44 protein-coding genes and 3 tRNA genes (2 of these 47 cut by a window edge) are annotated in these 57,671 nt (G+C 54.3%); 22 read left to right on the top strand and 25 right to left on the bottom strand.

The window, feature by feature from the left end; all coding sequences use genetic code 11:
- The 5 genes from map to BMI79_RS19130 all read left to right on the top strand — a co-directional run.
- Positions 1-436: the 3' portion of a type I methionyl aminopeptidase gene (gene map, locus BMI79_RS19155; protein WP_076943694.1), read on the top strand. It extends 362 nt beyond the left edge of the window; the window shows 436 of its 798 coding nt (coding positions 363-798); its start codon lies beyond the left edge, outside the window; the stop codon is at positions 434-436.
- Positions 437-734: 298 nt separating this feature from the next.
- Entirely contained in the window at positions 735-3,362 is a 2,628-nt protein-coding gene (gene glnD / locus BMI79_RS19150) for a bifunctional uridylyltransferase/uridylyl-removing protein GlnD (RefSeq protein WP_425272362.1), read from the top strand.
- A gap of 239 nt (positions 3,363-3,601) precedes the next feature.
- Positions 3,602-4,426: a 2,3,4,5-tetrahydropyridine-2,6-dicarboxylate N-succinyltransferase gene (gene dapD, locus BMI79_RS19140; protein ID WP_076943691.1), complete on the top strand. Its 825-nt coding sequence runs from the start codon at positions 3,602-3,604 to the stop codon at positions 4,424-4,426.
- A gap of 186 nt (positions 4,427-4,612) precedes the next feature.
- Complete coding sequence (locus BMI79_RS19135; RefSeq protein WP_037403741.1) at positions 4,613-5,002, top strand: DUF3461 family protein; 390 nt, start codon at positions 4,613-4,615, stop codon at positions 5,000-5,002.
- Positions 5,003-5,228: 226 nt separating this feature from the next.
- On the top strand, positions 5,229-5,957 hold the full coding sequence (locus tag BMI79_RS19130) for a 6-phosphogluconolactonase (protein WP_076943690.1): 729 nt from the start codon (positions 5,229-5,231) through the stop codon (positions 5,955-5,957).
- 41 nt (positions 5,958-5,998) lie between these two features.
- On the opposite strand, the gene BMI79_RS19125 is transcribed toward BMI79_RS19130, so the two are convergent.
- From BMI79_RS19125 to BMI79_RS19115, 3 genes are read right to left on the bottom strand one after another with little or no spacing between them, the layout of a single operon-like run.
- On the bottom strand, positions 5,999-6,448 hold the full coding sequence (locus tag BMI79_RS19125) for a flavodoxin (protein WP_076943689.1): 450 nt from the start codon (positions 6,446-6,448) through the stop codon (positions 5,999-6,001).
- 48 nt (positions 6,449-6,496) lie between these two features.
- On the bottom strand, positions 6,497-7,264 hold the full coding sequence (truC, locus tag BMI79_RS19120; RefSeq protein ID WP_076943688.1) for a tRNA pseudouridine(65) synthase TruC: 768 nt from the start codon (positions 7,262-7,264) through the stop codon (positions 6,497-6,499).
- An 18-nt stretch (positions 7,265-7,282) separates the two neighbouring features.
- Positions 7,283-7,696 (bottom strand): Exc2 family lipoprotein, encoded by a 414-nt coding sequence (locus BMI79_RS19115; RefSeq protein WP_076943687.1) that lies wholly within the window; start codon positions 7,694-7,696, stop codon positions 7,283-7,285.
- A gap of 286 nt (positions 7,697-7,982) precedes the next feature.
- Here BMI79_RS19115 and BMI79_RS19110 point away from each other — a divergent pair, with 286 nt between their 5' ends.
- Both BMI79_RS19110 and BMI79_RS19105 read left to right on the top strand, forming a co-directional pair.
- The gene (locus tag BMI79_RS19110; RefSeq protein WP_076943686.1) at positions 7,983-8,729 is read left to right on the top strand and encodes a lipoprotein YafT; all 747 of its coding nucleotides are present in this window, start codon (positions 7,983-7,985) and stop codon (positions 8,727-8,729) included.
- A 659-nt stretch (positions 8,730-9,388) separates the two neighbouring features.
- A complete protein-coding gene (locus BMI79_RS19105; RefSeq protein WP_076943685.1) occupies positions 9,389-10,675 on the top strand; it encodes an alpha/beta fold hydrolase in 1,287 nt (428 codons plus the stop codon).
- Positions 10,676-10,738: 63 nt separating this feature from the next.
- On the opposite strand, the gene pbpC is transcribed toward BMI79_RS19105, so the two are convergent.
- The 3 genes from pbpC to BMI79_RS19090 all read right to left on the bottom strand — a co-directional run bounded on the left by pbpC (position 10,739) and on the right by BMI79_RS19090 (position 19,697).
- A complete protein-coding gene (gene pbpC / locus BMI79_RS19100) occupies positions 10,739-13,105 on the bottom strand; it encodes a penicillin-binding protein 1C (RefSeq protein ID WP_076943684.1) in 2,367 nt (788 codons plus the stop codon).
- Positions 13,106-13,160: 55 nt separating this feature from the next.
- Positions 13,161-19,154 (bottom strand): alpha-2-macroglobulin family protein, encoded by a 5,994-nt coding sequence (locus BMI79_RS19095; RefSeq protein WP_076943683.1) that lies wholly within the window; start codon positions 19,152-19,154, stop codon positions 13,161-13,163.
- A 213-nt stretch (positions 19,155-19,367) separates the two neighbouring features.
- Positions 19,368-19,697, bottom strand: a complete 330-nt coding sequence (locus BMI79_RS19090) for a YqcC family protein (RefSeq protein ID WP_076943682.1) — start codon at positions 19,695-19,697, stop codon at positions 19,368-19,370.
- A 164-nt stretch (positions 19,698-19,861) separates the two neighbouring features.
- On the opposite strand from BMI79_RS19090, the gene BMI79_RS19085 reads away from it, so the two are divergent.
- On the top strand, positions 19,862-21,100 hold the full coding sequence (locus tag BMI79_RS19085) for an MFS transporter (protein WP_076943733.1): 1,239 nt from the start codon (positions 19,862-19,864) through the stop codon (positions 21,098-21,100).
- 620 nt (positions 21,101-21,720) lie between these two features.
- Here BMI79_RS19085 and syd read toward each other — a convergent pair.
- The gene (gene syd, locus BMI79_RS19075) at positions 21,721-22,269 is read right to left on the bottom strand and encodes a SecY-interacting protein (protein WP_076943680.1); all 549 of its coding nucleotides are present in this window, start codon (positions 22,267-22,269) and stop codon (positions 21,721-21,723) included.
- A 63-nt stretch (positions 22,270-22,332) separates the two neighbouring features.
- Here syd and queF point away from each other — a divergent pair, with 63 nt between their 5' ends.
- The 3 genes from queF to xni all read left to right on the top strand — a co-directional run bounded on the left by queF (position 22,333) and on the right by xni (position 25,563).
- Positions 22,333-23,178 carry an NADPH-dependent 7-cyano-7-deazaguanine reductase QueF gene (gene queF / locus BMI79_RS19070; RefSeq protein ID WP_076943679.1) on the top strand — a complete coding sequence of 282 codons (846 nt, stop codon included), beginning with the start codon at positions 22,333-22,335 and terminating at the stop codon, positions 23,176-23,178.
- A 215-nt stretch (positions 23,179-23,393) separates the two neighbouring features.
- On the top strand, positions 23,394-24,746 hold the full coding sequence (gene ppnN, locus BMI79_RS19065) for a nucleotide 5'-monophosphate nucleosidase PpnN (RefSeq protein WP_076943678.1): 1,353 nt from the start codon (positions 23,394-23,396) through the stop codon (positions 24,744-24,746).
- A 58-nt stretch (positions 24,747-24,804) separates the two neighbouring features.
- The gene (gene xni, locus BMI79_RS19060; RefSeq protein WP_076943677.1) at positions 24,805-25,563 is read left to right on the top strand and encodes a flap endonuclease Xni; all 759 of its coding nucleotides are present in this window, start codon (positions 24,805-24,807) and stop codon (positions 25,561-25,563) included.
- A 39-nt stretch (positions 25,564-25,602) separates the two neighbouring features.
- Here xni and rlmM read toward each other — a convergent pair whose 3' ends face one another.
- The 3 genes from rlmM to BMI79_RS19045 are packed head-to-tail and all read right to left on the bottom strand — an operon-like array spanning position 25,603 to position 28,040.
- Positions 25,603-26,703, bottom strand: a complete 1,101-nt coding sequence (rlmM, locus tag BMI79_RS19055; RefSeq protein WP_076943676.1) for a 23S rRNA (cytidine(2498)-2'-O)-methyltransferase RlmM — start codon at positions 26,701-26,703, stop codon at positions 25,603-25,605.
- Positions 26,696-27,091, bottom strand: coding sequence for a DUF423 domain-containing protein (locus BMI79_RS19050; RefSeq protein ID WP_095996159.1), 396 nt, complete (start codon positions 27,089-27,091; stop codon positions 26,696-26,698). The genes rlmM and BMI79_RS19050 overlap by 8 nt, the downstream gene beginning before the upstream one ends.
- 31 nt (positions 27,092-27,122) lie before the next feature.
- Positions 27,123-28,040, bottom strand: coding sequence for a transcriptional regulator GcvA (locus BMI79_RS19045; RefSeq protein ID WP_076943674.1), 918 nt, complete (start codon positions 28,038-28,040; stop codon positions 27,123-27,125).
- 482 nt (positions 28,041-28,522) lie between these two features.
- Here BMI79_RS19045 and csdA point away from each other — a divergent pair, with 482 nt between their 5' ends.
- Both csdA and csdE read left to right on the top strand, forming a co-directional pair.
- A complete protein-coding gene (gene csdA, locus BMI79_RS19035) occupies positions 28,523-29,728 on the top strand; it encodes a cysteine desulfurase CsdA (RefSeq protein ID WP_076943672.1) in 1,206 nt (401 codons plus the stop codon).
- 7 nt (positions 29,729-29,735) lie between these two features.
- Positions 29,736-30,170, top strand: coding sequence for a cysteine desulfurase sulfur acceptor subunit CsdE (gene csdE, locus BMI79_RS19030; protein WP_076943732.1), 435 nt, complete (start codon positions 29,736-29,738; stop codon positions 30,168-30,170).
- On the opposite strand, the gene tcdA is transcribed toward csdE, so the two are convergent.
- Together tcdA and mltA are read right to left on the bottom strand one after the other, a co-directional pair.
- Positions 30,161-30,967 carry a tRNA cyclic N6-threonylcarbamoyladenosine(37) synthase TcdA gene (gene tcdA / locus BMI79_RS19025; protein ID WP_076943671.1) on the bottom strand — a complete coding sequence of 269 codons (807 nt, stop codon included), beginning with the start codon at positions 30,965-30,967 and terminating at the stop codon, positions 30,161-30,163. The two genes, csdE and tcdA, sit on opposite strands and share 10 nt — an antisense overlap.
- 78 nt (positions 30,968-31,045) lie before the next feature.
- Positions 31,046-32,191: a murein transglycosylase A gene (gene mltA, locus BMI79_RS19020; RefSeq protein WP_076943670.1), complete on the bottom strand. Its 1,146-nt coding sequence runs from the start codon at positions 32,189-32,191 to the stop codon at positions 31,046-31,048.
- 215 nt (positions 32,192-32,406) lie between these two features.
- Here mltA and BMI79_RS19015 point away from each other — a divergent pair.
- The 3 genes from BMI79_RS19015 (at position 32,407) to BMI79_RS19005 (ending at position 32,766) form a co-directional block, all read left to right on the top strand.
- Positions 32,407-32,483: transfer RNA gene (locus tag BMI79_RS19015), tRNA-Met, on the top strand.
- Between the two features lie 66 nt (positions 32,484-32,549).
- Positions 32,550-32,626: transfer RNA gene (locus tag BMI79_RS19010), tRNA-Met, on the top strand.
- Between the two features lie 63 nt (positions 32,627-32,689).
- Positions 32,690-32,766: transfer RNA gene (locus BMI79_RS19005), tRNA-Met, on the top strand.
- A gap of 92 nt (positions 32,767-32,858) precedes the next feature.
- Here the strand turns inward: BMI79_RS19005 and amiC are convergent.
- Entirely contained in the window at positions 32,859-34,109 is a 1,251-nt protein-coding gene (gene amiC / locus BMI79_RS19000; protein ID WP_076943669.1) for an N-acetylmuramoyl-L-alanine amidase AmiC, read from the bottom strand.
- Between the two features lie 304 nt (positions 34,110-34,413).
- On the opposite strand from amiC, the gene argA reads away from it, so the two are divergent.
- The gene (gene argA / locus BMI79_RS18995; RefSeq protein WP_076943668.1) at positions 34,414-35,739 is read left to right on the top strand and encodes an amino-acid N-acetyltransferase; all 1,326 of its coding nucleotides are present in this window, start codon (positions 34,414-34,416) and stop codon (positions 35,737-35,739) included.
- Between the two features lie 29 nt (positions 35,740-35,768).
- On the opposite strand, the gene recD is transcribed toward argA, so the two are convergent.
- From recD to BMI79_RS18955, 8 genes are all read right to left on the bottom strand, one after another.
- Positions 35,769-37,613 carry an exodeoxyribonuclease V subunit alpha gene (recD, locus tag BMI79_RS18990; protein ID WP_076943667.1) on the bottom strand — a complete coding sequence of 615 codons (1,845 nt, stop codon included), beginning with the start codon at positions 37,611-37,613 and terminating at the stop codon, positions 35,769-35,771.
- Positions 37,610-41,158 (bottom strand): exodeoxyribonuclease V subunit beta, encoded by a 3,549-nt coding sequence (recB, locus tag BMI79_RS18985; RefSeq protein WP_076943666.1) that lies wholly within the window; start codon positions 41,156-41,158, stop codon positions 37,610-37,612. Before recB ends, recD begins: the two co-directional genes overlap by 4 nt.
- Complete coding sequence (gene ptrA, locus BMI79_RS18980) at positions 41,155-44,046, bottom strand: pitrilysin (protein WP_076943665.1); 2,892 nt, start codon at positions 44,044-44,046, stop codon at positions 41,155-41,157. The genes recB and ptrA overlap by 4 nt, the downstream gene beginning before the upstream one ends.
- Before the next feature lie 231 nt (positions 44,047-44,277).
- Positions 44,278-47,649, bottom strand: coding sequence for an exodeoxyribonuclease V subunit gamma (gene recC, locus BMI79_RS18975; protein ID WP_076943664.1), 3,372 nt, complete (start codon positions 47,647-47,649; stop codon positions 44,278-44,280).
- Positions 47,650-47,685: 36 nt separating this feature from the next.
- Complete coding sequence (locus tag BMI79_RS18970) at positions 47,686-48,045, bottom strand: prepilin-type N-terminal cleavage/methylation domain-containing protein (protein ID WP_076943663.1); 360 nt, start codon at positions 48,043-48,045, stop codon at positions 47,686-47,688.
- Positions 48,035-48,487 carry a YgdB family protein gene (locus BMI79_RS18965; RefSeq protein ID WP_076943731.1) on the bottom strand — a complete coding sequence of 151 codons (453 nt, stop codon included), beginning with the start codon at positions 48,485-48,487 and terminating at the stop codon, positions 48,035-48,037. The genes BMI79_RS18970 and BMI79_RS18965 overlap by 11 nt, the downstream gene beginning before the upstream one ends.
- Positions 48,484-49,056 carry a prepilin peptidase-dependent protein gene (locus BMI79_RS18960; protein WP_076943662.1) on the bottom strand — a complete coding sequence of 191 codons (573 nt, stop codon included), beginning with the start codon at positions 49,054-49,056 and terminating at the stop codon, positions 48,484-48,486. Before BMI79_RS18960 ends, BMI79_RS18965 begins: the two co-directional genes overlap by 4 nt.
- Entirely contained in the window at positions 49,044-49,550 is a 507-nt protein-coding gene (locus BMI79_RS18955) for a prepilin peptidase-dependent protein (protein ID WP_076943661.1), read from the bottom strand. Before BMI79_RS18955 ends, BMI79_RS18960 begins: the two co-directional genes overlap by 13 nt.
- On the opposite strand from BMI79_RS18955, the gene BMI79_RS23830 reads away from it, so the two are divergent.
- Positions 49,535-49,699: a hypothetical protein gene (locus BMI79_RS23830; RefSeq protein ID WP_158069131.1), complete on the top strand. Its 165-nt coding sequence runs from the start codon at positions 49,535-49,537 to the stop codon at positions 49,697-49,699. The two genes, BMI79_RS18955 and BMI79_RS23830, sit on opposite strands and share 16 nt — an antisense overlap.
- Positions 49,700-49,761: 62 nt before the next feature.
- Here the strand turns inward: BMI79_RS23830 and thyA are convergent, their stop codons facing one another.
- From thyA to rppH, 4 genes are all read right to left on the bottom strand, one after another.
- A complete protein-coding gene (gene thyA / locus BMI79_RS18950) occupies positions 49,762-50,556 on the bottom strand; it encodes a thymidylate synthase (RefSeq protein ID WP_076943660.1) in 795 nt (264 codons plus the stop codon).
- A gap of 6 nt (positions 50,557-50,562) precedes the next feature.
- Entirely contained in the window at positions 50,563-51,435 is an 873-nt protein-coding gene (gene lgt, locus BMI79_RS18945) for a prolipoprotein diacylglyceryl transferase (protein WP_076943659.1), read from the bottom strand.
- A 169-nt stretch (positions 51,436-51,604) separates the two neighbouring features.
- The gene (ptsP, locus tag BMI79_RS18940; RefSeq protein ID WP_076943658.1) at positions 51,605-53,851 is read right to left on the bottom strand and encodes a phosphoenolpyruvate--protein phosphotransferase; all 2,247 of its coding nucleotides are present in this window, start codon (positions 53,849-53,851) and stop codon (positions 51,605-51,607) included.
- 12 nt (positions 53,852-53,863) lie between these two features.
- Positions 53,864-54,391 carry an RNA pyrophosphohydrolase gene (gene rppH, locus BMI79_RS18935; RefSeq protein WP_076943657.1) on the bottom strand — a complete coding sequence of 176 codons (528 nt, stop codon included), beginning with the start codon at positions 54,389-54,391 and terminating at the stop codon, positions 53,864-53,866.
- 696 nt (positions 54,392-55,087) lie between these two features.
- On the opposite strand from rppH, the gene mutH reads away from it, so the two are divergent.
- The 4 genes from mutH to BMI79_RS18915 all read left to right on the top strand — a co-directional run.
- The gene (gene mutH / locus BMI79_RS18930) at positions 55,088-55,774 is read left to right on the top strand and encodes a DNA mismatch repair endonuclease MutH (protein WP_076943656.1); all 687 of its coding nucleotides are present in this window, start codon (positions 55,088-55,090) and stop codon (positions 55,772-55,774) included.
- Positions 55,775-55,953: 179 nt separating this feature from the next.
- Positions 55,954-56,670: a TerC family protein gene (locus BMI79_RS18925; RefSeq protein ID WP_076943655.1), complete on the top strand. Its 717-nt coding sequence runs from the start codon at positions 55,954-55,956 to the stop codon at positions 56,668-56,670.
- A gap of 119 nt (positions 56,671-56,789) precedes the next feature.
- On the top strand, positions 56,790-57,008 hold the full coding sequence (locus BMI79_RS18920) for a YgdI/YgdR family lipoprotein (RefSeq protein ID WP_076943654.1): 219 nt from the start codon (positions 56,790-56,792) through the stop codon (positions 57,006-57,008).
- Positions 57,009-57,171: 163 nt separating this feature from the next.
- A protein-coding gene (locus BMI79_RS18915; protein WP_076943653.1) for an NADP(H)-dependent aldo-keto reductase crosses the window boundary here: on the top strand, positions 57,172-57,671 show its start. Its footprint extends 541 nt past the window's final position; only the first 500 of its 1,041 coding nucleotides appear in the window; it begins with the start codon at positions 57,172-57,174; its stop codon lies beyond the right edge, outside the window.

The following is a 57,671-nucleotide window of genomic DNA, read 5'->3' as shown; positions in this document are numbered from 1 at the left end:
GGGTGAGCGCCTGTGCCGCGTTACGCAGGAAAGCCTTTATCTGGCGTTGAAAATGGTCAAACCGGGTATCCGCCTGCGCACCCTGGGTAAAGCCATCCAGCAATATGTCGAGGCCGAGAGATTTTCCGTAGTGCGCGAATATTGCGGCCATGGTATTGGTGAAGTCTTCCATGAAGAACCCCAGGTACTGCATTACGATGCTGACGACGGCGGCGTAGTGCTGCAAGCCGGTATGGCCTTCACCATCGAACCTATGGTGAATGCCGGTGATTTCCGTATCCGCACCATGAAGGACGGTTGGACGGTAAAAACCAAAGATCGCAGCTTGTCGGCACAGTATGAGCATACTATTGTGGTCACTGATAACGGCTGCGAGATAATGACGTTGCGCAAGGATGACACCATCCCCAGCATCATTACGCACGAACAGCAGTAAGCACTGCTGTTTCTGGTCACAAGCCGGCTGATGCCGTAATGCTTGTCAGTTAAGCGCAAAGCAGCATAATCATGCATCAATGGCTCAAGGCATCGCCCCCTCTCCCTGTGGGAGAGGGGCGGGGTGAGGGGCAAGTCGTGCGGTGATCGTCCCCTCCCCCTAACCCTCTCCCCAAGGGAGAGGGAACTGGTTAGCCTTAACTGACAAACATTAGGCTGATGCCGGCTTTTTTTATGGGCTGCACATCATGTCTGAAAACCATCGTGAATTCGACACATCGGTCATTCCGCCACAGGCTATGCCAAAGCAGCCTGAGTCTCCTAACGCCTATGGCGATGAAGAGCTCAACTGCGTGGCACTCAAGCAACGCCTGGAACAGTTCCAGCAGTGGCTGGCCGCGGCCTTCAATGCCGGTTCCAGCGCCGAAAACCTGGTGGCTGCCCGCAGTGAGTTCATCGATCGGCTGCTGCGCCGCTTGTGGGAATTCTACGGTTTTACCGCGATCCCGGAAACCGCGCTGGTTGCCGTCGGCGGTTATGGCCGCGGCGAGCTGCACCCGCTTTCCGATATCGACGTGCTGGTGCTCAGCCAGCAACGCCTGAGCGATGAACAGGCCGCCCGCATCGGCGAGTTCATTACCCTATTGTGGGATCTGAAACTGGAAGTCGGCCACAGCGTGCGTACGCTGGAAGAGTGCCTGCTGGAAGGGCTGGCCGATCTGACCGTCGCTACCAACCTGATCGAATCACGCATGATTTGCGGTGACGTCGCCCTGTTCCTGCAAATGCAGAAACACATTTTCAGCGACGGTTTCTGGCCATCGCCAGAATTTTTCCACGCCAAAGTGCTGGAACAACAGGAGCGCCATCAGCATTATCATGGTACCAGCTACAACCTGGAACCCGATATCAAGAGCAGCCCCGGCGGCCTGCGCGATATTCACACGTTGCTGTGGGTGGCCCGGCGTCACTTCGGTGCCACCTCCTTGGATGAAATGGTCGGTTTCGGCTTCCTGACGCAGGCCGAGCGCAATGAACTGAAAGAGTGCCAGAGCTTTCTGTGGCGCATCCGTTTTGCGCTACACCTGGTACTGCCGCGCTACGACAACCGCCTGCTGTTTGATCGCCAGCTCAACGTCGCCCAATTGCTGCGCTACCAAGGCGAAGGTAATGAGCCGGTTGAGCACATGATGAAAGATTTCTACCGCATGACGCGCCGCGTCAGCGAACTCAACCACATGTTATTGCAGTTGTTTGATGAAGCGATTCTGGCGCTGGATGCCACAGAAAAACCACGCCCGCTGAATGACGATTTCCAACTGCGCGGCGATCTGATCGATCTACGCGATGAAACGCTGTTTATGCGCCAGCCGGAAGCCATCATGCGCATGTTCTACCTGATGGTGCGTAACCGCGAAATCAGGGGCATTTACTCCACCACGGTGCGCCAGTTACGCCACGCACGCCGCCACCTGGAACAGCCGCTGTGCAATATTCCTGAAGCCCGCGATCTGTTCATGGCCATTCTGCGCCATCCTGGCGCAGTTTCGCGCGCTCTGGTGCCAATGCATCGCCACAGCGTGCTCTGGGCTTATATGCCGCAGTGGGGCAACATCGTCGGGCAGATGCAGTTTGACCTGTTCCATGCTTACACCGTTGACGAACACACCGTGCGCGTCCTGCAAAAGCTGGAAAGCTTCGCCGATGAGGAAACGCGCCCGCGCCATCCGCTGTGCGTGGAGTTATATCCACGCTTGCCACACCCTGAGTTGCTGTTGTTGGCAGCGCTCTTTCACGATATCGCCAAAGGGCGTGGGGGCGATCACTCCATTCTTGGTGCGCAGGACGCGCTGGAATTTGCGGAGCTGCACGGCCTGAACTCGCGCGAAACGCAGTTGGTTGCCTGGCTGGTGCGCTGCCACCTGCTGATGTCCGTTACCGCTCAACGGCGCGATATCCAAGATCCTAACGTTATCCAGCAGTTCAGCAGCGAAGTGCAGAGCGAAACTCGTCTGCGTTATCTGGTGTGCCTGACGGTCGCGGATATCTGCGCCACCAACGAAACCCTGTGGAACAGTTGGAAGCAGAGCCTATTGCGCGAACTGTACTTCGCGACTGAAAAACAGTTGCGTCGCGGCATGCAGAACAGCCCGGATCTGCGCGAACGTGTGCGCCATCACCGCCTGCAAGCGCTGGCGTTGCTGCGTATGGACAATATCAATGAAGAGGCACTGCACCATATCTGGAGCCGTTGCCGCGCCGATTACTTCCTGCGTCATTCACCGAATCAGTTGGCGTGGCATGCCCGTCACCTGCTGGTGCATGATTCAACCAAGCCGCTGGTGCTGGTCAGCCGCCAGGCAACGCGTGGCGGTACCGAGATCTTTATCTGGAGCCCGGATCGCCCTTACCTGTTTGCCGCCGTGGTCGGTGAACTGGATCGGCGTAACCTCAGCGTGCACGACGCCCAGATCTTCACCAACCGCGATGGGATCGCCATGGATACCTTTATCGTGCTGGAGCCAGACGGCAGCCCGCTGGCACAGGATCGTCATGCCACGATCCGCCATGCGCTGGAGCAGGCGATCACCCAGCGGGAATATCAGCCACCGCGCGCGCGCCGCCCCTCCTCCAAACTGCGTCATTTCAGCGTACCGACCGAGGTCAATTTCCTACCAACCCACACCGATCGCCGCAGCTATCTGGAATTGATCGCTCTCGATCAGCCCGGCCTGCTGGCGCGGGTCGGTGAAGTGTTTGCCGCGCTTGGGCTTTCGCTGCACGGCGCGCGCATTTCCACCATCGGCGAACGGGTGGAGGACTTGTTTATTTTAGCCGACAGCGATCGGCGTGCTCTGAATCCAGAAACACGCAGAAAGTTGGAACAACGGTTGACAGAGGCACTCAATCCAAACGATAAAATGTGATATACCCGGCATACTTCAAGTTGCAGGTGTGTTGGCTACGCGAGCTCACCCTAGTCACCTACCTAAGTAGGCTCCTAGGGATTCGCTCGCTTGCCGCATTACTCGGCCCAAGTCTGAGCCTCGCCCCTTTGGGGCCAGCACCAGTGCTGTTCAAAAACGCATTGCGTTTTTGTCCTGCAACTCGAATTATTTAGGGTATACAAGTAACCTTCGTAACTAAAACCAGGACAGAGAACAGCATGCAGCAATTACAGAACGTTATTGAAAGCGCCTTCGAACGCCGCGCAGATATCACCCCGGCCAACGTAGACACCGTAACGCGTGAAGCGGTAAACCAAGTGATCGCCTTGCTGGACAGCGGCGCTCTGCGCGTTGCCGAGAAGATCGACGGTCAATGGGTCACCCACCAGTGGCTGAAAAAAGCCGTGCTGCTTTCTTTCCGCATCAACGACAACCAGGTGATGGACGGTGCTGAAACCCGTTACTACGACAAAGTGCCAATGAAATTCGCCAATTACGACGAAGCACGCTTCCAGAAAGAAGGCTTCCGCGTGGTGCCACCGGCCACCGTCCGTCAGGGCGCGTTTATCGCTCGTAATACCGTGCTGATGCCGTCTTACGTCAACATCGGTGCCTACGTAGATGAAGGCACCATGGTTGATACCTGGGCCACCGTGGGGTCTTGCGCGCAGATCGGTAAAAACGTTCACCTGTCTGGCGGCGTCGGCATCGGTGGCGTGCTGGAACCATTGCAGGCTAACCCAACCATCATCGAAGACAACTGCTTCATCGGCGCGCGCTCCGAAGTGGTGGAAGGGGTGATCGTGGAAGAAGGTTCGGTGATCTCCATGGGCGTTTATCTCGGCCAAAGCACCCGCATCTATGACCGTGAAACCGGTGAAGTGCATTATGGCCGCGTCCCGGCGGGTTCAGTGGTGGTTTCCGGCAACTTGCCTTCCAAAGACGGCTCATATAGCCTGTACTGCGCGGTGATTGTGAAAAAAGTCGACGCCAAAACGCGCGGTAAAGTCGGGATTAATGAGTTATTGCGCACCATCGACTAATATTGAATAGCGGGTGTGTCACCCGCTATTTTTTTGCCTTCAATACGCGAACCGTCACAGTCTATGGCGGCGGTTTTCGCCATAATCTCTGACAGTGGAATACCCCTTGCAGTATTGAATTTGCAGCTAACAACGCTGCAGATTGAAATAAAACCGGTGTAAAACCCATTAAAAGGCGGCGCGATTATGTATGACAACCTGAAAAGCTTAGGCATCAATCAACCGGAAGATGTCGATCGTTATAGCCTGCGTCAGGAGGCCAACAACGACATTCTGAAGATCTACTTCCGTAAGGACAAAGGCGAGTTCTTTGCCAAAAGCGTTAAGTTCAAATATCCGCGTCAGCGCAAGACCGTGGTAGCAGACAATGCTGGTCAGGGTTACAAAGAAATTCATGAAATTAACCCGAATCTGCGTTACGTGATCGACGAATTGGATCAGCTATGCCAACGCGATCAGATAGAAGTGGATTTGAAACGTAAAATTCTTGATGACCTGCGCCATCTGGAAAATGTGGTTTCCCACAAGATTGCCGAGATTGAATCCGATCTGGAGAAACTGACGCGCGGTAAATAACCTCGGTGGCAGAACATTGACCCGCCTGTTACTGAGTTCACATTTTGACCGCTCCCGGTGTGGTAGGGTTAAGCTGTCATCACGATAGGATTGTTACTGCTCAGCAGGCAAAACCTAACTCTTTAACGTTTCCCGCGCTTTGGCTTGGGGAGCAGTTAAGGGGTTAGGTTTTTTTTTGCCCGGCAGAGCCAACCAAAATCGCTCGCACAAGGAAAACATGATGAGAATGGCATTATTTCCCAGCCAGGAAGCCCTTACCTCACAGGCAGTCAGTGCTATTTTACTGGCCATGCAAAAGCGCCCACGCTGCAACTTTGCCCCAACCGGCGGCTCAACTCCCTTGGCCTTGTATCAAGCATTAGCGCCACACCTGCGCGATAACCCGCAATACCACCATGTGCATTACTACACGCAGGACGAAGTGCCCTTTCATCCGTTTGAGAACGATAAAGGTGCCATTTATCGCCACTTACAACGCCATCTGTTCGCTCCAGCCGGGGTGCCTGATGAGCGAATCCATGCATTAAACGGCGGTAACTACTCTCAGGCCGATCGGCAGATACATACCGATGGAGGAATTGATTTACTGATTCTGGGGCTGGGCAGCGATGGGCATATCGCCGCCAACCTGCCCGGCACCCCGTTTGACAGCGAAGCACACCGAATCAGCGTTGATCGTAAAAAGCCGGCTTTGATCGCCGCGCTGGCAAACGAAGTTGGTGCCAAAGAATTAGTGCCTGACGCTTATTTCTCTTTCGGGATCAAAACCATCATGCAAGCCAAGAATATCCTGCTGTTGGTCAGTGGAGAGAAAAAAGCGCTAATCCTCAAACAGGCACTGGAAGGCCCTCTGATGGAGGAGCTACCGGCCTCGATACTGCGTTTGCACCCGGCATGCACCCTGTTTGCCGATTTCGATGCAGCCCAGTTACTTAGCGAAAATCACCCGCGCTAATCGGCACAGAGCAACACAGCGGCAAACTGGCCTGGGGTTTACTATTTCAGCAACAAACCCCACTGTTCGACCCAAGGACAAGATGCAACTTCCGGTTCTGGTTGCTCCTGCGCATCGATCTCCAAAACAGCCCCCAACCGCGTTGCCCCCTGCTCCTGCAGCAGTGCATCAAAAGCACGCCCGGCACCGCAGAAATGGTCGTAACTGCTATCACCAAGCGCAATCAATCCATAATGCAGGTCTGGTTGATAACCGACCCGGTCGCGCAAGCCGTGAAACAGCGGCGCAATGCTGTCTGGCAGGTCACCTTGCCCAGTGGTAGAAGTCACCACCAATACGTAATGCTGGCGATAAAGCTGCCAAGATTCCAACGTCCCCTCTTCAAACAGCTTGACCTCATGGCCCTGTTCTTTAAGGATGTTTTCCGCTTCTTCCGCTACCAGCAATGAATTACCGTAGATGGTTCCTACGAAAATACCAACCTGAGCCATGGCTCCTGCTCCTTTGACGATTTCTTTTGAATAGGTTTTAAAAAACGCTCAGTTATCCTGAGGGTTAGCCATAGGAAACTCAACCCCAGCAAGCTCAGGGATAACGCCGAGCCAGCCAAACTGTGACATCAAACCTTGCCAGGTTGCGTCCCAAGGGGCGGAAATATGCAACTGTTCCCCTGTAACAGGATGCTGGAGCTGCAGATGACTGGCGTGGAGCATCAGGCGCGGGCAGGCAAAGTGCTGCGCCATACCGCGGTTCTGGCGCAGATCGCCATGGGCGGTATCCCCAATAATGGGATGGCGGATATGCACCATATGACGACGCAACTGGTGCTTACGGCCGGTTTCCGGCTTCAGCTCAAGCAGACTGTAACGTGAGGTGGCATAACGGCCAATCGCCACCGGCATTTCCACCGTAGCCAAAGGCCGGTAGTGGCTCACCGCCGGTTTTGGGCCTTTATCCGGATCGGCATGCTTATCCGCCAGCTTGTCCAACTCTTCCGCCAACGCATAATCGATCGTCCCCCGCTCCAGCACATAACCCCGCACCACCGCATGGTAGGTTTTCTGTACTTCATGCCGTTCAAACTGTTGTGACAACAGGCGCGCAACGTCGCTCGACAGCGCCATCAGCAATACGCCAGAAGTCGGGCGATCGAGGCGATGTACAGTAAACACATGCTGGCCAATCTGATCGCGCACGGTTTGCATCACAAACTGCGTTTCATGGCGATCCAGCCAACTGCGATGCACCAACCAGCCCGCAGGTTTGTTTACCGCAATCAGATGTTCATCCTGATACAAGACCATCATAAATTAAATATTCCCAACTCAAGGCCGTCCTTCGTAGCCATCCCAATAGGCAGCAATGGCCGCATTCAGCAAAATCTGACGCTGTTTCTGCGGGTTGTCTGCCGAATACAGGTGGTTCATAAATGTACTTTTTTGTTCCGATTCTTGCAGGAATTCAGCGCTACGAAAGTGTGCCTCCTGTTGCTCCGCCTGCTGGCGTGTAAGCCCCTTCGCCCGATCGGTTTTTCCTGCCTGATAGAACTGCTCAAAGAAGGGTATAGCCCGCTTGATCGAGTCTGAAATATGCATGCGGGTATTGGGATCAAAATGTGCCTGGTCCAACTGATAAACAGCGCGCTTGGCGTGGCGCTCAGGGCTACTCTGCGGGCTGGAACATGCGCTCAGAGACAGAGCTGTCAACAAAGCCAGGGTACGAAACACAGTAAAAGCCATAACACCGCCTTGAAATAGTAAATAGTTATTTAACCTATTGAAAAATCGTCATTCACAGTGAATAGTTTATCTTATAAAGAGAGTAACCACGAAGCAACAACGGTGATGGGCAATGGTCGTTTTATGTTAATCCATCACACAGGTTCTATCCTGTTTACCCACGGCCAGTAAAAAGGCTGATAACTATCGGTATTTTCTTAGGCTATTAAACGCGAAAAGGGGGTAAATTCCGCTTTCTGATAGTCTTCAATGTCAGCTAACTGTTCACAATTTAGGGAATGAATGTATGAAAAGTAGCTCTATAGATAAATGGTATGGGTTATTGTTCGTGGCCTTAGCTGCACTGCTGCTATCAGGCTGTATGACTCGTTCCATTTCCAATGCCGGTAATGGGCAAAATCAGTTTTATAACGGTGAGTTAAGGGATCAGGACGTACTAGGCGCAATGCCTGAGCAGGGTATTACTGATAACGATATCAAAACGGCCCTTAACAATGCCCGATCCATTTTCAGATTACCTAAAAACTCGTCTATTCTGCTGATCCAGTCAGGTGCAATGACGCCCGATCCGGCTATGCAGAATGCTCTCAAGCAATTTTATTCCGTAGCGGTGTTTTCTGGTATTCCCCCGAACTCATGTAGCTATGGTGAAAGCCAGACTAAAGGTGCGACCGTTGATTATCCTAAATTACTGCGTCTGACCGCCGCTAACGGTGGTAAAGACAAGATTCTGGTTTACTGGGGACAACTGGAAAGTGGTAGCGAAAATGAGATCACTAAAGTGGTTTCGTGGGTGCCTTTAGTCGGCAGTGTATTGCCTGATGAAACTCAACATATGCGAATCGTGTTACGTGTTGCGCTGATTGACGTTCTGACTGGTCGCTGGACGACCTTTACGCCGCAAACTTTCGAGAACTCCGCCGTCAGTAGCCGCCATACCCGCGATACTAAAGATATGAAGCAAATAATGGAGCTAAAGACGCTAGCGTATGAAGCTGCCGCCAAAGAGATTTTTGAGCGGTTTAGCCTTTGATACATACCCCTCCATCTGGAAATAATAGAAAATGAGCCTGACATGAAACTCATCATGCCATTAGTCAGTTCCCCATAAACCGCAAAGCTTTCACCTTGGGCTCATCGCTAATGTCCATCAGCCTTGATGGACATTAGCACAAAGATAATCAGATAGTTCAATAAGCCCTTACCAACCGACCACGGCGAAATCCAATGCGCCTCATTTAAGGCCACAGTATAGCCAGTACAACAGCACCGATGCCAAACGCCAGATATTTCACACAACAAACCGACATGGCCACTCAGCACAAAGGCGAGTACGAAAAGCTATCATCAATATTGTGATGGCGATCGTTTTACATCGCATTAACCTGCTAGCACAGATCCGTCTTCGCGAGTTATGTTCATACTTTGTGCTTATAACCTGAGCCGTTTGATAAAACCTGTTCCCACCTGTAGGTAAAACAAACATGTTGCAAATCAAGTAAAACTGACTTTTCGGTCAGGTATATCAGTAGAATAAAAAAAGCACCTGCAGTTCTTACCCTAATTTCCACCAGAAAAAGAGCCTTTTTATCCAATAGGATAACGCTAGCCGATATCCTCTTCGTGAAACACCGTTTGCAGTGTATAGCGACAGAAAAGTGAGAAAAGGACAGATATAGGGAAGGAGATAACATGACTGTTGAACGTGAGTATTTGCTACCTGCGATTTGGGTGCGGGAGCATATCATCCAAGTTCCGTTAAAATGGTTCGACAACCAGGATACGCGCACCATTGAGGTTTTTGCTCGCGAATTGGTGGATCCTACACGCCGTGAAGAACAGCTACCCTGCCTGCTGTTTCTCCAAGGGGGCCCAGGAGGGAAAAGCCCGCGCCCCACTGCCCGCAGCAGTTGGATCGCCGAAGCGCTGAAAACCTACCGTGTGATCTTACTCGATCAGCGCGGAACCGGACGCAGCAGCCGGATTGAAGGCAAGAGTATCGCCGGGCTCACTGACGTGCAGGCAGCCGATTATCTCTCCTGCTTCCGGGCAGATTCGATTGTGGCTGATGCAGAGTATCTGCGTAAAAACTGCTTTGGCGATCGCCCCTGGAGCACGCTTGGGCAAAGTTACGGCGGCTTTATTACCTTGACTTACCTTTCCCAGGCACCTGAAGGATTGCACACCTGTTTTATGACCGGTGGCCTTGCCAGCCTGCAGCCGGATGCCGATGAGGTTTATGCGCATACCTATCCGCAGGTGGTGGCGAAAAACCGGATTTTCTATCAGCGCTATCCACACCTTGAAGAACTGATAGGCTACATCGCCGATCGGCTTGAACAACAGGAAATCTTGCTGCCCGATGGCGATCGCCTGACCGTTAAGCGCTTGCAGAGCCTGGGCATCGATCTTGGCATGAGCGAAGGTTATGAGCGGCTGTTGTGGCTGTTCGACGAGGCCTTTAATCCCGACGGGCAGTTCAGCGATACTTTCCTGTCACAGGTCATGACACTCACCAGCTATGCGGAAAATCCGCTGTTTGCCGTGCTGCATGAAAGTATCTACGCACAAGATAAGGCCACCAATTGGGCGGCACAGCGCCTGCGGCATAATTTTGATGCTTTTGCTGAAGACCGCCGGCCTCTCTATCTGACCGGTGAGATGATCTACCCATGGATGTTTACCGACATCGCAGCACTGCGCCCTTTCAACGGTGCCGTCAAGCTATTGGCCGAACGCCGGGTCTGGTCACCGCTGTATAACAGCAAACGCTTGCTCGAAAATCAGGTACCGGTATTCGCCGCCGTGTACTTCAGCGATATGTATGTCGATGTGCGGCTGTCGCTGGAAACCGCGCAGCAAGTAGGCAATCTGACCCCGTGGATCACCAATGAATATGAGCACAACGGTTTGCGCGTCGGCAATGTGTTTGGTCACCTGCAAAGCATGGCGCAGAAAGCTGGCGTGCTCTGCGTGTAGCTGTAGCCAGCGGTAGCGCGCAAGAAGGATGCCGTAATGGGGATTTCTCTTGCGTTGCGCCGGTCAGTTCACCAGTTCAATCGTTATCATCCGGCTATCCGCCCGCCCACGCTCGTCCACCGCCCTGATGCGATATTGACCGTTATTGATCGGGTGCCAGTCGATCGCGGTTTTGCTGGCGCTGCTGCCAAGATAAATATCATCCACAAACCAGTACACCGTTTTACTGTCGGCATCGGTCACGGCATTAAAAGCGATTTTGTCACGCCCTTGCTGCGACTGCCGTAAGGTATAGGTGGTATTTTTCAGCGGTGAAGTAATGCGCGGTGGATTGCCGCTGACGGCAACGCCGATATCCTTACAGCGGTTCACAGGAGGAGCGCGTTTTGGTAAACCTGCCTGCGCAAATACGTTTGCCAGATCGGAAGGCCAGAACTCAAACACCTCGGTATGGGTTTGTGTTTCATCATAGGGCGGGCAAGCCACTTCACCGCTTTGGTTGTCCAGTACTACCGGGCGATACACCGTATCTACCTTAATCGGCGACTTGCCGGGGATAAACCAGGTTTTCCCTTTTTGCTGGCACCATGGTGTCGGCAAATTACCGCTGGCCAAACAGATATCCACCCGCTTAAGCTGTTTTGGCCGCAGGTATTTCGGCTCCTGCAGCGCTGGGTAGCTGGCCATCACACTGTCGATAATATTGAAAAACAGCGGGGCGGCGGCGTCAGCGCCGACAAACACGTTGTTGCCTTTGCCGTCAAAATTCCCCTCCCAGACCACCAGCACGTAAGGCCCGAAAACACCTATGCTCCAGGCGTCACGAAATCCCCAGGAGGTGCCGGTTTTCCAATAAACCGGCAGCGAAGAAGAACGCTGCGCGAGCGTATCACCTGGCCGGCGGTGCTGCCTTAGCATATCCAAAGTAATAAAACTGGCCTCTTCACTCAGCAGCCGCACCGGTTGGGGGGAAACATCACTTTTCTGCATCCGTAGCGGGCGCAGTACGCCACGATTTGCCAATAACGCATACAGTTTTGCCAGCTCTTGTGAAGTGACTTCGCCACCGCCCAACACCAGCGACAGCCCGTAGTGGTTCTCACTGGCCATGTTAGCCACACCGGACAAACGCAAAAACTGATAGAACGTCGGCTGCCGCAGCTGCGAAGCCACATACACCGCTGGAATATTGCGGCTGAAATTCAGCGCATCCGTCGCGGTGACCGGCCCCAGAAAGCGCCGATCAAAGTTCTCCGGTGCATAAGCACCAAATGACGAAGGCACATCTTTCAGAATGGTCATCGGGTGCAATACCCCCTGTTCCATACCCAGCGCATAAATAAACGGCTTAAGCGTGGAGCCCGGCGAGCGTTTGGCGTTGGTGCCGTTCACCTGCCCCTGGATCTCAGGGTTGTAATAATCGGCAGAGCCCACCAGCACACGCACGCCCATGTCGCGGCTATCCACCAGCAATACCGAGGCGTTATGGATCCCACGGCTCTGATTACGGGCAATGAACGCGCTCACCTGCTTTTCAATCAACCGCTGTAGGCCTGCATCCAACGTGGTGTCGATACGGGTATTGCGCTGAACCAGTTGCTGATTCTGTTGGCGCAGTTGTTCAATAAAATGCGGAGCAATATATGGCATCTGCTCCGGTTGGCGCAGCGCGAATGGCAACTGGAACAAGGCTTGCTGACTGCTGTCGGTGGCATAAATCCCCTGCCAGCGTTGGAATAGGCGATTACGTGCCTGCGTTAGGGCACTACCCAGCACGCCGGTTTTCGCGTCAATTCGGTAACTGGGCGACTGTGGCAAAACGGAGAGCGTCAGCGCTTCCGGTAACGTCAGATCTTGTGGTGCCTTGGCGAAGTAAATCAGGCTGGCGGCACCGATGCTTTCAATATTGCGGCCATAAGGGGCGTAATTCAGGTAGGCTTCCAAAATATCGCGCTTGGAGTAGCTCAGCTCTAACTGCACGGCGCGCATTATCTGCATCAATTTACCGCTCGGTGTACGGGTATTCAGGTGCCAATGCATTCGCGCCAGTTGCATGGTGATGGTTGAGCCCCCCTGCATTTTGCCCCCGGCCACATAGCTGCGCCAGAAACCACGCACCAGGCTGACGGGGTTAAAACCAGGGTTGTAATAGAACCAGCGATCTTCATGCAGCAAAATGCCACGCACTGCCAGCGGAGAGATCTGCTCCAACGGTGTCCACAAACGGTAGCGATCGTCATTCGCCAGCGTGATACGCATCAGCACACCCTGGCGATCGTAATACACCGAAGAGAGAGGCACACCTTGGGAAAGCGGCGGGTGCTGCCAGAGCCGCATGCCAAGGAACAACAGCGCCAACAGCACGATCGCCATCAAAATATTCTGCAACCCGCGTTTGACTGCCGCTGAGAAATCAGGAAGGATTTTCATTTACCACTCAGCCCCCTCCCCCGCCGTTGCCACACGGCAGGGGAATGGTGGTTTATTAGTTTTTCGCTGGTACAACAACCAATTTACCGTTACTGACCGAAAGCGCCTGTACTTCACGATCGTACATGGCTTCGCCATAAGCAGGCGGGATCACAAAACTTCCGGTGTTGGTGGCTTTGATCTGATAAACAAACTCCTGCACATCTGTCGTGGCGCTGCCGTAAATGATTACCCGATCTTCGCGAATATCGCTGTAATCCGGTGCCCAGGTGGAGCCTGATGCCGCCAGCGGCGACTGCCAGCCAGCGTCAGCATCATTATTCCCCGCGCCCTCGCCTTCTGTTTCCGGCGGCGGGGGCGTTTGCTGCACGACCTCAAAACCACCCGGGAGCAGATCGACAATCGCCAGATTATCTTGCCCCTCTTTCGAGTTGGCGCGGATTTTCAGATGCACATTGATTTTTTGCCCCAGCGTCACCTGCGTTAGCGGTTTACCTTGTTCATCGGTGTAATCGCGAGCGATCTCCAGGCCACGCGAAATTGCCTTCTGTGGCGCAGCCAGATCGTAACCGGCCTGCGTTACCACATACCAGGCTGGTGCATCGCGGGTATTTTCAAAGTGGATCGCTTGCGCATCCGCAGTAAACTGCCCTTTGATAAACCGCCCTTCCAGCGTTGAAATGATCTGAGGATCGACACCGCTACGCTTGCTGGTTTGCGTGATCTTCAGCGTCTCCGCCGAGGCAGACTGCGCCGTTACCTGTGCCGAATAACTCTCCAGCGCCAGAATGCTCATGGCAGAAGAGTAAGTGGTATAACGCTCTTCTCTCAGCGCCCTGACCATGTTCTCTAGCACCTGCGCAGGTATAGCCGACACTTTTTCCGCGAAGTGACGGGTAATCAGATACAACCGCGTAGCATCCTGCACCAGGGGATCGAAATAATTCTGCGTCCACCAGGCATTGTCATAAGCTTTGCTGAGCTGATTCCAGCTTGGTTGCAACAGAGCATTGGCCTCATCATCCATTTTTAACAGGCGGTAAGACGAAGCCAGATACAGCGCGCTCAGATCGGTTTTCCAACTCTCTGGATAGAGTTTCTGCAGCGTATCCTGCACCGAGGCCAGGGAGTTCGTGGTGATTTCCCCCTGCAACGTCAGCAGGTAAACCGCCCAGGCACGCAGGCGCAGGTCATAGAGATCCTCGTAACTGCTGGCGGCCAGCTCACGCAAGGCACCGTTAGCCTCCTCCAGCATACCGGCCGGTAACGCATAACCCGCCGCTTTAACCTCCAGCAGATATTGCACCACATACGGCGTCACAAAAGGATCGGCATCCGGCGATGAACGCCAGGCACCGATAGCCCCACTGTCATTCTGGCGGGAACGCAGTACGCCAAGCAGGTTCTTCAACTGCTTACTGACTTCCGCCTGGCTCAGACTGCTGTTCATTTCAGGGTGCTGGCCTTGCAGCATCAGCGGAATTGAACGGCTGACAATCTGTTCAGAGCAGTAATACGGGTAGTCCGCCAGATATTGCGCCAAGCCGCTGGTCAGCACCAGTGGCGAGTAAGAAACCGCCGCTCTGCGCTGCGCATAGGCATCGAACATCTGACGCAGGTTGTCGACATTCTGGCTACTGCCGTTTATCCTGCCCATCACCGACTGCGTGCGGTAAGGCATCGCTGGGCGCACCGAAGTGCTGATGGTACGGCGGCTGGCTTTGTCGCCATAGCGCGCATCAAACACCAATGGCGCATCACCGAGTGCAGACTTGGCACGCAGGCGGAAACTGACCACCCCTTCGCGCTTTTCAGCCAACGGCAGGCTTTGCTCTGCGTTACCAACCACTTCCAGTTGCGGTGGCGGCGTCAGATGAATGCTCACCGCCACGGCTTGGCCATTCAGCCCTTCAAGGTTGTTGCTGACCCCCACGCTGACATCAAATTCATCTCCCGGAGCCACCATCGAAGGCACATTCGGCGTCATGATAAAGTTATCCCGCACCGTTGCGGAGGTTTGCGCTTTACCGATTTTGTTCGGCGTGACCGAAATCGCCATCACGCGGATTTTACCGTTGAAGTAGTCCGGTACCGGATAGTCGAACTGTTTCTCACCGTTCACTTCGGTAATCCCTGACCAGTAGGCAACCGGCTTATCGCGCTTACGCTTGAACGGATTCAGGTTGAGATCCAGCCCCTCACCGGCGTCACCGCCCGGTGCCGCCGTCAGCGCCATCAGCTTGCTGAATTCCGGCAGGATCAAATCGAGGATTTGCGAGCTTTCCACCCTCAGTTCCCGCTTGCGGAAGAAGTACTCCAGCGGATCTTTCAGGCGATAGCGCGCCACCTGCAAAATACCCTCATCTACGGCGAACAACGCCACCTGCTGCGGGCCGTCGGTTTTCACCGTCATTGCCAGATTCTCACCCGGCTTGATGACCGCTGGAGCCGACACTTCGAGGTTGTTCTGGCGGGCACGCGTGCTGATTTTAAATGGCATCACGCCATAGCTCAGCGGGCTCATAAAGATTTCGCTGGAATTCACGTCACGCACAAACTGCACGTTGACATAACCGTTACCTTCCATCCCGGCAGGGACGCGGATTTTTTGTACCGAACTGGTGGTATCGCTATGGAACCACTGCCAGCCGTACACCCGATCTTTCTCTATAGTAATCAAGCCGCTGCCGGTATATGGGGCGTTGATCGAGACTTCGATCTCCTCCTCTGGCTGATATTCCGCCTGGTTCAGTTTCAGCTTCAGTTCGGCATTGCGATCCAGTGAACGGCTGAGGTTGGCATTGCCTGCCACGCTATAGGCAATGCGATTGAGCACTTTGCCTTGTGCATCTTCAATCACCAGCACAAAGTCGCCGGGCTTATCAGTCGCCAGCGCCAGATCGTTACCCTGTTCAGTGAGCGCCAGCGGCTGCTCGGAAAGCTGAACTTCCTTCATCTTCGACTGGTATTTGTAAACCCCGGAATTCTGTTTGGTAAGCACCGAGATATAGCGTTGTTCGATCAGCACCAGTTTCAGATCGGGTAATGCAATCTGCTTCAACGCAGGATCGACAGCAATCACGTTCAGGTGACGAACCGCGTCACGGCTGATGTAGCCTAAATCCCCGTCCGGCTTCACGCCGATCAGATAATCATAAGGTGACACCAGCACCCGGGCAGTGGCGGCAACAGAACGCCCGCCACCTGCAACAAAGGCTTCAGACAACAACTGCAGTTGGTAAGTGGCATCCGCATAGGATTTCAGATCCAGCGGAATATTCGCCATCCCCTGTTCATTGGTGGTTCTGTCTTCCAGTTCAGTTTCAAAACCATCGCTGTTCTGGCGATTCTCGTAGAAAGTGTAATCTGGGAACTGATCAAAACTCGGGTACATCGGCCGCAGCGTCAGTTTTGAGGTGACCCGCCGATCTTGCGCTGGCGTGCCAAACAGGTTCTGCACATCAATGTTCGCCTGCAGCTCGGAGGGTTTCACCCACCCTTGCTGGCGATTCGGCGTCAGTTCAAGCTTCACCTTTAACTGATCGGGCTCGAACTCCTTCACGTTCACGGCGGTATGGCCGAGTAATGTCGTGGTGTCATTATTCTTGCCGATCAGGTACAGGTAGACGTTCCATTCCCCCGTCGGTGCGTTCTCATCGGTGGTATAACTCAGTTCGTTGAAACCGCTGTTGCCGAGAGTCAACGGCACCGTGGTCATCAGCTTATCGCGCGGATCACGGATCTCGGCACGCACCGGCACACCGGCCAAAGCAACGCCCCAGTCGGCAGCGCGGGTAATCAAACCGATATTAAAAGTATCCCCCGGCCGGTAAACACCCCGATCGGAGAACAGGTAGCTGTTCAACGTGCGCGGATCGACCGGCGTTTCTTCCCCTGCAATATCAAAACGCGAGAAGTCCAGCCCGCGATCGTTATAGTCACCGGTTGGCAGGAAGGAGACATCACCTTCTTTTTCCACCAGGAACATCACCGGCTTACGCTCGTTGGTATACACATCCAACGCCGGGAAGCGGACATGCCCGTTGGCATCCGTCGTTTGGCTGAGCAGTGCCACACCGTTTTTGGCGATCACCGACACTTTGGCATTGCTGACCGGTGCCCCACTGTGGATCGACTGCACAAAGACGTCGCGCGTTTTATCCTGAGAACGTTTGGCAATAATCCCCAGATCGGTCACCACGACAAAGCGCGAGTCCCCTACGCTTGGCGCATTATCGCTTTCTTCTTCACTCTGCTCACTGTCCTCTTCTTCCGCAGCCTGCGGCTGTTTTTTCTTCTCCGGTTGCCATTCCGACAGCGTTAATAAAAATACGCCGCGATGGGAATCGGGGCTGGTAGAGAGATAACGTGAGAGATCGATACCCTGATAGTTCACTTCACCCGGTTGATCATTATTGATCACCGTCTGGTACTGGAAGTGCTCGGTAAAATACTCGTCATTAAGCTGATTAAACTGCGCCGACGAGTATTCCTGGCTTTTAAAAGAGACAATGTGTTGCAACTGGCTTGGGATCACCCGCTTGATATCCAGACGCAGGCCCGACACGTTGCGAGCCGCTACGCTGATTTGCTTGTCACCGTTGACCGACAGCAGCGAGCCTTGCGACATAAACTGCAAGGACTTTGGATAATCTGGCACTTCGACGATGCGATAAACCTTTTCCGGCATTTTATAGCCACCGGATGAAGTCATCAGATCATCAATTTCGATCAGCATAAAGCGGTGTGCGGGCGCCTCGAACTTGAAGCTGAACTGCGACTGATAGCTTTCTTCCGCCTCGTTGAGCGTAAGATTCAGCGGCGTTGACTGCGCCAGCACCTTCTTATCAACGCTCTGGACACTCCAGCGATAAAACTGGTTCGGATCCTGCTCGGCCTCTGTCTCATCAAGGCCGTGCTGCGGCAGCAGCCAGGCTTTGACCGCACGGCCAACATCGCTATCTTTCACCGCATCGCTGAAGGCGACGATCAGCGCACGCTGGCCTTTAGCACCATCAGCATCCACCACCTGCGCGCTGGCATCTTTCACCACCAGGCTATACAGCGTTGGTACCGAGACCCAGTTATCCTTGGTTTCCGCGGTGGCATTGGCAGGCACCACCGATTTAACCCCCTGACCAATCGTCAGATGCACCGAACCACCGTGATCCAACGCTTTCAGCGCTTCTGAATGCACCCAGGCATTCAATTTTTTCTCGTCATAGACCAAAGAGAAATTCAGTTTCTTTTCCGATTTGCCCTTGGCTTCCGTCAGCCCCAGCGCGATCTGTTTTTCAAAACTGGCCACATCCACGGGCGCATTGAATTTTACGTTAAAGATAGCGCTGCGCTTTTGTGGATCCTGCGGATCTTGATAATATTCAGCCTGCCCCAACTGATAGCCGAACGCCGGTACGTTGACGCTGTAACGGGTGTCATTGAGCTTAATTTGCGGGGCCAGCAGCACGGCAGGATCGAGCTTAATCTCGTATTTAGCGCCCATCGGCAACGGATTTTTCGGCGTAAAGACCAAAGTCCAGGCATTGCGCCATTGCCACTGCCCCTCGATGGCCGGGCTAAGCGTCACCCCTTTTTCCACCACTTTACCCACATCGGTCAGCGGTGCGACCGAATTGCGGAAAGCGAGCACCACTTCCTGCGGTGTGGGCTTCGCGAGTGCATAATTAATGAGTTCAGGATCGGAAACCTTCACGCTGGTTTCCTGATATACCATCGGTGCAGGCTCAATCGGCTGCGGCCGGTTCAGCCACCAGTTCCAACCGTAGAACGCACCACCGGCTACGCACAATAACACCACCAGCGCCAGGCTGATGGCTTTTGGATATTTATCCACCCCGCTTTCCAAACGCAGGAAAGCGCGCTTCAGGCCGCCTGACAGCGCCATCATCCAGGCAGGAGCATTCCAGCTCACATTGCCAATTAGCGGCTTGAACAGCCGCCCCAGCAATCCCAGAATAAAAGCCAGCAGGCGAAACACGCCTTTTACCAAAGTAAAGGGCAGACGAAGGATGAACCTTAATAAATCCATTATTGCAGCACCTTATGATCCCGGATCAACACCCAGAAAACAGCCTAACGCTTTAATTCACGTGTTAAATACAACCACTGTGCAAACGAATAAATGCAGCGAAGTGAGCTGACTATCCAGTCTATCTGTCATCAAGAAATTTAGCTGCATTTTTCACCAGGATTTCCCCACTGGTCTTGTAAGTAATGGCAAAAAGTCGAGGCGCTACGCAAATTACCCTGGTGGATTGTTCAGCAACGAATCCAGATGCTGCAGCAACGCCAGCAGCGGCATGCAGTTTGGCTGTTTATCCTTCAGTGCTTCTTCAAAATAAGGTGCAATCATAAAACGCGTTGGTAATGCTGCTCCGGCATCCAGCAACGCCATCATCCGCGGCAGCAACACCCACTGCAGCCACTCTTCTGCCCGCATGCTGTCTACGCAGAAAGGTTCCGTGCTGAAAAAAGCCTCAGGTTCAGGCGGTGCCGCCTGCCACAGCGCCAAATCCTGCATGGCTCGTTCAATCGCCTGTAAACTTTGGCGAACCTGGTTTTCTCTATTCATCGACATTCCCAAAATCTGTGGCCCTGATTATCAGCGCGAAAGCATAGCATTTAAGCCATGCGACGCCCAACTCCGCTGAGTTAACGATATCTGCACATTTTATCTGGTGGCACCGCACGTGACACGGCACAATACGCTCACTCAAAACCACACAGATGAAAGATATGTCCGCAATCTCATCAACAAAAAATCATGCGACACCCGGTAAAGCCATGTTGGCTTCGGTTACCGGTTATGCAATGGATGGCTTCGATTTGCTGATACTCGGCTTTATGCTGCCGGTGATCACCTCTGAATTGGGCCTGACCTCATCGGAAGCCGGTTCACTGGTCACTTGGACGCTGATCGGCGCAGTGATTGGTGGTGTGATCTTCGGCCACCTCAGCGACCGTTTCGGCCGCATCCGCATTCTGACCCTCACCATTTTGATGTTTTCCCTGTTTACCGGCCTGTGCGCTATCGCAGTCGGTTACTGGGATCTGCTCGCTTACCGTACGTTAGCCGGCATCGGACTGGGCGGTGAATTTGGTATCGGCATGGCACTGATCGCCGAAGCCTGGCCAGCAGAGAAACGCAACCGCGCTTCAGCCTACGTCGGCATGGGCTGGCAGCTTGGCGTGCTGGCCGCCGCCTTCCTCACCCCGCTCTTACTGCCTTATATCGGCTGGCGCGGGATGTTCCTGGTTGGCCTGCTGCCAGCGCTGGTCTCTTTCTTTATCCGGCGCACTATGGGCGAGCCCAAAGAATTTGCACAACAGTTGGCTGGTGAACAACATCTGTCCTTCACTCAACGCGTGAAACTGCTGTTCAAGGATCGTGCAACAGGTAAAGCCAGCTTGGGGATCTTCATCCTGTGTTCGGTACAGAACTTCGGTTATTACGGGTTGATGATTTGGATGCCAACCTATCTGGCAAAAAACTTTGGTTTTTCGCTGACCAAGTCCGGTATCTGGACCGCTGTCACGGTGCTCGGCATGACCTTTGGCATTTGGCTGTTTGGGGTATTAGCTGACCGCTTCCCACGCTGGAAAATCTTCGTCAGCTACCAGATTGGTGCCGTCGTGATGGTCATTTGCTATGCCCAGCTCAGCGATCCAACCTTGATGCTGTTTGCCGGTGCGCTGATGGGGGTATTTGTCAACGGCATGATTGGCGGCTACGGTGCCTTGATTTCCGACACTTACCCGGTACAGGCGCGTGCTACAGCGCAAAATATCCTGTTCAACCTGGGGCGTGGCGTTGGTGGCCTTGGGCCGCTAGTGATTGGCGTGCTGGTGACTCAGGTTTCCTTTACGGCAGCCATCAGCCTGCTGGCGGGTATTTATCTGTTGGATATTTACGCCACCTTATTCCTGCTGCCGAAGAAGCAGAGTACGGGCGATGTCTTGGGGGCGATCGGTTAATCACGGAGGTTAATGCTCAACAACGTTAAACATTGTTGAGCATCAACTAACGGGGAAAAAATTGGGGGCACTGCGTTAACAGTGCCCCCGGTTCGTTTTATAGCAATCCAGCTAAACAGTGTGCTCCCTGCTCAATCCCTGAAAACTTTTCCTTCGGCCATCCTGACCAAACAATCCTTGCTATATCCTGTAGCATCTTCCTGATGCGATTCCTAAGTCTTCCTGACCCACCAGCCATCCTATGCCAGCTCTCAATCTCCGTCCTGGAGGTGTCCTTGGTTTCAATCCTGAAACATCCTGAGCATCGTCCTGACGCAATCCTTGTTCGCTCTTCCTGAGCGCATCCATTTCTTCTTCCTGAAGCCGCATCATCCTGATGCTTTCCTGCTCCAAACCGTTCCTATCCGGTAGACATAAGATCGCTTAATTCCTGCTTCTTCACAAGGCCATGTAAGACGGATTACAGCAAACTTTATTGAAGGATTATGCCAAGTCCATTTTAACTGATTGATCTGGATGGTAATAAGACCAATCTAAGCCAGACATCAGAAAAAATTAAAAGCGATCTCTTACAGCCTTTGTAAGAGATATCTCACAAGCGCCCGATACAAAAAGGAAAACTAATTCAGCGTTGGACGTAACATACTGAGGAAATGAGTGAACGAATGGGATAAAACGGTGCGTTTATCGCTGCCGAATTGTTCAAGCACCACACTACCACTGACGTTACACAGCGACACCACCGTCATTTCCGATTCCGTTGTTGCCAAGAACAACGTTGGGGAAAGCTTGAGACGCTTTTGCGTAACCAGATGCCCAATCAGATTCTCCTGTAAACGGATAAAGTCATCCTCGCTCCATACCTGTAGCAACGTCATTTGCTGCGATTCAAACTGTGCGCCCATATCTCCTGCATATTGCTGGGTATAGAAAGTGTGGATATCTGGCCGCAATTGCAACTCCAGAGCGTTTTCCACCTTCACCAAAGTGGCAGTTGGAAGAAACGGCTGCGGTAGCCACAACACCTCATCATCGCGGTTTTCTACGATACAGGGTGAGGCCACGCCATACAGTTCCTGGCTTGCGGGGGCATGGCCGCGCTGCTGCTGCCACAATTCGATATAACGCTGGGTAAATTCACGCAATGCGTGCGATACATCATGGTCCATATTTTTTCTCGCATACGGTAAACTGGCGGCTATTGTACCTTTCTCACACCAAGGTGACAGCTTATGTCCTCCTATCAAAACCATCAGGCTCTGTCAGCGCTGACGCTGGGTAAACCGACCGCTTACCAGGATCACTACGATGCCGCGTTATTGCAGGCGGTTCCGCGCAGTATGAACCGTGAGCCCTTGGGGCTGTATCCTGAAAACTTGCCGTTCCACGGTGCAGATATCTGGACACTGTATGAGCTTTCCTGGCTGAACGCCAAAGGCCTGCCGCAGGTCGCGGTGGGCGAAATCAGCCTGGATGCGGGCAGCATCAGCCTGATCGAATCCAAAAGCTTTAAACTCTACCTCAACAGTTTTAACCAGACCCGCTTTCCTGATTGGGAAACGGTGCGCAATACGCTGCAGCGCGATCTGTCAGCCTGCGCACAGGGGGAGGTCAGCGTTACCTTATGCCATGTCGACCAGATCGCTGGCTCGTCGATCGCCCATTTCGCTGGCGAATGTATCGATGCGCAAGATATCAATATCGACGACTACGAATTCAATGCTGGCTATCTGCAAAATGCCACCGGCGAGCAACAGGTAGAAGAAACGCTGGTCAGCCATCTGTTGAAATCCAACTGCCTGATCACCCATCAGCCGGATTGGGGGTCTGTGCAAATCCGCTATCGTGGCCCACAGATCAACCGCGAAGCGCTGCTGCGTTACCTGGTTTCGTTCCGCCATCACAACGAATTTCACGAGCAATGCGTTGAACGCATTTTTAACGATCTGCTGCGTTTCTGCCAACCGCAACAGCTGAGCGTTTATGCTCGCTATACCCGGCGTGGCGGGCTGGATATCAACCCATGGCGCAGCAACGTGCCCTTCGAACCTGCTCGTGGCCGTCTAGCCCGCCAATAATGCGAGGCAGTGCTCAACAACTGAGCTAACGAGTGGTTTTTATTGGTAAAAACCTGGGGACGGCGGTAAGGTTAAATCACTAATGTCCGCCATTTGGCTTGGCATTCTGGCAGGAAATTCAAAATTCTTACCACAGCGTGCAAAAGGGGAATAGACAAACTGTTCTGCTGCGGTATGAATTATTACCGCCCCTAGATGGGCGTAAAGGAGTGACCTTGATTACACATATCAGCCCACTGGGCTCGATGGATCTGTTGTCGCAGCTAGAAGTCGACATGCTAAAACGCACCGCCAGCAGCGATCTCTACCGCTTATTCCGCAATTGTTCCCTGGCGGTGCTGAACTCCGGCAGCCAGACTGACAGCAGTAAACAGTTGCTGTCCCGCTATGAGACTTTTGACATCAACGTGCTGCGCCGTGAGCGCGGGGTGAAGCTGGAACTGGTCAACCCGCCGGAAGACGCTTTCGTTGATGGCCGTATCATCCGTTCACTGCAGGCTAACCTGTTTGCCGTTTTGCGCGACATTCTGTTCGTGCATGGTCAACTCGTCGGCGCCAAGCATTTTCAGGAAGACTCCATCCATATCACCAACCTGGTGTTCTCTATTCTGCGTAATGCCCGCACGCTGCACCTTGATGAAGATCCCAACCTGGTAGTGTGCTGGGGAGGTCACTCGATCAACGAAAATGAGTACCTGTATGCCCGCAAGGTCGGCAGCCAATTGGGCCTGCGCGAGCTGAATATCTGCACCGGCTGTGGGCCGGGAGCCATGGAGGCACCGATGAAAGGGGCCGCCGTCGGCCACGCGCAACAGCGCTACCGTAACAGCCGCTTTATCGGTATGACCGAGCCTTCCATCATCGCCGCAGAGCCGCCTAATCCGCTGGTCAACGAACTGGTGATCATGCCGGACATCGAGAAACGTCTGGAAGCCTTTGTGCGTATCGCCCACGGCATCATCATCTTCCCTGGCGGGGTCGGCACCGCGGAAGAACTGCTGTATCTGCTGGGTATTCTGATGAACCCGGAAAACAGCGAGCAAGTGCTGCCGCTGATCCTCACCGGGCCAAAAGAAAGCGCCGACTACTTCCGCGTGCTCGACGAGTTCATTATGAACACCCTGGGTGATGAAGCGCGCCGTCATTACACCATCATCATTGACGATCCGGCCGAAGTTGCCCGTCAGATGAAGAAAGCGATGCCGCTGGTGAAAGAGAACCGCCGTAATAGCGGTGATGCTTACAGCTTCAACTGGTCGATCCGTATTGCACCGGATCTGCAACTGCCGTTTGAGCCAACCCATGAAAACATGGCCAACCTTAACCTGTATCCGAATCAACCCGCAGAACAGCTGGCAGCCGCGCTGCGCCGGGCGTTCTCCGGGATCGTGGCAGGTAATGTGAAGGAAAATGGCATTCATGCCATTGAGCAGTTTGGCCCCTACAAGCTGCACGGTGATACGCAGATGATGAAGCAGATGGATAGCCTGCTGCAGGGCTTTGTCGCTCAGCACCGCATGAAGCTGCCGGGAACGGCTTATGTTCCCTGCTACGAGATTGTGGCCTGATCATCAATCCTGGGCGGCGTGACAGCCGCCCTTCTTTTTCCTGACGTTGTTACTCTCCATGCCAATACACTTACTGATCGTTGACGCACTGAACCTGATTCGCCGTATCCATGCAGCTCAGGGTTCCCCATGCCTGAATGCCTGTCAGAACGCATTGCAGCAACTGCTCCAGCACAGCCAGCCCACCCATGCGGTCGCCGTGTTCGACGAAGACGATCGCCATGAAAGCTGGCGTCACCAAGCCCTGCCCGATTACAAGGCCGGGCGTTCAGCGATGCCGGAAAATCTGCAGCAGGAAATGCCGCTACTGCGCCAGGCGTTTGCCGCATTAGGCGTCGCTTGCTGGCATTCGGCAGGTAATGAGGCTGACGATCTGGCCGCCACGCTGGCAACCAAGGTGGCAAACGGCGGCTATCAGGTCACTATCGTTTCTACCGATAAAGGCTATTGCCAGTTACTGGCGCCAAATATACAAATCCGTGATTACTTTCAGAAACGCTGGCTGGATCTGCCGTTTGTGCAACATGAGTTCGGCGTGCTGCCGCAGCAGCTACCAGACTATTGGGGATTGGCGGGGATCAGCAGCAGCAAGATCCCCGGCGTTACAGGTATCGGGCCTAAAACGGCGGTCTTGCTGTTACAACAGGCAGGTAGCCTCGACGCCCTGTTCGCCAACTTGCAACAGGTGCCAGAGAAATGGCGCGGCAAACTGCAACAGCACCGCGAGATGGCTTATATCAGTAAACAGGTGGCCACATTACGCACTGACCTGATCTTGGCCGGCAACCTGCAGCAACTGCGGTTACCGGTACGTTAAGCCCCTTGGCGCAACAGACAGCCAAGGGGAGAAGCACAATCAACGCTCGTCGCGGCGGCCCGGAATCGCCGACCACATGCGGCGCACGTGTACGGTGATCTCTTCGCGATCGTGGTACAGCTGCTTGGCATGAACTTCTGCGCTGATATCCGCGGCAGCCAAGGCTTCCCGAATGCTCTGCAGGTTCTGAGAAACCTCTTCATAGCGCTTCTTCATCGGTAACTTCAGGTTGAAGATCGCCTCGCGGCACCAGCCTTTGAGCAGCCAGTTGATCATCAGGCTGGTGACACGCGCCGGTTTTTCTACCATATCGCACACCAGCCAGTAGATTTTGCTGCTGGTCGGTTCAAATTTAAAACCGTCAGCGCGGTGATGGGTCACCTGGCCGGTCTCCATCAGGCTTGGCGCCATCGGGCCATTATCGACCGAATGCACCATCATGCTGCGTTTCACCAGTTGGTAGGTCCAGCCTCCAGGGCAGGCGCCCAGATCGACCGCATGCATACCACTAGCTAAACGCTCATCCCATTCGTCGGCAGGAATAAATACGTGGAAGGCTTCTTCCAGCTTCAGCGTAGAACGGCTCGGTGCATCTGCCGGGAACTTCAGACGCGGGATGCCCATATAGAATGGGGAGTTGTTGTTACTGTAGGAATAACCCACATAGCAGCAACCCGGAGCGATAAAGAATACGTGCACCACCGGGCGAGTCGGGTTTTCACGCGCCATCAGCACCTTTTGCTCACGCATGGCGGCACGCAGCGGCACCGTCAGTTTGCGGCAAAACTTCATCAACTCTTTGCTTTCGTTAGTGTCCGGCACTTCCACCCGCAGTTCACCACCGCGATCGACCACGCCCATCAGCATGCCAACAATCGGAGAGACACGATCCTCCGGCGGTAAATCACGCAGCAATTCACCCACTACGATCATCTGACGGGCAAAAATCAGCTCACGGAATACGATCTCTTTGGCCAGACGATCGGCATCGTCCGGCTGATAGCATTCAAACAGCACATAACCACTGTTCTCTTTGACCCGCGCAAAGCCGAAGACTTCCAACTGGGCGGCCTTATCGGTAATTTCCGCCGCACACTCTTTTTCAAAACCGGGGCGGCAGTACAACGCAATCTTATTCATGGCGCTCGGCCTTTTTCCTCAGACGCAAAGCGCCGATCAACATCAATACCCAACCGATCAGAAAACACATGCCGCCAACCGGGGTAACATAAACCCAGAACTTCAGGTGAGATAGCGCCAGGCAATACAAGCTGCCGCTGAAAAACAGAATACCTAACGCCAACAGCGCGCCACTCCAGTAAAACCACAGGCTGACCTGGCGTAACATCGCAACAGCCAAAGCCAGAATGGCCAAGGTGTGGAAGCCCTGATATTCAAGCCCGGTGCGTATCCAGGCCATTTCGTTGGCCCCTAACGTATTGCTCAATACGTGCGCACCAAACGCCCCCAAAGCAACAAATAAAAAGCCGCTGATAGCGGCAAAAATCAGCATAGAACGACTACTCATCGTTATTCACCTTGTATAAGGTTAACCGGCCTTACTGTTCATAGCGAAAGCGGAATTTTTCCTGCTCGCTGGCTGCACGCGCCAGGATCCATTGGCGGAAGGCGGCTATTTTACCCAGTTCTGCCTGGCTGTCATGACATACCAGATAAAAAGCATTTTTACTGACCAGCACATCGTTGAACGGGCACACCAAACGGCCGGCTTCGATTTCGGTTTGCGCCATAACGTTATTGACCAACGCAATGCCTTGGCCGTGCACCGCCGCCTGCACCACCATCGCACTGTGGCTAAAAATGGGCCCCTGCTGCACGTTAATGTGCTGCAAACCTAACTGCCGGGTATAGGCCAGCCAGTCGCGGCGTGAAGTATCATGCAGAAGCGTATGATAAGCCAGATCGTCCGGCACTTTCAGCGCGTGTTCGCCCGTTAGCAGCGTTGGCGAACAGACCGGCAGCAGATATTCCGCATACAGACGCTCGGCACGTACCCCCGGCCAGTTGCCGCGGCCATAGAAGATCGCAACATCAACGTCATCCGCCAGTTTATCCTCTTCACGGTCAATGGCCTGTATACGGACATCGATCCCCGGATAAGCTGAATTAAAGCCAGAAAGGCGCGGCACCAGCCACTGAATAGCAAAACTGGGGGGCAGGCTCACCGTCAAGGCCCCCTTGGCGCTACGCGCCTGAAGCTTACGCGTTGCCTCATTGATCGAAGAGAAAATCTCTTTGATATCGAGGTAATAGCTTTGCCCTTCCTCAGTCAGCAGCAGCGAACGATTACGCCGCCGGAACAATTTCAGCCCAAGAAAATCCTCCAGCGATTTGATCTGGTGGCTTACCGCAGCCTGAGTCACAAACAGCTCTTCTGCTGCTTTGGTAAAACTCAGATGACGGGCTGCCGCGTCAAAAACCCGTAGCGCATTAAGCGGTGGTAAGCGTTTAGACATGAATTAGCTACTTTTGTGTAACAATTTCCCGAATGATTCGGCATAAGAAATCAGGCAGCGTTATCTATAACGCAATGAGCCTGCCGGAGTGCACCATTTTCATTAGTTTTTTTAATCCGAGCCATTATAAATTGTCCGTTGAGCCTGCGCCAGTAAATACCTATAGTGGCACCACTTCCTGAGCCGGAACGAAAAGGAATTGGGTGTCTAAGACGCCCATGAACTTTTGGCTTTGTGGTTGTGATGTTGTGTTTGCAAATTGTCTGGCAATCCAGACGTGGTAGCTAAGCTACTGTTTTTCACTTCCTGTACATTTACCCTGTCTGTCCATAGTGATTTTATGCAGCACCGCAAGATTTGCGGTGCTTTTTTTTTGCTCGTCATTGCGCAATTCCTCGCAAATCGAATTATTCAGGATAACTTGTCTCAGCCGAAAAAATAGGACAGGATCATACCCTGACGCAGCCAGTGATAACCCGCTTATGACAACTTTCAACCCCACCGATTTCCGCCAGCAGTTTCCAGCGCTCAAACAGGCAGGGATCTATCTGGACAGTGCCGCCACCGCACTCAAGCCACAGGCAGTAATCGATGCCACACAACGCTTTTACAGTGCAGATGCCGCCACGGTTCATCGCAGCCAGCACCGGGCAGCTCAGGATCTGACGGCCCGTTTCGAGCGGGCGCGTCAACAGGTGGCGACGTTGATTAATGCTCCGCAAGCGGACGACATCGTCTGGGTTCGCGGCACGACGGAAGCGATCAACCTGGTCGCGCAGAGCTATGCCCGCCCGCGGCTGCAGCCTGGCGATCAGATTCTGGTTAGCGAAGCTGAACACCATGCCAACCTGATCCCCTGGTTGATGGTGGCAGAGCAAACCGGTGCTCAGGTGGTGAAACTGCAGCTGGGCCGCGATCGGTTGCCGGATCTGGCGCTGCTCCCCACCCTGCTCAATGACAGAACGCGGGTTCTGGCATTAGGGCAGATGTCTAACGTAACCGGAGGTTGCCCGGACCTGGCTCTGGCGATCGAGCAGGCACACGCCGCCGGTGCCGTGGTGATGATCGACGGTGCGCAGGGCATCGTCCACTGCCCGGCGGACGTTCAGCGGCTCAATATCGATTTTTATGCGTTTTCAGGGCACAAACTCTATGGCCCGACCGGCATCGGTGCACTGTATGGCAACACTGCGCTGCTGGCAGAAATGAGCCCATGGCAAGGCGGTGGCAAAATGCTGACGCAGGCTTCTTTCAGCGGTTTTACCGCGCAGCAACCGCCACACTGTTTTGAAGCCGGTACGCCCAACATTGCCGGCGTACTTGGGTTAGCTGCGGCACTGGCGTGGATAAGCACCCAAGATATGCTGGCCGCCGAACAATATAGCCGCGATTTAGCGCACAGCGCCGAACAGCGCCTTGCTCAGTTGCCGGGGTTCCGTAGTTTCCGCTGCTCCGGCTCCAGCCTGTTGGCGTTTGACATTGCCGGGATTCACCACAGCGACATCGTCACTCTTCTGGCCGAACAAGGTATCGCGCTACGCGCAGGCCAGCACTGTGCTCAACCACTGATGGCCGCCTTGGGGGTCAGCGGCACGCTGCGCGCCTCCTTCGCGCCCTACAACCGGCCCGAAGACGTCGATGCCTTGGTCAACGCGCTGCAAAGCGCCATCGAATTGCTGGCGGAATAAGATGAACCTGCTTGCCCCTCACCCTTTCGGCCGTGACATTACCGCCGAGATGCTGACAGCAACATTCAGCGCACTGCAACAGTGGGAAGATCGCTATCGTCAGTTGATCGTGCTGGCAAAACAGTTGCCACCATTGCCGGAAGCGCTCCGGCAAACGGAAATGGAACTGAGCGGTTGCGAAAATAGAGTTTGGCTAGGGCACCAAATGCTGGAGGAGGGTAGATTGCACTTCTATGGCGACAGCGAAGGCCGTATCGTTCGTGGTCTGTTGGCGATCCTGCTGACCGCCGTGGAAGGTAAAACAGCGCAACAGATCCTGGCTGAGGATCCCTTAGCGTTGTTCGATCGCCTGGCGCTGCGTAGCCAACTCAGCGCCACTCGCGCCAGCGGCCTGCAAGCGCTGGCTGCCGCCGTCAAAGATATTGCCGCACGCTACGCCTGACGCGCCGCTTTGGCGACCATCTTTTTCAACGCATGCGAAACTGCAACGAAGCCGAAGGTGGCGGTAACCATGGTTGCCGCCCCAAAACCTGCGCTGCAATCCATCTTCTTTGGCCCTTCTGCCGTGCTGCGGGAAGCACAGACTGTACCGTCCGGCTGTGGATAAACCAGCGGTTCGCTGGAAAACACACAGTCAATCCCCAGCTTGCCTTTGCTGTTTTTCACCACGTTGAAGTCATTTTTCAGCCTTTCACGCAGCTTCGCCGCCAGCGGATCCTGAATGGTCTTCGCCAGATCGGCCACTTCAATCCGCGTCGGATCGATCTGCCCACCGGCCCCCCCGGTCGTCACCACCGGGATTTTGAAACGGCGGCAATAGGCCAACAGCGCCGCCTTTGGCCGCACGCTGTCAATGGCGTCAATCACATAGCTGAAATTGTGATTCAGCAACTCAGCGACGTTGTCCGGCGTAATGAAGTCATCCACACAGGTGACCCGGCACTCCGGGTTAATGGCCAGAATGCGCTCCGCCATCACCTCGGTTTTTGACTGGCCAACATGCTGGCGTAACGCATGGATCTGACGATTAGTATTGGTGACGCACACATCATCCAGATCAATCAACGTGATGGCACCGATGCCGGTTCTGGCCAGTGCCTCCGCCGCCCAGGAGCCTACTCCGCCGATGCCGATCACGCAAACGTGCGCCTGGGCAAACAGCGCTAACGCAGACTGTCCGTACAAACGCGCAGTGCCGCCAAAACGCTGTAAATAGGCCTCTGAATAGGGGGTACTCATCTCGCTTTACCTTAATCTTGCAAATGATAAGGGCCGGAAGATCCGGCCCCTGCGGGTCAAACTCCGCGTCCTTTACTTTCAACGCGTGACCAGTTGGGAACCGCCCGAATTAGACGATTGCTGGTAAGCGCTGAACAGCGGCGTACCGCTGCTGGCTCCCTTCAGCACCCACACGCGGCCATAGTGGTTATAGTAACCCGCCGAATGGCCCGCTTCAGGGCCGATGCCTTGATACATGTCGAAGTGCTGGCCTTTAATCGCACCGCCTACATCGAGAGCGACCATCAGACGCATTTCATATTTTCCCGTGAATTTACCCCGGTTGTCCAGCAGCGGCACTTCTGCCAGCAGCGTGGTACCTGCGGGGATCAACGAACGGTCAGATGCCACCGACGCTTTGGCCACCAGCGGTACGGCACTGGCCCCCTTCACCAAGGCGAAAGGTTGCGGATGGAAGAACACGAAGGAAGGGTTTTGCTCCAGCAGTTCGCGCACTTCAGCTTCGCTATGATTCTCCGCCCATTGGCGGATAGCCTGCATCGACATATCAGCTTTAGCGACTTCGCCACGATCGATCAGCACCTTGCCGATACTGCGATAAGCATGGCCATTTTTGCCGCTATAGCCAAAGAACACCAACGGTTGGCCGTTACCAAAATCAACATAGCCGCTGCCTTGGACTTCCATCATAAAGTTATCCATCAGCGAATTGGTGTAAGCAATGATGTAACGGCTATCGAGCGCGCCGGAGTATATAGCCGCGCGATCCGGCAAGCGGCGTTTGCCTTTATTTGGCATGCGGTATAACGGATAGCGGAACTCACCCTGTTGGGTATAGCGGGCTTGCACAACCGGGGTGTAATAACCGGTAAACTGAACGTTGCCGTAGTTATCCATACCTTCCATCTGGTAGGCGCTGAGGCCGAACTGGCTCAGTTGACGCGTGTCTGCCCCCGAGGCCATCCAGTTTTGTACCGCTTGGTAGGTAGTGGTGTTGCGACTAAACAGAGCGGGAGAAGCATTCTTAATCTGCATCAACTGATCGGAGTAATCTTTGGCATTGACCGGAACGCCTCTGGCATTAGGTTGATCCACCAGTTCCAACGCCTGATCCAGACGGCCATCCTTATATTGCTGCCCCTGGTCGGTTGGCCTTGATGAACACCCCGCCAGTACGGCAATCACTAATCCACCCAGCAGATATTTGCCCCAACGTCCTTTCATCGCATGCTCTCTCAGACTGATATGTTCTACCGGCAGAACGATAACAAACGGCTACTAATAAAGGAATCTTTGCCGCCTAAAATTCCCCGCCAAGTAACTATGATGAAAAAAAAGCCAACTTGAGGACTAATTCAGCATAAAAATGGCTTTAAGGGGATTATTTGCAAAAAGGGTTGCAACAAAATACATGGAGAGTATAGTGCGCTTCCATCGGACGCGGGGTGGAGCAGCCTGGTAGCTCGTCGGGCTCATAACCCGAAGGTCGTCGGTTCAAATCCGGCCTCCGCAACCAACCGATACTGCAGCAGCAGTATCAGATAAAAGGTTGGATTCGATGGAAAAACAGGTATTATACGGACGCGGGGTGGAGCAGCCTGGTAGCTCGTCGGGCTCATAACCCGAAGGTCGTCGGTTCAAATCCGGCCCCCGCAACCAACCGATACTGTACCAGCGGTATCATATGAAAGTGGGTTCCGATAATATCAGTATCAAGACGGACGCGGGGTGGAGCAGCCTGGTAGCTCGTCGGGCTCATAACCCGAAGGTCGTCGGTTCAAATCCGGCCTCCGCAACCAATCTTGGTAACAGCGAACAAGCACCTTAACGGGTGTTTTTTTGTTTCTGAAATTGGTGAAACCGCTATCAGGTAGGCATCCTTGCCTGCGGCTTAACGGCGAGCCTGCGCTCCACCGTTGGCAAAGTAAGCCTTAATCCCTGCCAGAATAGATTCCGCAACCTGCTGTTGAAAATGGCTGGTACGCAGTTTGCGCTCTTCTTCAACGTTGCTGATAAACGCCGTTTCAACCAGGATTGACGGGATATCCGGGGCCTTTAACACGGCAAAACCGGCCTGATCGACATTTTTTTTATGCAAAGGGTTAATTTTACCCATTCGGCTAAGCACTTCCTTGCCGAATTTAAGGCTGTCATTAATGGTGGCGGTTTGCAGCAAATCAAACAGCGTATGATCCAGATAGCGATCCCCACTCTTACTTACACCACCAATCTCATCGGCAGCGTTCTGCGTCTGTGCCAGAAATTTGGCGGTATTGCTGGTCGCACCTTTGGTAGACAGGGCGAAAACCGAAGAGCCTCGCGCAGTACGGTTGGTAAACGCATCGGCATGGATGGAAACAAACAGATCGGCTCGCTGCTTACGCGCTTTCGCTACCCGCACTTTCAGTGGAATAAACACGTCTTCATTACGCGTCATAAACACTTTCATGTTCGGTTCACGCTTGATCAGCGCGCTGAGACGGCGCGCAATCTGTAGCACCACATCCTTTTCACGCGTTTTATTCTTACCGATAGCACCAGGATCTTCGCCACCATGACCTGGATCCAGCATGATCACCATCGGCCGATCGCGCCCCGCCTTACCGGCCTGGGGCGCTTGCGCCGGTAACGATCGCTCCAGATCCCCTTTGTTGTAATCCTCCAGCAATGCCAGCAGCGGATCATACTCTTCCCCCGTCCCACCTTGGGTAGGATAGAGATCCACCACCAGCCGATTGCGGTATTCAGCCACCGGAGCCAGGGTAAACATATTTGGGCTGACGCTTTGCTTAAGTTCCAACACCAATCTGACGGTATTTTTATCAAACTGGCCAACGCGCACCTGCTTCAGGTAAGGATCCTCCTTGCGTACCTGCCGCACCAGCCCTTTAAGCACGCTATTAAGGTGAACACCTTCAACGTCGATCACAATACGATCGGGATCGCTCAATGCAAACTGTTGGTACTTGAGAGGCACGTTGGATTCCAACGTCACGCGGGTGTAGGTCGAAGAAGGCCAGATACGAACGGCAATCACGTGCGAAGCAGCAGCAAAACCTACGCGACTCACGCTCAGCAACCAGGTTGCGGCCACCCCCTGTAAAAAACGACGGCGACCCAGATTGTGATTAGCGTTAGGCATAAGGCTCCAGCGATGATATCCCCTTCATACTTCAAGTTGTTTGACAAAAACGCATTGCGTTTTTGTCAAACAACTCGAATTATTTTGGGTATAACGAGTTAAAAAAACACCAAAAAGTGAGAATGACAAAAACTTTAACCAATACATCCGGGGCTGTCATCAGGAAATCTTTTTATGTTTTTTCAATTTATTAATGAATTAACTGAGTTAGCCAAGAATTCGATGCAAATTCCTGCTTGCCATCAAGGCAATAAAAGAATAAAAATACAAAAATACCGTATAAATATGCAAAAGAGGTTTTGCCGTGAAGGAACGTAGCACAGAGCTGGTCCAAGGATTCCGTCACTCAGTTCCCTATATTAATGCTCACCGTGGCAAGACGTTTGTCATCATGCTGGGTGGTGAAGCCATCGAACATGCAAATTTCTCCAATATCGTCAACGATATCGGGCTATTGCACAGTTTGGGGATCCGTTTGGTGGTGGTGTATGGCGCGCGCCCACAGATTGACAGCAATCTGGCACAGCACAACTATGAGCCGATTTACCACAAGCATACCCGCGTTACCGACGCCCACACGCTGGAACTGGTCAAGCAGGCCGCAGGGCTGTTGCAACTGGATATCACCGCACGGCTTTCCATGAGCCTGAACAATACGCCGCTGCAAGGAGCACACATCAATGTGGTCAGTGGCAACTTTGTCATTGCCCAACCGCTTGGTGTAGATGATGGCGTTGACTATTGCCACAGCGGCCGAATTCGCCGCATCGACGAAGAGGCTATCCATCGCCAGCTCGACAGCAATGCGATCGTACTGATTGGCCCGGTGGCGGTTTCTGTCACCGGTGAAAGCTTCAATCTGACCTCAGAAGAAGTGGCAACACAGCTGGCCATCAAGCTGAAGGCAGAGAAAATGATCGGTTTCTGCTCATCGCAAGGGGTAACCAATGCGGAGGGGGAAATCGCGCCCGAGCTGTTCCCTAACGATGCGCAAAAGCGCATTGAACAACTGGAAGCAAACGGCGATTACTATTCCGGCACCGTGCGCTTCCTGCGTGGTGCGGTCAAAGCCTGCCGCAGCGGCGTGCGCCGCAGCCACCTGATCAGCTATCAGGAAGACGGAGCGCTGGTACAGGAACTGTTTTCACGTGACGGTATCGGTACTCAGATCGTTATGGAAAGCGCCGAGCAGGTGCGCCGTGCAACGATCAACGACATCGGCGGGATACTCGAGCTGATCCGCCCGCTAGAACAGCAAGGTATTCTGGTGCGCCGCTCGCGGGAACAGTTGGAAATGGAGATCGACAAGTTTACGATTATCGAGCGCGATAACCTGACGATCGCCTGTGCGGCACTCTATCCATTCCCAGAAGAAAAAATTGGTGAGATGGCCTGCGTGGCCGTCCACCCGGATTACCGCAGCTCGTCGCGCGGCGAATTACTGCTGCAGAGGGTGGAGAGCCAGGCGCGGCAAATGGGCTTGCAAAAGTTATTTGTGTTGACCACGCGCAGCATTCACTGGTTCCAGGAACGTGGCTTTACCCCAGCCGAAGTGGACGTGCTGCCGATGCAGAAACAGGCGCTGTATAACTATCAGCGCCGTTCAAAGATCCTGCTGGCCGATCTGTAACCGTTTTACGGGCGCTGTATCACAGCGCCCTACTCTCTCGCCTGTAACCGTTCCGCCAGGCCGCTACGGCGCTGTGTCGGGGTGCGAATGGCGCTCAGCAAAACCTTGTCCGTAGCGTAAAGTGAAAGCTGCTGGCGTGCACGGGTAATGGCGGTATACACCAGCTCACGGGTCAGCACTGGCAGATAATGATTCGGCAGCACCAGCAACGTATGGTCAAACTCCGATCCCTGCGATTTATGCACCGTCATCGCATACGCGGTTTCATGTGCCGGTAAACGGCTCGGCTGCACCGATTTAATACTGCCGTCCGGTAGCTGGAAATGCACCCGCAGCTCACCTTCAGCACCGGGCAAGGCAATACCGATATCACCGTTGAACAACCCCAGTGCGCTATCGTTACGGCCAATCATCACCGGCCGCCCCAAATACCAACGCCCTGCGGGGCCAGGGTTACGGCGGATCAACCCCGCACGCTGCAACCCGCTTTCAATGCGTTCATTCAACCCGGTGACGCCAAATGGCCCTTCACGCAAAGCACACAGCACCTGAAAACGGCCAAAGGCTTTCAGTATCGTCGCAGCATCAGCCCCTGCGGCGACCCGTTTGAGATAATCACGGTATCCCGCCACACAGGCATCCAGCAGTTGCTGATAATCTTCGGTTTCTGCCAGTGGATAACCTGCCACATCCGCATAGCGGCCATTTAACGCCGCCATCGCCTGCTTGCCATCCCCCGCATTCACGGCCAAGGCTAACTGGCCGATGCCGGATTTGGCATCAAACCGATAGCTCTTGCGCAGCAGGCACAGGCTGTCGCGCACGGCAGCCCCCACAGGCTGCCCCTGTAACGCATAACCCGTCAAGCGAGCCAACTGCGCGGCTCGCTCTGCGCTGTAGCCCTGCTCGGCAAAACGACAGATATCCCCTAGCACCGCCCCCGCCTCCACCGAAGCCAACTGATCGCGGTCACCGAGGAATATTACCCGCGCTTCAGGCGGCAAAGCGGCAATCAGCCGTGCCATCATCGGTAAATCCACCATTGATGCCTCATCTACCACCAATACGTCCAGATGCAGCGGATTCCCACGGTGATAGCGCATCCGCTGGCTGTTGGGCTGCGCACCCAGCAGGCGATGCAAGGTGGCGGCTTCCACCGGGAACAGTGCCCGCTGCTCCGGCGTCAGTGGGAGTTGGCGGCTGGCGGTGCCCAATGATTCCGTCAACCGCGCCGCCGCTTTACCCGTTGGTGCAGCAAGCTGGATACGCAAGCGCGTATCGCCGCCAAGTTGTACCAGTGCCGCCAGTAATTTGGCTACGGTGGTGGTTTTACCGGTACCCGGCCCGCCAGAGATAACGGCAATGCGGCGGGTCGCCGCCACGGCCGCAGCGATCTTCTGCCAGTCCGCTTCATCTGCCGCCTCGCCAAACAGCTGATCGAGGATCGCGCGTAGCTGCCCCTCTTCAACGGCTTGTGGCACCGCATCGCTACTGATAAAAGCCGCAACTTCCCCCTCGCTTTGCCACATGCGCTGTAAATACAGCCGTTGCTGCTGCAGCACCATCGGCGTGGCTGAGTTGCCATCACTTACCGCTGCCGATGACGCCAGGCGTTGTTGCCAACGAGCCAAATCCGGTTGCCCCGCGGCCTGCCATGCGGCCAATGCCAGCTCTGGCTGGCGGCCGTTGAACAGGTTTTCTGGTGACAACTGATCCAACAGCAGGCAAACGTGACCGGCTCCCGCCTCTGCACTCAGACAGGCCGCTGCCAGCAGGAGCTCCGGCTCATCATGGCTGGCAACAATCTGGGCAAAATGCACATCCAACGGGCGCAATGCGCCCAACATCAGCGCCTGATTCAGGATCTCAATCATTGCCCCTCCTCTACGCTGCTGGCAGTACCGCTAAACAGACGATCCATCCCTTGCACCAGTGCTTCCTCCGGCCGACAGGTAAAAATCCCATTTCTTGGATGTTCAGCATCAACGCCGCGTAGAAACAGATAGATCACGCCGCCAAAATGGCGGCCGTAATCATAATCCGCCAAGCGATGCCCCAAATAGCGGTGCAACGCCAAAGTATAAAGCTGATACTGCAGATCGTAGCGATGCTCCGCCATTGCCTGTTCCATAGCCTGCTGGGTATAAGCACTGCTGTCTTCACCCAGCCAGTTGGATTTGTAATCCAGCAGATAGTATTTACCCTGCCAGCAGAACACCAGGTCGATAAAGCCTTTCAACATGCCCTGCACCTGCTGGAAATTCAGCTCAGGGCAACGAGCAGAAAGCGGATCGTAACGCTTTACCAGTCGATCCAGATCTTGAGCCTGCAACAGCCCGTTGATCGGCAAGTAAAACTGCATTTCCGCCTGCTTGAATTGCGGGGTGAGATCGGAAAGAGCGACCCCGCTGTCATTAAGCGGCGTATTCAGCAACACCTGCATCCACTCTTGCAACACCGGCAACCAACGATCCTCAAACCCCCGCTGCTGCAGCTGTTCCAACAAGGTTTTTTCATCAACCGGCTGCGTAAAATCCAGGGTTTCAAACAGGCTGTGCAGGAAGGTTCCTGGCGCTGCACCACGTGGGAAAGTGTGCGGGGTCAGTTGCGGTGCCTGTTCGGCCGCCTGTTCACCCGCAGCATCAACGTCCAACCGCGGCAACAGTTCCTGCATGCCTGCCGCCCCCTGCTGCAGCCCGGTATAGCTGGTCACGCGCCAGAAATCCTGCATCCGCCGCGAAAAGTGTTTTGCTGCCAATTCAGCCATTGCCGTTGTTTGAGGCTGCCAAGGCTGCTGATCGGGCACCTCCACCAGAGCGAGTCTAATGCCATCCGTCGCCAGCCGTTGCAGACACTCTTTCAGGTAAGTGGCATCACCGGCCTGCCCGCCCTGCACCAGATACCCCAGCGCACTGCGGTGCAGATCCGTCTCCCCCTGTTTTTTGCGCGTGCCCAAAAACAGCGGTGCGATACCAATACTGCAGTGATATACCGAGCGGGTCAGCGCCACGTACAGCAGGCGCAGGTCTTCCGCCAGCCGTTCTTCTTCGGCCCAGCCCATGCTCTCATCATCAGCGTTGAGATCCAGCAGCGCCTGAAAAGTTTGGCGATCGTGGTACAACGCCTGCTGCTGTTGACGGAAGTTACCGACAAAAGGCAACCATACCAGATCGAACTCCAGCCCTTTTGACTTGTGGATGGTAATCACCTGCACCAGATGGCGATCGCTTTCCAGCCGCAGTTGCTGATTATCCGATTGGCGATTTGGCTGAGCGATCTGTTGTGCCAGCCAGCGTACCAACGCATGTTCACTATCCTGCTGCGCCGCCGCTTCCTGCAACAGTTCGCCTAAATGCATCACATCCGTCAAACGCCGCTCACCGCCGGGGCTGGCCAACAGGTTTTCCGCCAGATGACGCTGGGCCATAACCTCACGCAGCATCGGCAAAACGCCGCGCCGCTGCCAGTGGGTGCGATAGGCATCAAACTCGTTGACCAGCGCGTCCCAAGCCTGCTCATTCTGATTCAGGTTATCCAGCGCCAACGCATCCAGCCCAAGCAACCCGGTCGCAATTGCGCTGCGCAAAGTGCGTTCCTGCTCGGGTGCCAGCACCGCCTGCAGTAACCACAGCAGATCTTTGGCTTCTGGTGTATCAAATACGCTGTCGCGATTGGAAAGGTAAACCGAGGGAATGGCTAACGCGCTGAGCGCATCGCGCACCAACGCCGCCTCGGCACGGCTACGCACCAGAATAGTGATATCCGACGCCTGTACGCTACGGCGCTTATCACCCTGCACCAACCAGGCCTCTCCGGCCTGCCCGGCGCTGAGCCAGTCGCGGATCTGCATCGCGCACCAGCGCGCCATCAATTGTTGGTAATCGCTTACTCCAACCCCTTCCCCTTGCTGCAACCAAAACTGCATAGCCGGTTGTGGCTTGTTCTGCCATTCAAACACCAGCCCCTGATTTTTTTGCGCGGCAGCCACATCAATAAATGGGATCTGTTTGAACAGAAAAGGGTTTTCCACCTGAGCAAACAGCTTGTTCACACTGCCCACCATCGCCGGTGATGAACGCCAGTTGGTTTCAAGCGTATAGTGGGCACTTACCTCTGAACGAGCACGCATATAGGTGAAGATATCCGCACCGCGGAAAGCGTAAATCGCCTGTTTGGGGTCACCAATCAGCAGCAAACCGCAATCTGGCTGGCCAAGATAAAGTTTTTGAAAGATACGGTATTGCTGGGGATCGGTATCCTGAAACTCATCGATCATCGCCACCGGATAACGCTGGCGAATCGCCTGAGCCAGTTGTTCACTACCGGCACTTTGCAGCGCCGCGTCCAGCTTGCTGAGCAGATCATCAAACCCCAGCTCGGCACGCTGACGTTTTTCTTGCGCAATAGAAGTGCGTATCTCACTTAATGCACGAGCCATAATCAGGTCGCGCAGCGTTAAAGGTTCAGCAAACAGTTCATCAATCGCCACAAACAGCGTGTGGCGTGGCGCTTCCCCTTTTTTGGTTTTCTCCAGCAATACTGACTGACGGAATTTCTCCAACTCTTTAGGCAACTGATAATCCTGCGTGACCTGCCCGGCCCATTCACCGACCTTATTCAGCCAATTGGGCAAGTGTTTACTGCTATAGCTGCGCTTATCGACACCCGACTGGCTGATGAACGCCTCCAGTTCCCCCGCATTGGCCTGCCACAGCGTTTTGATGGCATCAATACGTGCCACTATCTGTTCATGGCGCACCAAGACCGTTTCATCATCTTTCGGCGGCTGACGCAATGCCGGGGCTTCCCCCTGCAAATAACCGGCAAGATCGCTTAATAACGCCTCCGGGCCGCTCCACTCCTGGCTTACGGCTCTTGCCACGTTCAACGGCAAAGGGTAGCAATGACGCCGCCAGAAATCCGCGCAGGCCTGGCGGCGCAGCGGTAGCTCATCCTGTATCAGCGTTTGTTCAAACAACATGCCGGACTCGAAGGCATTGTGAGTGAGCATTCGCTGACAGAAGCCGTGAATGGTGTAGATCGCCGCTTCGTCCATCTGCCGTTCTGCCGCCAGCAGTTGCGCTGCCGCATCAGACAGATCGCCAATTTCTGCCATCAGTGAAGAAAATAGCGGATCGTCACTTCGCCCGCGCACGCAGGCAATTCGCAATGCATGAATATTGCTGCGGATGCGGCCACGCAACTCCTCGGTAGCCGCCTCGGTAAAGGTCACCACCAGAATTTCTTCTACCGTCAGAGGGCGATGAAAAGCCGCTGCCTGGCCCAGGCCAAGCAGCAAACGCAGATAAAGCGCCCCAATGGTAAAGGTTTTGCCGGTTCCTGCCGAAGCTTCGATCAGCCGCTCACCAAACAGCGGTAACGTCAGCGCATCAAGCCTCTGGGGAACAACGGTCGTCATGGTGTCGTCACCTGACGTGGCAGCGTTTGTTGCAAGGTAGAGGTATTAGGGTAAGTCACCCAGCCTTCACCCGGCGTGGCAAAATCGGCCTTTTCCTGGCTGCTGCCACTCACCTGTGACAACACGGCCAACCCTTGCGGCTGAATAACCGCCTGATGGAAATAGTCCGCCAATTTGGCCGGCGTCAGAGCCGCGATCTGTTCAATCAGCTTCTGACGGGTATCGAAGGCGAAATTACCGCGATCAAAATCATTACTGAAGCGCCCCGCCTCCTCGGACAAAGTTTGTGGCCGCTGTTTCAGTTCATTGATCATTGCCTGCTTGTACTGGGTGAAATCAGCCTCACTCATCTCACGCAAACGTTTTTCAGCCTTGGGATAGAAATCCTGATAACGCTGATAGAGATGAGCGGGCTGCTTGCTGTTGCTTTGCAGCAGGAAACCAACCCCCCACTGACGGCCGACCGAGGTGGCAAAAGCGAACACGGCATAACCGAGCTGCTCCTGAGTACGCAACTGGCTGTAGAACCAAGGCTGGATGATCTGCCCCAGCAACGAGCTATAAGCCATGCTGGCTACTTCGTCGTAACCGATAGGCACATATACCGCCGCCAGCGCCGAGTCGGTGCTGCTGCCAGGACGCTGCAGATTTGCCAACTGATTCTTGGCAACCACCACATTCTCACCATGCCACCAGGTGACACCGGTACAACCCAGGTCCTGTTTCAGCGTAGAGGCCAGCGTATCTACCTGCTGTTTGCTCATGTTGCCGACCACCAGCAGTTCTGGCGTGGCTTCAGTCATCAAGCTGTCGCGGTAGGCCAGCACATCCTTCAGCGTCAGCGTTTTCAGCACTTCCCTCCGCTCACTGCGCTCGGTATACGGCACGCGCGAAAGCATCTGCACTGGTTGGATCGCCAATTCAAACGCTTTGCCCTTCTCGGCTGCATCCAACTGCTCCAGATACCAGGATTTAGCCTGCGCCAGCTGTTCTTCCGTTGGCGTGAAACTGGAATAACCTTGAATCAGCGAGGTCAGCAACTGCGGTAAACGCTGGGTAAAGCCGTTGGCATTAAACATCAGGCCATTGTTTGGCGAAGTAGAGAAACTCAGCCCACCAACGGAGGCCTGATAGCTCAACTGATCGAGCGACAGACCAGCCAAATAATCCATCAGGGAAAACAGCACCTGATTACGCGCAGAATCCATGGTTTTGGGATTGCGTAGGGCCACGGTGACATCGGCCTTGGGCTCATCGGCAAAGTAACGGCTCGGCATATACAACACGCGCAGGCCCGGCTGATTCACCACCATTTCTGGCTTGGTAAATTCATGCAACGGAGCGTTCAGCGTAAAATCATCTGGAATATAGGGGTTCAACGTTGGCAGAGACAGCGCGATCCCTTGGCTCAAGCGCTGCCACTTTTCGAAACGTTCCGGCGTAATTTTATCCACCTGATAAGGGGCTTCAACGAAGTAAGCCGTCTTGTTATGCGGTTCGTCCGGGCTGATAAACCAGATACGCGCATTCTGCGGCGTCATCTGGTCCAAACGTTCTGCGACCGCTTTCGGATCAAAACGATCCGCCAGATACGGGGCATCCAGCGTATGTTCGATCGGCACACGCAGCATGGTATCCACCAACCATTCGATATAATCCATATTGCGGGTAATCGACGGGTAGCGGAAATCCAGATTCAGAACATTGGCAATCTCATCAAAATAGCTTTGTTTGATCCCTTCGCTGCGCAGCATGCTCAGATAGCTGAAGATGGCCGCAACCACTTTGTCACGCTCCTGCAGGCCTTTGTCAGTCAGCGAAACGCTGATGGAGAAAATCCCCCCGTTGCGGTCCACCATGGGATCGGCACCGGCGTTGATCGCATCGGCCAGCCCCTGTTTCTGCAACCAATCTGAAAGCGTATTCTTGCTGCGGTTACCAATCAGGTAGCTGATATAGGTATCGGTTTTACTGCGAAATTCCGCGCTGTTATTGTCAATGCGAAACTCAACTTTCAATTGTTTACGTGGCTGCGCGGGCACGTAATGAATAATGATGCCCTGCTGCTCAGGGGTGACAGCAGGAACGGTGATCGGCGGCACCTGCGCCTCACGATTCGGTATACGGCCAAAGGTTCTGGCGGCCAGCTCCGCCATTTCAGCCAATGGCTGGTTGCTGTATAACACCCCCATCATCAGGTTGGCAGAATAATAGCGCTGGTAAAAACGGGTCAGTTCATCGTGCAATTTACTGCCTGGCTTGTCCGTCAGAGTCTCAAGATTACCACCGGCAAAACGGGCACTGGGGTGCTCAGGGTTCAGCGTTTCGGCACCAACCTGGGCCATACGCATGCCGTCGCGAGAACGTGCCATCGTCAATTCTGCATTCACCGCATTGCGTTCACGATCGGCATTCACCGGATCCAACAGCGGTTCAGCAATGGCATCGGCCATACGATCCACCGCGGGCTCCAATGCGTTATTTTCCACCTCCAGATAATACGCGGTGCGGTAAGATGCAGTGCTCGCATTGTGGCTACCGCCGTGTTTTTTCAGGAATTCAGCAAGATTTTCCGCTTCTGGATAGCGTTTGGATCCCATCAAGACCATATGCTCAAGGTAATGAGCCAATCCAAGCTGGCTGACAGGGTTTTCCAGCGACCCGACCGGTAACGCCAGCGCTGCCAGTGATTTGGGAGCCTGCGCGTCGGAAACCAGCAGCACCGTCATCCCATTCGCCAATTTGATGGCCTGGTAATGGCGCGGGTCGTGCTCGCTTTTGTGGATCTTTTCCGCCAGCGGTTGCCATCCTTGAGTGGCCCAGCTTAATGGTACCCAAAACATAACCAACAATACTAACCCAGTAATGCGGGCCAACTGTTTGCGCATATCCAAAATAAACCCCTATTCTTTTGCCATTACGCCAACTCCCTTGACGCTAACGACACTCTGCAAAACGACACAACGAAAAGTGATGCCCAAGAAATTTCATGTTACACGGACTGAAAGACTTCGAGTCTATGCCTGTACGCCATGTAAGACCGGAAACAATCCTAATGGTTGAATATAAACTCAGCTATTTTTTATCATCTCCACCCCACCAGTACCACCCAAGGATTATCATCCGAGGTTATTACGCGCCAGCGGTAGCAGGTAACGTTCTGTTTCGCAGAGAATTTGATCAAGATAGTTGTTATCCATCTGCCGGAAAACGCGCTGGATAAAGGGATCGGCCCCTTCTCCCGGTATCCGCTGATCCCCCTGCCAGGTTTGCAACAGCTTGGCGCGCGCTTTGATTTGCACTTCTTCAGCCCAATCAATCTGCTGCGTTTCCGCCTGGTAGCACTGGCTCAACCACGCCCAACCGCTTTTGTTCAGCAGCATCAAAGGCTGTGATAAACCACGCTGATAACCGGCAACCAACTCCACCAACCGATCATGGGCCTCTTCGGCGGAAAGCGCTGCAAAGCGCCAGGTGGAGTCCTTGCGCCCGAACATGCGGCTGGTTCCCGTACCACCGGCGCAGCAATACACCAGGTGCTCCAACCAAAGCAAAATACCGTCTACGGCTGAAAGCGTGGCAGGCCGCCAACGCAGCAACCCATCCTCTTGGACTTGGTGCAACCAGCCGCTGATACGCGTACCTGCAACCTCAATATCCAGCTCCAGGCTGTTGTTTTCCTGCCGCTCACTGCGCACCCGCTCAGCCAGTTCATGCATCTCTTCCTGCTGCGTTTGCCAGTAAATCTCGCCAAATGCCCCATAGGGTAAAGCGCCGGCAGCGCGTACCCGCTGGAATAACCGCGCTGTATCTTCTTGCTCTATCAGGGTATTCAGCAGTTGGCTGTTAAATTGATAGCGGCTGAGGTTATCCAGAATAAAAGGCTCTTCTTCCGGCAGATCGATCTCTTCTAGCATAAAGTTGACGCCAAGACGGAGCTGGAAAAATGCCCGTATTGGATGGCGGTAAAAACGCAGCAACTCATCCAGCGAGATCTGTGCGTTATCTTCAACCTGCAGCGGCTGATTAAACGCCGGATAGGCCGCCCCACGGCCATCTGCCGCGGGTAGCCACTCTGCGGCATAACTTTGTGTTTCACTCCCTGGCTGGAAGTTTTCGGCAGCAAACGGCATCCGGCTGTGCCACTTAAGCAAATGTTCACCCACCCGGTGCGCACTGGCATCGGCATCGCAGGCTTCATCACCCGGTAAACAATAGCTCTGCTCCAGATATTCCAGCAGTTCGGTCACCAGCACCGAAGGATAGCGTGCGCTGTTATCCTGGATCGAACGGCCGATAAAGCTGATGTAAAGCCGTTGCTGGGCTGAAAGGATCGCCTCCAGGAACAGATAGCGGTCATCGTCACGGCGGCTGCGATCGCCACGCTTCACCTGTTGAGCCATCAGGTCAAACCCCAACGGCGGCAGGGTGCGTGGATAAACCCCATCGTTCATCCCCAACAGGCAAACCACCTTGAACGGAATGGAACGCATCGGCATCAGGGTACAGAAGTTGATCTGCCCGGCCAGAAAACGCTGGCTAATACGTTGCTGATCGAGCCGGGCCGCCAGTTCATTGCGCAGCAGCGTCAACGGCACCCTATCGGGATAGCGTGCCGACAACCCGTAACCGATAATCTTTAGCCAGTCCTCTTCAATGCGTGCAAGTGCTTCTTCTGTTTCTCTGTCGGTTTGGAAGAAGCTATCAAGCAAGCGACGGCACAGGGGTAACCATTCGCTCAACGATCGCTCTTCACTCAGGATCTTTCGCCAGTCACTGAGCTGAGACAGCAGATCGGCCAGTTGCCCGGCCAGTTCGGCAACCAATCCGCTCGATTCGTCATACGGCAGCACGCCTTGCCAATCACCTGCGTTACTGTCCATCGCATATCCCAACAGCATGCGGGTAATGCCAAACCGCCAGGTGTGTTGGCCAGTTGCTGGCAATGCCAGTTCACGCACGTTGTCATCATCCAACCCCCAACGCACACCTGCCTCCCCTACCCAATGGCGCAGCAGGCGCAACCCCTCTTCCTGAATCGAAAAACGGGCCGCCAATGCTGGCACCTCCAGCAGTGCCAACACCTGCTCGGAAGTAAAACGGCTCTGCGGCAGATCGAGCAATGAGATAACAGCCTGTAAAGCAGGATGCGCCTGGCGGGCTTTGCGATCGGAGATGGCAAACGGCAGATAGCGTTCGGCAGAGGCATTGCCGAAAACGGCCTGAATATAGGGGGTATAGCTGTCGATATCCGCCACCATCACGATGATATCGCGCGTAGTCAGTTGCGGATCTTCGGCCAGCATAGCCAGCAGGTGGTCGTGCAACACTTCAACTTCACGCTGCGGGCTGTGGCAGGCGTGCAGGCTGATCGAACGATCCTGCGGATCCAACAGGCGTTTATGGCCGCTGTATTCAAAGGTTTCCAACGTAGTGCCGATCACCGCGTGGTCTTCCAGCTCCAGCATGTCGTGCTGGATGGCGTGCAGCAGGCCGTCTGGTGGAATATCGACAAAAGCATCAATTTCCTGCACGGTATCCATCTGCGACAGCAAATACAGATGGTCACGCCCCAGTTTGCCCCATGAAGCGAGCAGCGGATTACTCAGTTGCTGCTCACCTTCGGCATCAAACAACTGTGCTGCCTGCTCTGGCTGGCGGAATAACCCTTGTTCCCGCGCCTGATGGTAGTGGCGGCGTTTGCGGCTTTGCAGGCGGGCAAGGAACGCATAATCCTGAATATCCCCCCAGTAATAACGGCAGGGATTGGTAAACATCAGGTGGATATCAATATGCTTGCCGAGCGCCTGTAGTGCTTCCAGATAGACCGGCGGCAAGGCTGAGATACCGCAGATAAACACGCGGGGTGGCAAACCGGCCGGACATTGTTCAGCATTTTCCAACGCGCTGATAAAGCGCCGATATAAATTGGCGCGGTGCCACTCTGCCTGCCCCAGTTCATCCGTGTACTCAACCAATCTGCGCCACAAGGCTGCCTGCCATTGCTGGGCCTCCGCCAAACCTTCAACAAGCTCTTGGCGTTGCCAGCTTTCCAGCCACTGCGGGCGATAAACCAGGTATTGGTCAAACAGATCTGCCACTCTGCCAGCAAGCTGGTGGATCTTGCGCTTATCGCCATCATCAGTAAGGTAATGCTGCAAGGATGCAAACTCGGGCTGCACCAGCATCTCTGGCAGCAGCCACATCAGCTTCCAGGTCATGGCATCTTTGCTGAAGGCGCTCTCTTTGGGGATCCCCGGTAAAACCTTAGTGAACATATCCCAGATAAAGGTTGCGGGCAGAGGGAAAGTGATATTCGCCGCGATCCCCAACTGTTCTGCCAGTTGCATTTGCAGCCACTGCGCCATGCCGGGGCTTTGTACCAGCACCACTTCCTGCTGAAAAGGATCGGCCAAGGGCTCTCTGGTTATCAACGTACTGGTCAGCGTTTTCAGTAAGTCCAACTGATTGGAGTGATAAACCCTAAACATGCTGCTCCTTTAAACCGAATAAATTAGGCGCTCTGATTAACGATCAAGGCAATACCATCGGCTAAGTTCAACCTGCTGCCGCAGTGGTGTTTGTATTTTTACCGTGCGCCGCTGGCAAGGAGCTTCCACCCGCTGGGTTTCAATTTCACGCCGCCAGTTCGAAGGTAAAGGCACGGTATTATCCTGCGTCAGCGCCCCGGCGTTAAACATTTCCAACTGATGATGCGCCAGCGACCAAGCTTGTCGGTATTGCCATTGCCGCTGAAAGGACTGCAACAAAACCTGCTGATATTGTAACAGCCCCAGCAGCGACACCGCGAATAACAATGCCGCAATCAATACTTCAGGCAGGCTAAACCCCTGCTGCCCCTGTAGATGGGGGATTTTAGTCGGCACAGTCACTCTCTTTCTTCTCCGGGCAGAAATCGAGCCAGCCCCCTTTTTCCGCCTGCAGTTGGATGTCTCCTGCCGCACTGGTTTCGCTAGCCAGTTGGTATAACCACAGCGGTTCTGCATCGGGGAGCACTCCCGCGCCGCGTACTACCACGATACCGGCCCGGGAAGATCGCCGAGCACAGGCTTGCAGCGCATCGGTAGGCTGTTGACGACATTGCCATCTGGTGGCAGTGAGCTGCTCACGGGGCCAATGCTGCACCAGCCCCCAGCTCAAGGCAGAAGCCGCCTGATTGTAGGCGCGTAAATAACGCTGCTGATCAACCGCCAGCAACAGGGCGCTGTCCAGTTGCCGCTGCTGGGCATTGAGCAGCATCAATCCCATCACCAACAGCAGCATCACGGCTGCCAGCGTGCTACCACCTTGCTGTGTCTGCATGCTCAGAGAGCCTCCATACTGACCACCCACTCCAGGCGCTGCTGAATATCTTCCCGCACGCTTGACCGCCCCCCAAGGCTGAACAACACCAACGACTTGCCGTCATGACCGGCAGTTTCACTGATGGAAAAGGTGTTAATGCGCACCTCTTCCGGATCGTGCAAGCGCTCCCAGCCGTTACCCCGGCAGTGGGTAACACCACGCTGCCCCTCCAACGCCCCGGCTCGCAGGCGATAAGCGAAATACTCGGCATCACCGCTATTTTCCCAACGGCCATTTTGATTAAGGTCATAAGCGACAATCACGCAACTGTTTGGAACTTCGCCTTCCGCATTGCCGATCAAAAACGCCTGCCCCTGGCACTGCCCGGCACAAAACCCAGCACGGCGCAGATCTTTTTCAATACCGAAAGCCAACTGACGCAAGACCAGTTCCAAGCGGTAATGGCGACCCGCGTCGGCGGTTTGCAGGCGCAATACCGGCAAAGCCTTGGCGGCAGCGAGCGCAATCAGGCTGCCAAACGTCATCGCCAGCATCACTTCTGGCAAAGTAAAACCTTGTTCTAAGGCTGGCACAGGGCGATCCCTCGAATAACCGTGTCTTCACTGCACAACCGCAGGCGCCCTCTGGCAGACAGCACCAGGCGGATGCGGCCTGCCCCATTGCTCAACAAGATATGCCCGGCCTGCGCGTTGTTACGTAACCCATAAAAACCCATCTCTTTTTGGGTGAAATCCTGTAGTTGCACATCTATGTCGACCGGAGTAAACACCCGTCCAGGCGCAGAATCGCAGCGCGTTGCCGTTGTACCACTCCCAACACACCAAGGCTCCCCCTGCCTGAACCACAGCAAGGCATTACGGTTGTGCCAGTTGGCATCAGCCTGCAGGCGCGTCAGGAAAGCCAGCAGTTGCTGGGCCGTCTGTTCCAGCCGCAATGCCTGTTGATAAAGCTGCCACTGGCTGACACCCCACGAGGTCAACATGCCAGCCAGTAACATCACTACCAGCAGTTCAATCAGCGACAGGCCCTGCTGGCGGTGGCCATAGCGGTATGGATATCGGTTCATCTGGCGAGTGTAATGTGCCGCATTGTCGGCTGCACAAGCGTTTACTCAGGCTGGAAAATGCCACGCAAAGTTTTTATGCACTTAACAAGAAAACCGCGAAAAACGCGCGCGGCTTCGCATTGCTGGCGAAGGAAGGAGAGAAGAAGTGAGTGATATAAAGAATAAGGGCTCAGTCATCAATCAACTGAGCCCTTTCAGCTATCAAAGGATATCAAATGGCAACGGGTGCCTTGATCGCCGGATGCGGGTCATAGCCTTCAATCTCGAAGTCTTCGAAACGATAGTCAAACAACGACTCTGGCTTACGCTTAATCACCAGCTTAGGCAGCGCGCGCGGCTCACGCGTCAATTGCAGTTGGGTCTGCTCCATGTGATTGCTGTACAGATGGGTATCCCCGCCGGTCCAGACGAAGTCGCCTACGTCAAGATCGCACTGTTGCGCCATCATATGCACCAGCAACGCGTAGCTGGCAATGTTGAACGGCAGCCCCAGGAACACATCGCAAGAGCGCTGATACAGTTGGCAGGAGAGCTTGCCATCGGCCACGTAAAACTGGAAGAAAGCATGGCAGGGTGCCAACGCCATCTGGTCCAGTTCACCCACGTTCCACGCAGAAACGATGATACGGCGTGAATTCGGATCCTGTTTCAACTGTTGCAACACGTTGCTGAGCTGATCGATCTGGCGGCCATCTGCCGCGCCCCAGGCACGCCATTGCTTGCCATAGACCGGGCCAAGATCGCCGTTCTCATCGGCCCACTCATCCCAGATCGTGACTTTATTTTCACGCAGATAGGCCACGTTGGTTTCACCATTCAGGAACCACAGCAGTTCATGAATAATCGAACGCAGGTGACATTTTTTAGTGGTTACCAGCGGAAACCCTTCTTGCAGGTTGAAACGCATCTGGTGGCCGAAAATCGACACCGTGCCTGTGCCGGTACGATCGGCTTTAGCGGTGCCCTCGGCGAGCACTTTATTCATCAAATCCAGATACTGTTTCATTTTTCCTCACGACAGTTGTTGCTGCGGGCGACGACGGTACGCCCAGATCATCATAATCACACCGGCCACCACCATCGGTATGGACAGTATTTGCCCCATGCTGATCACGCCATCAAACAGACCAAGCTGGGCATCCGGTTGGCGGAACGCCTCAACGATAATGCGGAATACGCCATAGCCAATCAGGAACAGGCCAGAAACCGCCCCCATCGGACGTGGTTTGCGGATAAACAGGTTCAGAATGATAAACAGCACCACGCCTTCCAGCACCATTTCATACAGTTGCGACGGATGGCGCGGCAACACACCGTACTGGTTCAGTATTGGCAACAGGCTCGGATCGGCGGCGGCAATGGCGATATCTTCATTACGAGAGCCGGGGAACAACATGGCCCAAGGCGTATCCGTGGTCACTCGCCCCCAAAGCTCACCGTTGATGAAGTTACCCAAACGGCCAGCGCCCAAGCCAAACGGGATCAGGGGCGCAATAAAATCAGAGACCTGGAAGAAGGTGCGCTTGGTGCGGCGGGCGAACCACAGCATCGCCAGGATCACCCCTAGCAGGCCGCCGTGGAATGACATCCCGCCGTCCCAGACCTTGAATAAGTACAGCGGGTTATCCAGAAACAGCGGCAGATTATAGAACAACACATAACCTACACGGCCACCGATAAATACGCCGAGGAAACCGGCATACAACATGTTTTCCGCTTCGTCCTTGGTCCAGCCGCTGCCGGGCTTGTTGGCGCGGCGTGCCGCCAGCCACATGGCAAAAATAAAGCCTACCAGGTACATCAGGCCGTACCAGTGCAAGGAAACCGGGCCGATGGAAAAAATCACCGGATCAAATTTAGGAAACGCCAGATAGCTATTGCTCATCTATCACCACAACATGTCTGTTATTCTTCCCCATCTGGGGGCGGCAGGTGCCAAACGCGGCATCGGAGGGTTCCCGATGAATGTCGAGTTGCAGCCAAGTCACGCATCATAACATAGGGTTAACGGCGTCCGGGCTGGGCTGCAGGGAAAAGTTCTGTAAAAACGCTACTCAACGGCCACCGCGAATCAGCCCGCCCATACCACGCCGCTCCATAAAGGCCGCCACCTGATGGCGCACTTCAGTGGTCATCTGGGCACCCAGCACGCGCTGAACCAAACCTTCGGCATCGGACAGCTCGATATTACGCAGCAGGTATTTAATCCGCGCTACGCTGCGCCCGTTCATGCTCAGATTACGGTATCCCATCCCCACCAGCAGCAGAGCACCCATCGGATCGCCTGCTAGTTCGCCACACAGGCCAACCTGCAACCCGGCGGCCGAACCCTGATCGATGATCAGCTTCAACACCTGCAGCATGGCAGGGTGCAGGCTGTCGTAGAGCAATGCCACCCGGGTATTATTGCGATCTACCGCCAACAGATACTGAGTCAGATCGTTGGTGCCTACCGAGATAAAATCAACACGCCCGGCCAGGTAAGGGAGCAGGAAAATCATCGACGGCACTTCCAGCATCACGCCGATCCGCGGTTTGGGAATGTCATATCCCAACACTTCTTCCACTTCGCGCCCGGCGCGATCGATCAGGCGTTTTGCCTCGTCAACCTCTTCCAGGCTGGTGATCATCGGCAGCAGAATCCCCAGATTACCGCTGCTGGCATTGGCACGCAGCATGGCACGCACCTGAACGAGAAAAATTTCCGGCTGATCCAGCGTCACACGGATGCCGCGCCACCCCAGGCAGGGGTTTTCTTCGCTGATCGGCATATAAGGCAGCTGTTTATCTGAGCCAATATCCAGCGTGCGCAGCGTGACCGGTTTGTTCGGGTAAAGCTGCAACATGCCTTGATATTGTGACACCTGCTCTTCTTCCGAAGGGAAACCGCTTTGCAGCATGAACGGGATCTCGGTCCGATACAGACCCACGCCATCCACGCGCCCGCCGAGCAGTTGTTCATGCTCTGGGCTAAGACCTGCATTCAGCATGACCTGAATGCGCTCACCGGTTTTCAACTGTGCCGGTTGCTCAACGTCATCTTCCGCCAGCTTGCTGAGTTCCAGCTCTTCGCTGATCAGGCGCTGATACTCCTGCACCAGAACCGGTTCAGGATCCACCAGCAGTTCACCACGATAACCGTCAACAATCAGCATCCGCTGCGCCAGCAGTGCTGGCTGGATGTCGGCCCCCATCACCGTCGGTACGCCCATCGCACGCACCAGGATCGCCGCGTGGGAGTTGGCTGCACCATCGCGCACCACCACGCCCGCCAGGCGATCCGGCGGCACTTCAGCCAACAGGGTGGCAGTCAGTTCATCGGTCACCAGCACAAAGCGTGCAGGCCACTGGGTGGTGCTCTGGGTGGTATCGTCGAGGTGAAATAACAGGCGTTGGCCGAGCGCACGCAGATCGCTGGCACGCTCACGCATATAGGTATCCTGCAAGGTGGCAAACTGTGCGGCAAAGGCTTCAATCACCTGTTTGACCGCCCATTCGGCTACCGAACCGGCATCGATTTCGGCAAACAGCTCGCGCTTGAGGCGGGCATCGTTCAGCAAGTGGGAATAGAGATCGAAAATCGCCGCGCTCTCTTTCTGCGAACTGGCAGAAAAGCGCTTGCTGAAACGGCGGAATTCCGCTCCCGCCTCTTCGAGAGCCTGCATCAGGCGTTCACGCTCACTGACCGTATCCAGCGTTGAGGCTTTGTAGACCTGATCGAGTGAAGGCTGGCTGCTGTCCAGCCAGCCTTCGGCGACGGCCACCCCGGGGGAAGCGGCCAGCGCGCGGATACGCGTCTGGCGATACTGACCAAAAATAGCATTCAGTTGTGATTGAGAAAGGATTCCGGCCATTTGCGTGGCCAGGGTCACCAGAAACGACTCTTCACTCTCGTCGAACTGGCGCAGTTCCCGCTGCTGTACCACCAGCACACCCAGCAGTTGACGGCGGTGGATAATCGGCACACCGAGGAAAGAGCGGAACTTGTCCTCTTTCACCTGCGGAACATATTTGAAACTGGGGTGGCTCTGGGCATCTGCCAGGTTGATCGGCTCCGCCCTGCGCCCCACCAGCCCGACCACGCCCTCATCAAAAGCCAGCGCGATGGTGCGCCCGCGCGGCTTTTTCAACCCGCGCGTCGCCATCAGGTAGTAGCAGCGGCGATCGTTATCTGCCAGATAAATAGAACAGACTTCGGTATCCATCGCCAGACAGGTTTCATTGACCAAAAGATCCAGCGCATCTGTCAGATTAGCCGCTGCGGCCACTTTCTCAACAATTTCTCGCAAGCGCGTGAGCATAGTCTGCTTGACTTAACCTCTCTTTCGGCGATAAGCGGGAACCTGCCGCTGCGCCGCCAGTTCCTGCATTGGCATGACGGTCACGGCAAATTCTTTCATAACCCGGCGATACACGTCACGTTTGAACGACACCACCTGGCGCACCGGATACCAGAAGCTCACCCAGCGCCAACCGTCAAACTCCGGCGTACTGCTGCGCTGCATATTGATATCCGCATCATTGCACATGAGTTGCAACAGAAACCATTTCTGCTTTTGGCCGATACAAACCGGCTTTGTGTCCCAACGCACCAAACGTTTTGGCAATTTATAGCGCAACCAGTTGCGGGTTGAAGCCAGGATACGCACATCCTTTTTGTTCAACCCCACTTCTTCGAACAGCTCACGGTACATCGCTTGCTCGGGGGTTTCGCCAGGGTTTATTCCCCCTTGGGGAAACTGCCAGGAGTGCTGACCGTAACGGCGGGCCCATAGGACCTGCCCCTGACGATTACAGATTACGATACCAACATTCGGGCGGTAGCCATCATCATCGATCACCGGACTACCTCGATAAGCATAAATTCGTATAGATAACCTGATTGTTTCACACAAGCTACAGGCGGTAAACCACTGCTTTGCAACGCGGCGCGCCGGATAACATTGGGATAACTCACAGATAATGGCAAAGTTATAAACATGCACCACGCTTTTACGCCGTTTTTATTCACTTTTTCTGTGGATAGGTATGTGAAGAACTCCATGGATAAGCCGGTAAAACTTCATGGAACCCAAAGCCCCCCGTGATAAAGAGTTTAAATTACTTCATATAAAACATAATATTAAACACATAAAACCACTTATATACAGGGCAAAAATGTGATCTATGCACGGTAAGGATCCTTCTCTGGCGAAAGATCCACCAGCGTTGATTTTATCCACAGATTATCCGCCTGAGTTACACACAAAACGGACAAATTCGCAAAAAAGTGCCTGCGTCAAGGCTGTAAATCAAACCAGTGATCGGTAAAATTTCGGGTTATCCCATAAATCTGTGGATAAATAGGTGTAAGATCCTGTTCATTGTCGGTGGCTTCAGGTGCACAAGCACAGAGTACGATTTTTTATCTGCTGCCGTTTTGGAAAAAAGTCATGAAAAATCATGCTACTATCATTCTTTCTGCTTGTTTCATTCCGCTGCTTTCGGTTGTGAACAAATGCAGTGCATTTTTTAACCAGAATTCACAGGTTTGATTTATGGCGTTTTTATCCCCGCTTCCCCCTCCACCGGAAAATGAACAGCAGCTGTTTGAACGCGCGCAGGCACTGGCCGGTTTCAGCTTGGGTGAACTGGCTGGCCGTGCACAAATTGTGATCCCCAACGATCTGAAACGCGATAAAGGCTGGGTAGGGATGCTGTTGGAGCTGTACCTGGGAGCGATGTCCGGCAGCAAACCGGAACAGGATTTCCCTGAACTGGGTATCGAGTTGAAAACCATCCCGGTGGATGCCGCCGGTAAACCGCTGGAAACCACCTTTGTCTGCGTGGCACCGCTCACCGGCAACAGCGGCGTAACCTGGGCGAACTGTCATGTGCGCCACAAGCTGGCGCGGGTGCTGTGGATACCGGTGGAAGGCGAGCGGCAAATCCCGCTGGCGCAACGCCGCATCGGTTCACCGCTGTTATGGCAACCGAATCAGGAAGAAGAGGATATGCTGCGCCGCGATTGGGAAGAACTGATGGATCTCATCGTGCTCGGCCACGTAGAGCGCATTACCGCACGCCATGGCGAGGTGCTGCAACTGCGGCCGAAAGCCGCCAACAGCAAAGCCTTAACCGAAGCCATTGGCGAGCAGGGCCAGCCGATTCTCACGCTGCCACGCGGTTTCTATCTGAAAAAAAGCTTTACGAGCGCGCTGCTGGCAAGGCACTTCGCGATCTAGCCGATTTCTCTGTTCGGTATTTATCCCGAAAAGTCGCCATTTTCTGAAGATTGCAAGTAAAATAATCAAAGCGCGTAGGTTATTTCTTATTATGTTGATGTAACGTTTAAGTTAACGTATCGCCATCACAATAAACGCGTATAATTCCCGCTTCATTTTTTCTTAAGGTGCTCAGGGCAATGTTCGAGTGGATTATAGATCCCAATGCTTGGTTGGCGTTAGGTACGCTGACCATTCTTGAGATCGTGTTAGGTATTGATAATATTATTTTTCTTTCCCTGGTGGTTGCCAAACTGCCGAAGGCGCAACAGAACAAGGCACGCCGTATCGGCCTGGCGGCGGCTATGCTGATGCGTTTGGCGTTACTGGCCTCTATCGCCTGGGTGATCCGCCTGACCCATCCACTGTTTACTGTGATGGACCACAGCATTTCTGCCCGCGATCTGATTCTGTTACTCGGTGGCTTATTCCTGATTTGGAAAGCCAGCAAGGAGATCCATGAAACGATCGAAGGCTCTGAAGAACAGCATCACACCAAGGTGCACAGCTTCTTTGGCGCCATCGTGCAAATCATGTTGCTGGATATTATCTTCAGCCTGGATTCGGTGATTACTGCGGTAGGTTTGTCGGATCACCTGTTTATCATGATGGCCGCCGTGGTGATCTCCGTCGGAGTGATGATGTTTGCTGCCCGGCCGATTGGTGAATTCGTCAACCGTCACCCTTCGGTAAAAATGCTGGCGCTGGCGTTTCTGATCCTGGTGGGCTTCACCCTGATGCTGGAAAGTTTCCAGGTGCATGTGCCGAAAGGTTACATCTATTTTGCGATGTTCTTCTCTATGGCAGTTGAAGCGCTGAATCTGATGCGGGGCAAGAAAAACAACGCTGCCCATTGATATGGCAGACCGTGCCCCGTTTCCACCGCTATGCTCTCTTACAGAGATGGGGCACATCTGAACGCCGCTTTTGCTAAGCTAAAAAGCATGGTTTTCTGCAATAGTTAAGGATACGCAGAATGAAAAAGTGGGTAATGGCCGTCTCAACCCTGGCGATAATGGCCGGGCTGGCAGGGTGTTCCAGTAATTATGTGATGGCAACCAAAGACGGCAACATGATTCTGACCCAGGGTAAACCCAAACTCGACAAAGATACCGGTTTGATCAGCTACCAAGACGAACAGGGCAACAAGCGCCAAATCAGCGGCGATCACATCTCGCAGCTTATTGAGCGTTAACTCCCACAATGGCTATCGCCGTTCAGCAGATAGCCTTCTGTTTCACCTCCATACCGGATACTACTTCCCCCATCTGCACGGCTTGGTTATAGTCGAGAGAGGCGTTTTCACTGCCGTTTCTTGTTCCACCGTTCGCAAGCGCTAAAATTAAGGAAGGCCGTTAATGCAATACCACCGTATTCCCCACAGTTCTTTGGAAGTGAGCGTGCTGGGACTGGGCACCATGACCTTTGGCGAGCAAAACAGCGAAGCCGATGCCCACGCACAATTGGATTATGCATTAGCCGCTGGCGTCAACCTGATCGATACCGCAGAGATGTACCCCGTGCCGCCTCGCCCGGAAACTCAGGGGCTGACCGAGCAGTACATCGGCAATTGGATCAAGGCGCGCGGCAACCGCGATAAGATCGTGCTGGCGAGCAAAATCGCCGGGCCGGTACGCGGCAATGACAGCAGCATCCGCCCGCAGCAGGCGCTGGATCGCAAAAACATCCGCGCGGCGCTGGACGCCAGCCTGAAACGGCTGAACACCGATTATCTCGATCTTTATCAGGTGCATTGGCCACAGCGCTCAACCAACTGCTTTGGCAAGCTGAACTATAAATACACCGATGAGAAGGCCGCCGTTACGCTGCTGGAAACGCTGGAAGCGCTCACCGAGCA

Origin of the sequence: Serratia oryzae, assembly GCF_001976145.1 — a bacterium.
GTDB classification, from domain to species: domain Bacteria; phylum Pseudomonadota; class Gammaproteobacteria; order Enterobacterales; family Enterobacteriaceae; genus Chania; species Chania oryzae.
The sequence above is the reverse complement of the archived record's forward strand: the minus strand, read 5'-3'. Positions and strand labels throughout refer to the sequence as shown.

Bases quoted from the DNA above. Each gene is read 5' to 3' on its own strand.
- BMI79_RS18925 (WP_076943655.1), top strand. From the start codon at position 55,954: ATGTTCGAGTGGATTATAGATCCCAATGCTTGGTTGGCGTTAGGTACG.
- glnD (WP_425272362.1), top strand. From the start codon at position 735: ATGCCAAAGCAGCCTGAGTCTCCTAACGCCTATGGCGATGAAGAGCTC.
- recB (WP_076943666.1), bottom strand. From the start codon at position 41,158: ATGACGACCGTTGTTCCCCAGAGGCTTGATGCGCTGACGTTACCGCTG.
- csdA (WP_076943672.1), top strand. From the start codon at position 28,523: ATGACAACTTTCAACCCCACCGATTTCCGCCAGCAGTTTCCAGCGCTC.
- xni (WP_076943677.1), top strand. From the start codon at position 24,805: ATGCCAATACACTTACTGATCGTTGACGCACTGAACCTGATTCGCCGT.
- BMI79_RS19110 (WP_076943686.1), top strand. From the start codon at position 7,983: ATGAAAAGTAGCTCTATAGATAAATGGTATGGGTTATTGTTCGTGGCC.
- rlmM (WP_076943676.1), bottom strand. From the start codon at position 26,703: ATGAATAAGATTGCGTTGTACTGCCGCCCCGGTTTTGAAAAAGAGTGT.
- recD (WP_076943667.1), bottom strand. From the start codon at position 37,613: ATGATTGAGATCCTGAATCAGGCGCTGATGTTGGGCGCATTGCGCCCG.
- recC (WP_076943664.1), bottom strand. From the start codon at position 47,649: ATGTTTAGGGTTTATCACTCCAATCAGTTGGACTTACTGAAAACGCTG.
- BMI79_RS19135 (WP_037403741.1), top strand. From the start codon at position 4,613: ATGTATGACAACCTGAAAAGCTTAGGCATCAATCAACCGGAAGATGTC.
- queF (WP_076943679.1), top strand. From the start codon at position 22,333: ATGTCCTCCTATCAAAACCATCAGGCTCTGTCAGCGCTGACGCTGGGT.
- ptrA (WP_076943665.1), bottom strand. From the start codon at position 44,046: ATGCGCAAACAGTTGGCCCGCATTACTGGGTTAGTATTGTTGGTTATG.
- BMI79_RS19050 (WP_095996159.1), bottom strand. From the start codon at position 27,091: ATGAGTAGTCGTTCTATGCTGATTTTTGCCGCTATCAGCGGCTTTTTA.
- truC (WP_076943688.1), bottom strand. From the start codon at position 7,264: ATGATGGTCTTGTATCAGGATGAACATCTGATTGCGGTAAACAAACCT.
- mltA (WP_076943670.1), bottom strand. From the start codon at position 32,191: ATGAAAGGACGTTGGGGCAAATATCTGCTGGGTGGATTAGTGATTGCC.
- BMI79_RS19130 (WP_076943690.1), top strand. From the start codon at position 5,229: ATGGCATTATTTCCCAGCCAGGAAGCCCTTACCTCACAGGCAGTCAGT.
- amiC (WP_076943669.1), bottom strand. From the start codon at position 34,109: ATGCCTAACGCTAATCACAATCTGGGTCGCCGTCGTTTTTTACAGGGG.
- lgt (WP_076943659.1), bottom strand. From the start codon at position 51,435: ATGAGCAATAGCTATCTGGCGTTTCCTAAATTTGATCCGGTGATTTTT.
- BMI79_RS19045 (WP_076943674.1), bottom strand. From the start codon at position 28,040: ATGTCTAAACGCTTACCACCGCTTAATGCGCTACGGGTTTTTGACGCG.
- BMI79_RS18955 (WP_076943661.1), bottom strand. From the start codon at position 49,550: ATGAACCGATATCCATACCGCTATGGCCACCGCCAGCAGGGCCTGTCG.
- dapD (WP_076943691.1), top strand. From the start codon at position 3,602: ATGCAGCAATTACAGAACGTTATTGAAAGCGCCTTCGAACGCCGCGCA.
- pbpC (WP_076943684.1), bottom strand. From the start codon at position 13,105: ATGAAAATCCTTCCTGATTTCTCAGCGGCAGTCAAACGCGGGTTGCAG.
- BMI79_RS19090 (WP_076943682.1), bottom strand. From the start codon at position 19,697: ATGAATAGAGAAAACCAGGTTCGCCAAAGTTTACAGGCGATTGAACGA.
- syd (WP_076943680.1), bottom strand. From the start codon at position 22,269: ATGGACCATGATGTATCGCACGCATTGCGTGAATTTACCCAGCGTTAT.
- mutH (WP_076943656.1), top strand. From the start codon at position 55,088: ATGGCGTTTTTATCCCCGCTTCCCCCTCCACCGGAAAATGAACAGCAG.
- ptsP (WP_076943658.1), bottom strand. From the start codon at position 53,851: ATGCTCACGCGCTTGCGAGAAATTGTTGAGAAAGTGGCCGCAGCGGCT.
- BMI79_RS23830 (WP_158069131.1), top strand. From the start codon at position 49,535: ATGGATATCGGTTCATCTGGCGAGTGTAATGTGCCGCATTGTCGGCTG.
- BMI79_RS19115 (WP_076943687.1), bottom strand. From the start codon at position 7,696: ATGGCTTTTACTGTGTTTCGTACCCTGGCTTTGTTGACAGCTCTGTCT.
- BMI79_RS18920 (WP_076943654.1), top strand. From the start codon at position 56,790: ATGAAAAAGTGGGTAATGGCCGTCTCAACCCTGGCGATAATGGCCGGG.
- BMI79_RS19125 (WP_076943689.1), bottom strand. From the start codon at position 6,448: ATGGCTCAGGTTGGTATTTTCGTAGGAACCATCTACGGTAATTCATTG.
- BMI79_RS19095 (WP_076943683.1), bottom strand. From the start codon at position 19,154: ATGGATTTATTAAGGTTCATCCTTCGTCTGCCCTTTACTTTGGTAAAA.
- BMI79_RS19105 (WP_076943685.1), top strand. From the start codon at position 9,389: ATGACTGTTGAACGTGAGTATTTGCTACCTGCGATTTGGGTGCGGGAG.
- tcdA (WP_076943671.1), bottom strand. From the start codon at position 30,967: ATGAGTACCCCCTATTCAGAGGCCTATTTACAGCGTTTTGGCGGCACT.
- thyA (WP_076943660.1), bottom strand. From the start codon at position 50,556: ATGAAACAGTATCTGGATTTGATGAATAAAGTGCTCGCCGAGGGCACC.
- BMI79_RS19085 (WP_076943733.1), top strand. From the start codon at position 19,862: ATGTCCGCAATCTCATCAACAAAAAATCATGCGACACCCGGTAAAGCC.